This window comes from Saccharopolyspora sp. NPDC003752 (assembly GCF_053605825.1).
Genome location: NZ_JBSGJZ010000023.1, coordinates 1 through 55,765, shown reverse-complemented (window position 1 = coordinate 55,765; position 55,765 = coordinate 1). Strand labels below are relative to the sequence as shown.

At 70.6% G+C, this 55,765-nt stretch carries 57 protein-coding genes (1 of these 57 cut by a window edge); 12 read left to right on the top strand and 45 right to left on the bottom strand.

All coding sequences use genetic code 11. From position 1 onward, the window contains the following. The 15 genes from rpsP to ftsY all read right to left on the bottom strand — a co-directional run. Positions 1–17 carry the start of a 30S ribosomal protein S16 gene (rpsP, locus tag ACWEV3_RS26875; RefSeq protein WP_452616555.1) on the bottom strand. It extends 424 nt beyond the left edge of the window, so the window shows 17 of its 441 coding nt (coding positions 1–17); its start codon is at positions 15–17; the stop codon falls past the left edge of the window. Positions 18–208: 191 nt separating this feature from the next. Then, complete coding sequence (locus ACWEV3_RS26870; protein ID WP_452616554.1) at positions 209–961, bottom strand: CPBP family intramembrane glutamic endopeptidase; 753 nt, start codon at positions 959–961, stop codon at positions 209–211. 109 nt (positions 962–1,070) lie between these two features. Then, on the bottom strand, positions 1,071–1,892 hold the full coding sequence (locus tag ACWEV3_RS26865; RefSeq protein WP_452616553.1) for a CPBP family intramembrane glutamic endopeptidase: 822 nt from the start codon (positions 1,890–1,892) through the stop codon (positions 1,071–1,073). 116 nt (positions 1,893–2,008) lie between these two features. Beyond that, a complete protein-coding gene (locus ACWEV3_RS26860) occupies positions 2,009–3,085 on the bottom strand; it encodes an amidohydrolase family protein (RefSeq protein ID WP_452616552.1) in 1,077 nt (358 codons plus the stop codon). Further along, positions 3,082–4,626 (bottom strand): signal recognition particle protein, encoded by a 1,545-nt coding sequence (gene ffh, locus ACWEV3_RS26855; RefSeq protein ID WP_452616551.1) that lies wholly within the window; start codon positions 4,624–4,626, stop codon positions 3,082–3,084. The genes ACWEV3_RS26860 and ffh overlap by 4 nt, the downstream gene beginning before the upstream one ends. Positions 4,627–4,856: 230 nt before the next feature. Continuing rightward, on the bottom strand, positions 4,857–6,599 hold the full coding sequence (locus tag ACWEV3_RS26850; RefSeq protein ID WP_452616550.1) for a DEAD/DEAH box helicase: 1,743 nt from the start codon (positions 6,597–6,599) through the stop codon (positions 4,857–4,859). Positions 6,600–6,903: 304 nt separating this feature from the next. Continuing rightward, positions 6,904–7,488 (bottom strand): AAA family ATPase, encoded by a 585-nt coding sequence (locus ACWEV3_RS26845; RefSeq protein ID WP_452616549.1) that lies wholly within the window; start codon positions 7,486–7,488, stop codon positions 6,904–6,906. Between the two features lie 531 nt (positions 7,489–8,019). After that, a complete protein-coding gene (locus ACWEV3_RS26840) occupies positions 8,020–8,358 on the bottom strand; it encodes a P-II family nitrogen regulator (protein ID WP_132484864.1) in 339 nt (112 codons plus the stop codon). Further along, entirely contained in the window at positions 8,355–9,695 is a 1,341-nt protein-coding gene (locus ACWEV3_RS26835) for an ammonium transporter (protein WP_452616548.1), read from the bottom strand. Before ACWEV3_RS26835 ends, ACWEV3_RS26840 begins: the two co-directional genes overlap by 4 nt. Before the next feature lie 121 nt (positions 9,696–9,816). Beyond that, positions 9,817–11,037 (bottom strand): CynX/NimT family MFS transporter, encoded by a 1,221-nt coding sequence (locus ACWEV3_RS26830; protein ID WP_452616547.1) that lies wholly within the window; start codon positions 11,035–11,037, stop codon positions 9,817–9,819. Continuing rightward, complete coding sequence (locus ACWEV3_RS26825) at positions 11,034–11,723, bottom strand: FadR/GntR family transcriptional regulator (protein ID WP_452616546.1); 690 nt, start codon at positions 11,721–11,723, stop codon at positions 11,034–11,036. The genes ACWEV3_RS26830 and ACWEV3_RS26825 overlap by 4 nt, the downstream gene beginning before the upstream one ends. Positions 11,724–11,929: 206 nt before the next feature. Beyond that, entirely contained in the window at positions 11,930–12,571 is a 642-nt protein-coding gene (locus ACWEV3_RS26820; RefSeq protein ID WP_452616545.1) for a DUF899 family protein, read from the bottom strand. A 55-nt stretch (positions 12,572–12,626) separates the two neighbouring features. Then, a complete protein-coding gene (locus ACWEV3_RS26815) occupies positions 12,627–12,956 on the bottom strand; it encodes an ArsR/SmtB family transcription factor (protein ID WP_358306723.1) in 330 nt (109 codons plus the stop codon). A 3-nt stretch (positions 12,957–12,959) separates the two neighbouring features. Further along, on the bottom strand, positions 12,960–13,391 hold the full coding sequence (locus tag ACWEV3_RS26810; RefSeq protein ID WP_452616544.1) for an SRPBCC domain-containing protein: 432 nt from the start codon (positions 13,389–13,391) through the stop codon (positions 12,960–12,962). A gap of 165 nt (positions 13,392–13,556) precedes the next feature. Beyond that, positions 13,557–14,978: a signal recognition particle-docking protein FtsY gene (gene ftsY, locus ACWEV3_RS26805; protein ID WP_452616543.1), complete on the bottom strand. Its 1,422-nt coding sequence runs from the start codon at positions 14,976–14,978 to the stop codon at positions 13,557–13,559. A 141-nt stretch (positions 14,979–15,119) separates the two neighbouring features. Between ftsY and ACWEV3_RS26800 the strand changes: the two genes are divergently transcribed. Both ACWEV3_RS26800 and ACWEV3_RS26795 read left to right on the top strand, forming a co-directional pair. Then, positions 15,120–16,286 carry an anhydro-N-acetylmuramic acid kinase gene (locus ACWEV3_RS26800; protein WP_452616619.1) on the top strand — a complete coding sequence of 389 codons (1,167 nt, stop codon included), beginning with the start codon at positions 15,120–15,122 and terminating at the stop codon, positions 16,284–16,286. Further along, positions 16,268–17,776 (top strand): sodium:solute symporter, encoded by a 1,509-nt coding sequence (locus ACWEV3_RS26795; RefSeq protein ID WP_452616542.1) that lies wholly within the window; start codon positions 16,268–16,270, stop codon positions 17,774–17,776. Before ACWEV3_RS26800 ends, ACWEV3_RS26795 begins: the two co-directional genes overlap by 19 nt. Positions 17,777–17,856: 80 nt before the next feature. Here ACWEV3_RS26795 and ACWEV3_RS26790 read toward each other — a convergent pair whose 3' ends face one another. Further along, complete coding sequence (locus tag ACWEV3_RS26790) at positions 17,857–18,507, bottom strand: hypothetical protein (protein ID WP_452616541.1); 651 nt, start codon at positions 18,505–18,507, stop codon at positions 17,857–17,859. Between the two features lie 247 nt (positions 18,508–18,754). On the opposite strand from ACWEV3_RS26790, the gene ACWEV3_RS26785 reads away from it, so the two are divergent. Further along, positions 18,755–19,048, top strand: a complete 294-nt coding sequence (locus ACWEV3_RS26785; protein WP_452616540.1) for a zf-HC2 domain-containing protein — start codon at positions 18,755–18,757, stop codon at positions 19,046–19,048. On the opposite strand, the gene smc is transcribed toward ACWEV3_RS26785, so the two are convergent. Continuing rightward, a complete protein-coding gene (gene smc / locus ACWEV3_RS26780) occupies positions 19,024–22,746 on the bottom strand; it encodes a chromosome segregation protein SMC (RefSeq protein ID WP_452616539.1) in 3,723 nt (1,240 codons plus the stop codon). The genes ACWEV3_RS26785 and smc overlap by 25 nt on opposite strands. 225 nt (positions 22,747–22,971) lie before the next feature. Beyond that, positions 22,972–23,265 carry an acylphosphatase gene (locus ACWEV3_RS26775; RefSeq protein WP_452616538.1) on the bottom strand — a complete coding sequence of 98 codons (294 nt, stop codon included), beginning with the start codon at positions 23,263–23,265 and terminating at the stop codon, positions 22,972–22,974. A gap of 162 nt (positions 23,266–23,427) precedes the next feature. Here ACWEV3_RS26775 and ACWEV3_RS26770 point away from each other — a divergent pair, with 162 nt between their 5' ends. Continuing rightward, on the top strand, positions 23,428–23,898 hold the full coding sequence (locus ACWEV3_RS26770) for a hypothetical protein (protein WP_452616537.1): 471 nt from the start codon (positions 23,428–23,430) through the stop codon (positions 23,896–23,898). Next, entirely contained in the window at positions 23,895–24,083 is a 189-nt protein-coding gene (locus ACWEV3_RS26765) for a hypothetical protein (protein WP_452616536.1), read from the top strand. The genes ACWEV3_RS26770 and ACWEV3_RS26765 overlap by 4 nt, the downstream gene beginning before the upstream one ends. 356 nt (positions 24,084–24,439) lie before the next feature. Here the strand turns inward: ACWEV3_RS26765 and ACWEV3_RS26760 are convergent, their stop codons facing one another. The 11 genes from ACWEV3_RS26760 to ACWEV3_RS26710 all read right to left on the bottom strand — a co-directional run bounded on the left by ACWEV3_RS26760 (position 24,440) and on the right by ACWEV3_RS26710 (position 31,385). Continuing rightward, the gene (locus ACWEV3_RS26760) at positions 24,440–25,063 is read right to left on the bottom strand and encodes a nucleoside/nucleotide kinase family protein (RefSeq protein WP_452616535.1); all 624 of its coding nucleotides are present in this window, start codon (positions 25,061–25,063) and stop codon (positions 24,440–24,442) included. Positions 25,064–25,171: 108 nt separating this feature from the next. Then, on the bottom strand, positions 25,172–25,690 hold the full coding sequence (locus ACWEV3_RS26755; RefSeq protein WP_452616534.1) for a hypothetical protein: 519 nt from the start codon (positions 25,688–25,690) through the stop codon (positions 25,172–25,174). Continuing rightward, positions 25,687–26,451: a hypothetical protein gene (locus ACWEV3_RS26750; RefSeq protein WP_452616533.1), complete on the bottom strand. Its 765-nt coding sequence runs from the start codon at positions 26,449–26,451 to the stop codon at positions 25,687–25,689. Before ACWEV3_RS26750 ends, ACWEV3_RS26755 begins: the two co-directional genes overlap by 4 nt. Positions 26,452–26,465: 14 nt before the next feature. Continuing rightward, positions 26,466–26,780 carry a type VII secretion target gene (locus ACWEV3_RS26745; RefSeq protein WP_452616532.1) on the bottom strand — a complete coding sequence of 105 codons (315 nt, stop codon included), beginning with the start codon at positions 26,778–26,780 and terminating at the stop codon, positions 26,466–26,468. 37 nt (positions 26,781–26,817) lie between these two features. Continuing rightward, on the bottom strand, positions 26,818–27,510 hold the full coding sequence (locus ACWEV3_RS26740; RefSeq protein WP_452616531.1) for a hypothetical protein: 693 nt from the start codon (positions 27,508–27,510) through the stop codon (positions 26,818–26,820). Between the two features lie 83 nt (positions 27,511–27,593). Continuing rightward, entirely contained in the window at positions 27,594–28,397 is an 804-nt protein-coding gene (locus tag ACWEV3_RS26735) for an ESX secretion-associated protein EspG (protein WP_452616530.1), read from the bottom strand. Positions 28,398–28,399: 2 nt separating this feature from the next. Further along, positions 28,400–29,662 (bottom strand): hypothetical protein, encoded by a 1,263-nt coding sequence (locus ACWEV3_RS26730; RefSeq protein ID WP_452616529.1) that lies wholly within the window; start codon positions 29,660–29,662, stop codon positions 28,400–28,402. 8 nt (positions 29,663–29,670) lie between these two features. Next, positions 29,671–30,282: a DUF3558 domain-containing protein gene (locus tag ACWEV3_RS26725; RefSeq protein WP_452616528.1), complete on the bottom strand. Its 612-nt coding sequence runs from the start codon at positions 30,280–30,282 to the stop codon at positions 29,671–29,673. 11 nt (positions 30,283–30,293) lie between these two features. Continuing rightward, entirely contained in the window at positions 30,294–30,665 is a 372-nt protein-coding gene (locus tag ACWEV3_RS26720; protein ID WP_452616527.1) for a hypothetical protein, read from the bottom strand. A gap of 112 nt (positions 30,666–30,777) precedes the next feature. Continuing rightward, a complete protein-coding gene (locus ACWEV3_RS26715) occupies positions 30,778–31,107 on the bottom strand; it encodes a DUF397 domain-containing protein (protein ID WP_452616526.1) in 330 nt (109 codons plus the stop codon). Positions 31,108–31,130: 23 nt separating this feature from the next. Beyond that, positions 31,131–31,385, bottom strand: a complete 255-nt coding sequence (locus ACWEV3_RS26710; protein WP_452616525.1) for a Scr1 family TA system antitoxin-like transcriptional regulator — start codon at positions 31,383–31,385, stop codon at positions 31,131–31,133. 25 nt (positions 31,386–31,410) lie between these two features. Between ACWEV3_RS26710 and ACWEV3_RS26705 the strand changes: the two genes are divergently transcribed. The 5 genes from ACWEV3_RS26705 (at position 31,411) to ACWEV3_RS26685 (ending at position 34,674) form a co-directional block, all read left to right on the top strand. Next, positions 31,411–31,596 carry a hypothetical protein gene (locus tag ACWEV3_RS26705; protein WP_452616524.1) on the top strand — a complete coding sequence of 62 codons (186 nt, stop codon included), beginning with the start codon at positions 31,411–31,413 and terminating at the stop codon, positions 31,594–31,596. A gap of 203 nt (positions 31,597–31,799) precedes the next feature. Further along, positions 31,800–32,285 carry an SseB family protein gene (locus ACWEV3_RS26700; RefSeq protein ID WP_452616523.1) on the top strand — a complete coding sequence of 162 codons (486 nt, stop codon included), beginning with the start codon at positions 31,800–31,802 and terminating at the stop codon, positions 32,283–32,285. Further along, positions 32,285–32,632, top strand: a complete 348-nt coding sequence (locus ACWEV3_RS26695; protein ID WP_452616522.1) for a hypothetical protein — start codon at positions 32,285–32,287, stop codon at positions 32,630–32,632. Before ACWEV3_RS26700 ends, ACWEV3_RS26695 begins: the two co-directional genes overlap by 1 nt. Beyond that, on the top strand, positions 32,632–34,203 hold the full coding sequence (locus tag ACWEV3_RS26690) for a putative T7SS-secreted protein (protein ID WP_452616521.1): 1,572 nt from the start codon (positions 32,632–32,634) through the stop codon (positions 34,201–34,203). Before ACWEV3_RS26695 ends, ACWEV3_RS26690 begins: the two co-directional genes overlap by 1 nt. A 57-nt stretch (positions 34,204–34,260) precedes the next feature. Continuing rightward, complete coding sequence (locus tag ACWEV3_RS26685; protein ID WP_452616520.1) at positions 34,261–34,674, top strand: hypothetical protein; 414 nt, start codon at positions 34,261–34,263, stop codon at positions 34,672–34,674. Positions 34,675–34,735: 61 nt separating this feature from the next. Here ACWEV3_RS26685 and ACWEV3_RS26680 read toward each other — a convergent pair whose 3' ends face one another. From ACWEV3_RS26680 to kdpF, 6 genes are all read right to left on the bottom strand, one after another. Further along, complete coding sequence (locus ACWEV3_RS26680) at positions 34,736–35,416, bottom strand: response regulator (protein ID WP_358575767.1); 681 nt, start codon at positions 35,414–35,416, stop codon at positions 34,736–34,738. After that, a complete protein-coding gene (locus ACWEV3_RS26675) occupies positions 35,413–37,962 on the bottom strand; it encodes a DUF4118 domain-containing protein (RefSeq protein WP_452616519.1) in 2,550 nt (849 codons plus the stop codon). Before ACWEV3_RS26675 ends, ACWEV3_RS26680 begins: the two co-directional genes overlap by 4 nt. 136 nt (positions 37,963–38,098) lie before the next feature. Continuing rightward, on the bottom strand, positions 38,099–38,701 hold the full coding sequence (locus tag ACWEV3_RS26670; RefSeq protein WP_452616518.1) for a potassium-transporting ATPase subunit C: 603 nt from the start codon (positions 38,699–38,701) through the stop codon (positions 38,099–38,101). A 120-nt stretch (positions 38,702–38,821) separates the two neighbouring features. After that, positions 38,822–40,891 carry a potassium-transporting ATPase subunit KdpB gene (gene kdpB / locus ACWEV3_RS26665; protein WP_452616517.1) on the bottom strand — a complete coding sequence of 690 codons (2,070 nt, stop codon included), beginning with the start codon at positions 40,889–40,891 and terminating at the stop codon, positions 38,822–38,824. Beyond that, positions 40,888–42,549: a potassium-transporting ATPase subunit KdpA gene (kdpA, locus tag ACWEV3_RS26660; RefSeq protein ID WP_452616516.1), complete on the bottom strand. Its 1,662-nt coding sequence runs from the start codon at positions 42,547–42,549 to the stop codon at positions 40,888–40,890. The genes kdpB and kdpA overlap by 4 nt, the downstream gene beginning before the upstream one ends. Continuing rightward, positions 42,549–42,644 carry a K(+)-transporting ATPase subunit F gene (gene kdpF, locus ACWEV3_RS26655; RefSeq protein ID WP_093262700.1) on the bottom strand — a complete coding sequence of 32 codons (96 nt, stop codon included), beginning with the start codon at positions 42,642–42,644 and terminating at the stop codon, positions 42,549–42,551. Before kdpF ends, kdpA begins: the two co-directional genes overlap by 1 nt. Before the next feature lie 431 nt (positions 42,645–43,075). Here kdpF and asnB point away from each other — a divergent pair, with 431 nt between their 5' ends. Beyond that, positions 43,076–44,911, top strand: coding sequence for an asparagine synthase (glutamine-hydrolyzing) (gene asnB, locus ACWEV3_RS26650; protein ID WP_452616515.1), 1,836 nt, complete (start codon positions 43,076–43,078; stop codon positions 44,909–44,911). Positions 44,912–45,076: 165 nt separating this feature from the next. Here the strand turns inward: asnB and ACWEV3_RS26645 are convergent, their stop codons facing one another. The 5 genes from ACWEV3_RS26645 to ACWEV3_RS26625 all read right to left on the bottom strand — a co-directional run bounded on the left by ACWEV3_RS26645 (position 45,077) and on the right by ACWEV3_RS26625 (position 51,600). Next, positions 45,077–46,525, bottom strand: coding sequence for a sensor histidine kinase (locus ACWEV3_RS26645; protein WP_452616514.1), 1,449 nt, complete (start codon positions 46,523–46,525; stop codon positions 45,077–45,079). Next, positions 46,522–47,238, bottom strand: a complete 717-nt coding sequence (locus ACWEV3_RS26640; protein ID WP_452616513.1) for a response regulator transcription factor — start codon at positions 47,236–47,238, stop codon at positions 46,522–46,524. Before ACWEV3_RS26640 ends, ACWEV3_RS26645 begins: the two co-directional genes overlap by 4 nt. Before the next feature lie 150 nt (positions 47,239–47,388). Continuing rightward, entirely contained in the window at positions 47,389–49,503 is a 2,115-nt protein-coding gene (locus ACWEV3_RS26635) for an ArnT family glycosyltransferase (protein WP_452616512.1), read from the bottom strand. Then, positions 49,500–50,753: a glycosyltransferase gene (locus tag ACWEV3_RS26630; protein WP_452616511.1), complete on the bottom strand. Its 1,254-nt coding sequence runs from the start codon at positions 50,751–50,753 to the stop codon at positions 49,500–49,502. The genes ACWEV3_RS26635 and ACWEV3_RS26630 overlap by 4 nt, the downstream gene beginning before the upstream one ends. 247 nt (positions 50,754–51,000) lie before the next feature. Beyond that, complete coding sequence (locus ACWEV3_RS26625; RefSeq protein WP_452616510.1) at positions 51,001–51,600, bottom strand: CGNR zinc finger domain-containing protein; 600 nt, start codon at positions 51,598–51,600, stop codon at positions 51,001–51,003. 57 nt (positions 51,601–51,657) lie between these two features. Here ACWEV3_RS26625 and ACWEV3_RS26620 point away from each other — a divergent pair, with 57 nt between their 5' ends. Continuing rightward, complete coding sequence (locus ACWEV3_RS26620; protein WP_452616509.1) at positions 51,658–52,059, top strand: SRPBCC family protein; 402 nt, start codon at positions 51,658–51,660, stop codon at positions 52,057–52,059. A gap of 49 nt (positions 52,060–52,108) precedes the next feature. Here ACWEV3_RS26620 and mutM read toward each other — a convergent pair whose 3' ends face one another. From mutM to ACWEV3_RS26595, 5 genes are all read right to left on the bottom strand, one after another. Next, positions 52,109–52,999 (bottom strand): bifunctional DNA-formamidopyrimidine glycosylase/DNA-(apurinic or apyrimidinic site) lyase, encoded by an 891-nt coding sequence (mutM, locus tag ACWEV3_RS26615; protein ID WP_452616508.1) that lies wholly within the window; start codon positions 52,997–52,999, stop codon positions 52,109–52,111. Between the two features lie 53 nt (positions 53,000–53,052). Further along, positions 53,053–53,799 (bottom strand): ribonuclease III, encoded by a 747-nt coding sequence (gene rnc, locus ACWEV3_RS26610; RefSeq protein ID WP_452616507.1) that lies wholly within the window; start codon positions 53,797–53,799, stop codon positions 53,053–53,055. A gap of 14 nt (positions 53,800–53,813) precedes the next feature. Continuing rightward, positions 53,814–53,996: a 50S ribosomal protein L32 gene (gene rpmF / locus ACWEV3_RS26605; RefSeq protein WP_093262685.1), complete on the bottom strand. Its 183-nt coding sequence runs from the start codon at positions 53,994–53,996 to the stop codon at positions 53,814–53,816. Positions 53,997–53,998: 2 nt separating this feature from the next. Beyond that, positions 53,999–54,571 (bottom strand): YceD family protein, encoded by a 573-nt coding sequence (locus tag ACWEV3_RS26600; protein ID WP_452616506.1) that lies wholly within the window; start codon positions 54,569–54,571, stop codon positions 53,999–54,001. Positions 54,572–54,738: 167 nt separating this feature from the next. Next, the gene (locus ACWEV3_RS26595; RefSeq protein ID WP_452616505.1) at positions 54,739–55,473 is read right to left on the bottom strand and encodes a DivIVA domain-containing protein; all 735 of its coding nucleotides are present in this window, start codon (positions 55,471–55,473) and stop codon (positions 54,739–54,741) included. Positions 55,474–55,765: the final 292 nt, after the last annotated feature.

The window sequence follows — 55,765 nt, the reverse complement described above, 5'->3', positions numbered from 1 at the left end:
TTGATCTTCACAGCCACGGGTGCTGGTGCTCCTCAGACTCTCGTTGGTGCTCCGGTTGAGCATGCCAAGCCGCGTGGGGCAGCGGAGTGGAATGCTCTTAGTCAAAAGCGGCCACAAGCGGTGAGAGGGACCCCTCGCGGCGAACAGCATCCCATTGTGCCAGATACCGCCGCCGCCATGACTCCGGACCCATCCGGCGGCCGTCGCGCTAGGCCGGGAGCAGACCCAGCGAGAGCAGCAGGAGGCCGAGCGCGGGCAGGAAGTTGTTCACCTGGTGCGCGACGACGCTCGCCGTCAGCCTCCCGGTGACCATCCTGGCGACGCCGATCGGGATCGCGATGACCAGCAGCAACGCGGTGCGCTCCGGCTCCAGGTGGCCGATGGCGAAGACGGCCGTGCTGAGCACGAACACGTTCAGCTGGCTCCACCGCAGCCGTTCCATCGCGCCCCAGAGCAACCCGCGGTAGAGCAACTCCTCGCACAGCGGTGCGACCAGCCAGACGTGCAGGAAGATCACCACCGCCAGCGCCGGGGGCAGCTGCACCCCGTCGAGCAGGCTGCTCACCGTGGACTGCGCGTCCGGCCCCATCCACTGCGCCCACAGCATCGTGGCGATGGTCGTCGTGACCAGGCCGATGCCGCCGATGGCCAGCCCGGTTGTGACGTCCGACCAGCGCCATTCGAGGCCGAAGTCCAGTCGCGGTCCGTTGCCGCGCACGACGGTGATCAGGACCGCCACCGCCCCGGCGAGCACGGTCGGCAGCACCAGCATCAGGACCAGCGCCATGCCGTCCGGGCTGCCCAGCGCGGCCGCGAGCGTCACCGAGACCAGCACGAAGATCGCCTGCGCGAAGAAGAACGCGCCGAGCCCCCAGCGGTGGGTCCGGGTCGGTGCGGCCTCCGGCCCGGCGGGTTCGAGCGGCGCGTTCGCGGCGGGATCCGACTGGTTCGGGGTGTTCATGGGCGCCTCCGTGGTGCCGGTCGGCGGCCATTTTCCTGGCCGTGTCGGCGTGCGGACGCCGGCGAAGCCGCCAGGTTACCCCTGGCGGCACGGCGAACGGCAGCGATATTCATCCGGCGATGGCGAACAGCAGCAGTGCGGGCAGGAAGTTGTTCGTCGCGTGCGCGATCATGCTCGCAGCCACCCGGCCGGTGATCATCCGCGCCGCGCCGATCGCGAGGCCGCCGAAGAACAACACCGGCGTGCGCCACACCTCCTGGTGAATCAGGGCGAAGATCAAGGCGGTCAGCACCAGGATCGCGTACCGCGGGATGCGGTAGTGCTCCAGAGCGCCCCAGAGCGCGCCGCGCATCAGCAGTTCCTCGGTCAGCGGCGCGCCGAGGAAGGCGAACAGCGCGAACAGGAACAGCCAGACGGTCCGCTCGCCCTGCATCAGCCGCGCCAGGTCGGTTTCCGGGGGCGGGCCGGAGATGGCGATGATCACCAGCGTCAGCGCCCAGGAGCCGAACAGCGCGATGCCCCCGCAGGCCAGGCCCACCTTGAAGTCGCGGCGCTTCGGCAGGATGCCGAAATCCGAGCGCAGTCCCCTGCCGCGCCACCAGGAGAACACCGCGGGCACCAGGCCGAGCAGGATGTTCGGGGCGAAGGCCAGCAACAGCAGCGGGCCGGTGTTGGGCGGCGTCGTCGGATCGAACCCGCCGGCCCGGGACGGCCTGGCGGCGTTGAGGATCAGCACGGTCAGGTAGTAGCCGCCGTAGCCGATGAAGAACGCCGCGAACCCCCACGCCAGCGAGCCGCGGCGCGCCGCCTCCAGCTGCGCCTCCCAGAAGCGGGGGTGCAGGTCGGCGTCGGTGGTGTCCTCCACCGGGCGCATCGGTTCCCCGGGGTGCTTCGGGAACTCCCGCGGCTCCCGCTCGGGCTGTTCCCCCACGCTGCGCTCCCCTCTGCCGGGCTCACCCTAAGCATCCACCAGGAGCCCACGCCGTCTCCGGCGCCACGACCTGCGGCTTCGCGCGAGGAAGATCACATCGGGAGCGCGGTCCGGAATCAGCCGCCGACGACGTTGCCGCGCAGCACGATCCGCGTCGGGTGGTCCAGGACCGACAGGTCCTTGCGCGGGTCCGCGTCGTAGCAGACCAGGTCGGCCGCGGCACCGTGCTGCAGCCCGGACCAGCCCAGCCACTCGCGCGCGGCCCACGACGCCGCGCCGAGCGCCTGCTCGGTGGACATCCCGACCCGGTGCAGCGCGCGCACCTCGTCGGCCAGCAGGCCATGCGCGATGCCGCCGCCGGCGTCGGTTCCCGCGTACACCGGGATGCCCGCCTCGATCGCCTTCGCGACCGTCCGGTCGGCCCGCTCGTAGAGGTCGGTCATGTGCGCCGCGTAGGCCGGGTACTTGGTCGCGGCCGACGCGAACGAGGGGAAGTTCTCGATGTTGATCAGCGTCGGGACGAGCGCCGTGCCGTTGCGGGCCATCAGCTCGATCGTGTCGTCGGTGAGCCCGGTGCCGTGCTCGATGCAGTCGATCCCGGCGTTGATCAGGCCGGGCAGCGCGTCCTCGCCGAACACGTGCGCGGTGACCCGCGCGCCCAGCCGGTGCGCCGTCGAGATCGCCTCGGCCAGCACCTCGTCGCTCCACAGCGGCGCGAGGTCGCCCACCGACCGGTCGATCCAGTCGCCGACGAGCTTGATCCACCCGTCGCCGTACGCGACCTGCTCGGCGACCGCCGCGGGCAGCTGCTCCTCGTGCTCCAGCTGATCGGCCAGGTACGGGATGTAGCGCTTGGGGCGGGCCAGGTGCTTCCCGGCTCGGATGATCCTGGGCAGGTCCTCGCGTTCCTGCAGCGGCCGGGTGTCGACCGGCGCGCCGCAGTCGCGGATCAGCAGCGTTCCGGCGTCGCGGTCGGCCTCCGCCTGCGCCACGGCCTCGTCGAGCTCCACCGGCCCTTGGGGGCCGATGCCGACGTGGCAGTGCGCGTCGACCATGCCGGGCAGCACGAAGCCGCCGTCGAACACGGTCTCGGCGCCGGGCACCGGGTCCAGGCTGATCCGGCCGTCCTGCACCCACAGCTCCCGCTGCGCGCCGTCGGGGAGCACGACGGCGCGCAGGTGCAGGGCGGTCACTTCTTCTTGCCGAAGTTCAGCTTCGACGGGTCGAAACCGGCGGGCAGGTCGTTCATGCCGCCCTCCAGCTTGGACAGGTCCGGGCCCGCGCCCGGCATGCCCATGCCGCCCGGCGGGAGGCCGGGGAAACCACCGGGCAGGCCGCGCATGCCCTTGGGCTGCGTCGGGCCGCGCCCCTTCTTGCCCTTCTTCCCCTTCTTGCCCTTGCGGTTCTTGCTGCCCCCGCCACCGCCGAAGCCGAAGCCGCCCGCCATCTGCTGCATCATCTTGCGGGCTTCGAAGAACCGGTTGACCAGGTCGTTGATCTCGCTGATGGCCACGCCGGAACCGCGCGCGATGCGCTGACGGCGGGACGCGTTGATGATCTTCGGGTCGGCCCGCTCGGCGGGCGTCATGCCGCGGATGATCGCCTGGATGCGGTCCAGGCTCTTCTCGTCGAAGTTGGCCAGCTGCTCCTTCATCTGGCCCGCGCCCGGCAGCATGCCCAGCAGGTTCTGCAGCGGGCCCATCCGGCGGACCGCCTGCATCTGCTCCAGGAAGTCCTCCAGGGTCAGCTGGCCGGTGCCGAGCTTCGCCGCGGCCTGCTCTGCCTGCTCCTGGTCGAAGGCCTGCTCGGCCTGCTCGATGAGGGTGAGCAGGTCGCCCATGCCCAGGATCCGGTTGGCCATCCGGTCCGGGTGGAAGACGTCGAAGTCCTCCAGCTTCTCGCCGCTGGAGGCGAACATGATCGGCTGGCCGGTGACCTCGCGGACCGACAGCGCGGCACCACCGCGGGCGTCGCCGTCGAGCTTGGTCAGCACCACGCCGGAGAACCCGACGCCGTCGCGGAAGGCCTGCGCGGTGTTCACCGCGTCCTGACCGATCATCGCGTCCAGCACGAACAGGGTCTCGTCCGGGGTGATCGCGTCCCGGATGTCGGCGGCCTGCTTCATCATCTCTTCGTCGATGCCCAGCCGGCCGGCGGTGTCGACGATGACGATGTCGTGCTGCGCCCGGCGGGCCTCGTCGATGCTGCGGCGGGACACCTCGACCGGGTCACCGACGCCGTTGCCGGGCTCCGGCGCGTACACCGGCACCCCGGCGCGCTCCCCGACCACCTGCAGCTGGTTCACCGCGTTCGGGCGCTGCAGGTCGCAGGCCACCAGCAGCGGCGTGTGGCCCTGCCCGGCGAGCCACTTGGCGAGCTTGCCCGCCAGCGTCGTCTTACCGGAACCCTGCAGACCGGCCAGCATGATCACGGTCGGCGGCGTCTTCGCGAACTCCAGCCGCCGGGTCTCACCGCCGAGGACGGTGACGAGCTCCTCGTTGACGATCTTGATGACCTGCTGGGCCGGGTTCAGCGCCTGCGAGACCTCGGCACCCTTGGCGCGCTCCTTGACTCCCTTGATGAAGCTGCGCACCACGGGGAGCGCCACGTCGGCTTCGAGCAGGGCGATGCGGATCTCCCGCGCGGTGGCGTCGATGTCCGCGTCGGACAGCCGCCCCTTGCCGCGCAGGTTCGTCAGGACCGAGGTGAGCCGGTCGGAGAGAGTGTCGAACACGGGTTCACGGGCTCCAGAGTCGAGGGATGTACCTGGGTACCTATGCGAGGGTAACCGGCCGGGTCACCGGCCCGGCGTGGGCTAGGAAGCGCAATTTCACGAGAAATGGCGCGGCCACCGGGTGACCTGCCGCCAGGTGCGGGAACCCCAGCGTGATCGAGGGCCGCGAACCCGGCGGCGCCGTCACCCGGTGGGGGGCCGGTTTCCCGGGAAACCGGCCCCCCTTCCGCTCAGCTGTGCGAGTAGTCCTCGCGGCGCTTGCCGGTCGCGCGGGGCTGCGGCGAACGCTGGCCCTTGCGGTGCGGGCGCGGCTTGTCGCGGTCGCGGTCCCGGGCACCGTCCCGGCCGGGGCGGCGCGGGCGGCGGTTGATGAACTCGCCGTCGGCGCGGCTGATCCGCAGTCCCCGCCCGGCCACCTGGGTGTTGCGCAGCTTGCTGAGCAGCTCGTCCGGCAGGTCGGCGGGCAGTTCGATCAGGGTGTGCTCGTTGCGGATGTCGATGTGCCCGATGTGCTTGCTGGGCAGGCCGCCCTCGTTGGCCAGCGCCCCGACCAGGGCCCGCGGGGTGACCCGGTTGCGGCGGCCGACCTCGACCCGGTAGGTCTCGGTGTCCGAGTTGGCCGGGTGGAACGACGAGCCGTCGCGGCGGGCCGGCGGCTCGACGGGCTCCGGGTCCAGCAGCAGCGGCCGGTCGCCCTGGGCCATGGCGGCCAGCGCGGCGGCGATCTCCACGGCCGGCACGTCGTGGGTCCGCTCGTACTCCGCCACCAGCTCCTGGAAGACCTCCAGGCCGCCCTTGGCGAGGGTGTCGCTGATGCTCTGCGCGAACTTGGCCAGCCGGCGGTCGTTGACCGCGTCGATGCTGGGCAGCTCCATCTGCTGGATCTGCTGGCGGGTGGCCCGCTCGATCGACCGCAGCAGGTGCCGCTCGCGCGGCGAGACGAACAGGATCGCCTCCCCGCTGCGCCCGGCCCGGCCGGTGCGGCCGACGCGGTGCACGTAGGACTCGGTGTCGTGCGGGATGTCGTAGTTGAGCACGTGCGAGATGCGCTCGACGTCGAGGCCGCGGGCGGCGACGTCGGTGGCCACCAGGATGTCGATCTTGCCGTCCCGGAGGTGGCCGATGGTGCGCTCGCGCTGCGCCTGCGCGATGTCGCCGTTGATCGCCGCCGCGCTGAAGCCGCGGGCCTGCAGCTTCTCGGCGAGCTCCTCGGTCAGCTGCTTGGTGCGGACGAACACGATCATCGCGTCGAACGACTCGACCTCGAGGATCCGGGTCAGCGCGTCCAGCTTGCTCGCCGCGCGCACCGGGACGTGCCGCTGGTTGATGTTGGTCGCGGTGCTGGTCTTGGTCTTGACCGAGATCTCGACCGGCTCGTTGAGGTAGTTCTGGCTGATCTTGCGGATCGCGCCGGGCATGGTCGCGGAGAACAGCGCCACCTGCCGGCTGGCCGGCACGGACTGCAGGATCTTCTCCACGTCCTCGATGAAGCCCATCCGCAGCATCTCGTCGGCCTCGTCGAGCACCAGGTTCTTGAGCCCGGTCAGGTCGAGCGAGCCCTTCTCCAGGTGGTCGATCAACCGGCCGGGGGTGCCGACGACGACGTGCGCACCGCGGCGCAGGCCGGCGAGCTGCGGGCCGTAGCTGGTGCCGCCGTAGATCGGCAGCACGTGGAAGCCGGGGATGTGCGCGGCGTAGCGCTGGAACGCCTCGGAGACCTGGATCGCCAGCTCGCGGGTGGGCGCGAGCACCAGGGCCTGCGGGCCGGTGGCGTCGAGGTCGAGGCGGGACAGGATCGGCAGGGCGAACGCGGCGGTCTTGCCGGTGCCGGTCTGGGCCAGGCCCAGCACGTCGCGACCCTCCAGCAGCAGCGGGATGGTCTTCTCCTGGATCGGCGACGGGGTCTCGTAGCCGATCTCGGTGAGGGTCTGGCGGACGCGCGGGTCGAGGTCAAGTTCGTCGAATGTCGGCATGCTGGAAGCGGATCTCCTCGGTGGACTCGGCAGGGGGCTGATGGTCTGCGGAAACGGCCCTGCAACTACCCGCCCGGGGTCCGGGGTGATCGGCGAGGCGTCGGCTCGTGAGCCCTAGATCGCCGCGGGGCGCCGCTTGCGCATTTCGAACCGCGCGCTCAGCTGGACGCACACCCTGTTGCCAGTCACCCGCAGCTCGATCATTCTCAGCCTGGCGCCGCGGCATCCTGCCGCTGCGCCGAACATCCAGCCTAGCGATCGCCATCGGGGAGCGGGGCGGTGGCCCGGCACAACGGGACGCAAGTCACGCTGCGACGTCCAGCCGGAGGCCATCGGCGACCTGGTTCCGGGTGAACAGGTGCACCCGGTGCCAGCCCCGCGGGGTCGCGCCGTCGCGCAGCTGCTGGTGCATCCGGTCGGCCCGGTGCACGTGCCGGAGGAACGATCCGGCCCGGATCAGCCGGCCGCGCGCCCGCTGCCCGGCCAGCGCCTCGCGCGGGTCCACGTGCAGCCACACCAGCACCCGCTGCCGTCCGGTGAGCCAAGCGAAGGTCAGCAGCAACGCGCGGGTGGTGGCGCGGGTCGCGGGCTCGTGCGCGACGACCGGCCCGGACGTGCGCGCGCACCGCCAGGCGATGCGGCTGCGGTGCACCAGGTGCACCAGCGGGCGGTAGTAGCGGTAGGGCAGGCGGCTCGGCAGGACCTCGCGCAGGACGGTGCGAACCTGGTCGGAGTCCAGCGTCGAGATGTCCGCGCCACCGCGGAGCTTTCCGAGCACCGTGCTCTTGCCCGCGCCCGGCAGGCCGGCCAGGACGACGAGCGAACGCCGCCCGATGCGCACCGTCGGCGGCGGGCTGGTGGCCGAGGGGAGTACGTCCGATATGTCCACGACGGCGTCCAGGTTACGCGCGATCGATCTTGGCGGACGGGCCGAGTGCGCAACGCCACCGAACACGAAAGCGGAAGGCGGCTCGCTCCCCCCGAACGAACCGCCTTCCCCACCATCCCCCTGGGGCGCCACGAGATACCGCACCCGATCCGCGTGGGCGACCGTGTCCCCCCGGCCACCCACGCGGCTCCCCCGTCGCGAACGCGAAGCCCGGTGTTTCCCGCCCGACCCCCAGTACGGGCGGGGCCCCCTCCGGTTCCCCCTTGTCACCGCGTCGCACTTAGGAGTCTGCCGTCCGAGCGGGCCCGGCGAGACCGTGAAGCCCCCTGAGTACGGCTGCGTAGTGTTACGCACTCGCCACCGAGCAGTCCGGCGAAATCCACTCAGGCACACCGATCGCACGCGGGTAATCGTGAGCGTTTTGGATCGCCATGGCACTCCAAAACGCTCACGAGCCAGGAGCCGCGGAACGCGGAGGGCGCCGCCGATCGTTCGATCGGCGGCGCCCTCCGGCTCGGTCGGGAAACGGGGTCAGATCGCCTCGACCCCGGTCTCCCCGGTGCGCACCCGGACCACGGTTTCCACCGAGGTGACCCAGACCTTGCCGTCGCCGACCCGGCCGGTGCGCGCGGCGGTCACGATCCCGTCCACGGCCTTGTCCACATCGGAGTCGTCGACGAGGACCTCGACGCGCAGCTTCTCGATGAAGTCCACGGCGTACTCGGCGCCCCGGTAGACCTCCGTGTGGCCCTTCTGGCGCCCGTAGCCCTGCGCCTCGCTGACGGTCATGCCCAGCACCCCGAGCCGACCGAGCGCCTCCTTCAGATCGTCCAACTTGGACGGTTGGACGATCGCGGTCACCAACTTCATGCGCGGCTGCCCTCCAGCTTGCGTTCGACCTCGTCGGCAGGCGCCGCGGACCGGCGTCGCGCGGAGCGGTCGTCGCCGAAGTGGTACGCGGTCTCGGCGTGCTCGGTCTCGTCGATGCCCACGGCCTCGTCCTCGGCGCTCAGCCGGAACCCTACGACCGCCTTGACCAGCAGCGCCAGCACCAGGCTGAGCACGAAGGAGTAGGCGAGCACCGCGACCGCGCCGACCGCCTGCCGCCACAACTGGTCGAGCCCGCCGCCGTAGAACAGGCCGTCCACCCCGGCCGGGGCGGCCGACGAGGCGAACAGGCCGATCAGCAGCGTGCCCAGCAGGCCGCCGACCAGGTGCACGCCGACGACGTCCAGCGAGTCGTCGTAGCCGAACCGGTACTTCAGGCTCACCGCGAGCGCGCACACCGCGCCGGTGATCGCGCCGACCGCGATCGCGCCCAGCGGCGTCACCGAGGAGCAGGCCGGGGTGATCGCCACGAGGCCCGCGACGATGCCGGACGCGGCGCCGAGCGTGGTCGCGTGGCCGTCGCGGATGCGCTCGACGAGCAACCAGCCGAGCATCGCGGCGCTGGTCGCCACCAGGGTGTTCACCAGCGCGACCGCGGCGGTGGTGTTGGCCGCCAGCGCCGAACCGGCGTTGAACCCGAACCAGCCGAACCACAGCAGGCCCGCACCGAGCACCACGAACGGCAGGTTGTGCGGCTTGCCCGGATCCTTCGGCCAGCCCTTGCGCTTGCCGAGCACCAGCACCAGGGCCAGCGCGGCGGCGCCCGCGTTGATGTGCACCGCGGTGCCGCCGGCGAAGTCGATCGCGGCCAGCCGGTTGGCGATCCAGCCGCCGACGGCGGTCACGTTGCCCGCGTCGTCCTCGGTGTCGAAGGCGAACACCCAGTGCGCGACCGGGAAGTACACCACCACGGCCCACAACCCGGCGAACAGCAGCCACGGGCCGAAGCGGGCCCGGTCGGCGATCGCGCCGGAGATCAGCGCCACGGTGATGATCGCGAACATCGCCTGGAAGCCGACGAACGCCAGCGTCGGGACGCTGCCGGAGACCTGGTCCCCGGCCAGCAGCGAGCTCAGCCCGAAGAACTCGGCCGGGTTGCCGAGCAGGCCGACCCCGCCGATGTCGGAGCCGAACGCGGTGGAGTAGCCGATGAGCACCCACAGCACGCCCACCACGCCGATGCTGCCGAGGCTCATCATCAACATGTTGAGCACGCCGCGGGAGCGCACCATGCCGCCGTAGAAGAACGCCAGACCCGGGGTCATGAGCAGGACCAACGCCGCGCTCATGAGCACCCATGCGGTGTCGCCTGAATTCACATTGCCTCCCGATGCGACCGAGTTGGCCCGCATCCTGAGGAATGCCTGTTTCCGGCGGCCCGTTCCGCTGTTACGCGGCCGTGAAATCCGGCTCACCGACGGTTACAGCGGTGTTGTGAGGTCACCGCCGCGTTTCGCCGTCGATCACCGAAGGCACCTGGACGGGCCGCCCGGCCAGCAGGCCCGTGCAGAGCCAGATCGTCGAGCAACCCAGCAGCAGCACCAGCGGCGCGATCCAGCCGCCGGTCACGTCGTGCAGCAGCCCGATCAGCAGCGGGCCGGCCGCGGCGATGAGGTACCCGCCGCCCTGCGCCATCCCGGACAGCGCCGTCGTGGTGTCGCTGTCCGGCGAGCGCAGCCCGAACAGCGTCAGCGCCAAGCCGAACGCCGCGCCCTGCGCCAGGCCGAGCACGACCACCGCCGGCCACAACCCGGCGGACGGGCCGACGAGGATCCCGGTGAAGCCGAGCATGAGCAGCACCGCCAGCACCACGGCGATCAGGCGCTGGTCGCGCAGCCGGTGGCACAGCACGGGCACGCTCATCGAGCCCACGGCCTGCACCGCGGCCTGGATGCCCAGCGCCAGGCCGGCGAGCCCGGCGCTCATGCCCCGGCTCTGCAGCATCGTCGGCAGCCAGCCGAACGTGACGTAGGCCATCGCGGACTGCACGCCCATGAAGACGGTGACCTGCCAGGCCAGTGGGTTCCGCCACAACCGGCCGCCGCTGGACGGCTGCGGCGGCGCGCCGGAGCTGCGCCGCAGCGCGAAGAGGCTGATCACCAGGGCCAGCAGGACGGGAACCGCGAGGAGCCCGAGCGGGGCGCGCCAGGCGGACGACAGCGCGGCGCCCAGCGGCACGACCACGCTCGCCGCGATCGCGCCGCCCAGCGTCAGGCACATCGTGTAGACCGCCGTGATCACCGGCACCTTGTGCGGGAAGTCCCGCTTGATCAGGCCCGGCAGCGCCACGTTCGCAACCGCGATCCCGGCGCCGACCACGACGGTGCCGGCCAGCAGCGTCCAGATCGACCCCAGCGCACGCAGCGAGTTGCCGATCAGCAGCACGATCAGGCAGCCGACCAGCACCTTCTCGTCGCCGAAGCGCTGCCGGAGCTTCGGCGCGACGAACGCGAACACCCCCAGGCACACCACGGGCAGCGTCGTCAGCACGCCGCCGAAGGTGTTCGACACGCCCAGGTCCTGCTGGATCTGCTCCAGCAGCGGCGCGACGGCGGTGAACGGCGGCCGCAGCGCCAGCGCCACCAGCACGACCAGCACCAGGGTGGCGGCCACGGCGGTGCCCACCGGGGACGCCGGTGCCTGCTGGGCTCGGGTGCTCACTGCGCGTTTCCCCTCTCGTCGAGAACGCCCCCGAGGGACGTCAGGCTCGGCTTGATCACGGCGTGCGCGGCCGCCGCGGCGGCCTCCGGGTCACCGTCGACGATGGCCTCCAGCAGCGCCCGGTGGGTGACCGGCCCGCCTTCGGACAGCGCGGCATCCGCGCGGAGCGTTTCCAGGCTCTCCTGGAGACGTTCGCTGAGGTAGCGGTACATCTCCGAGAGCACCGGGTTGCGCGCCGCCGCCACGACCGCGACGTGGAAGTCGACGTCGGCGGCGGCGAAGGTCTCGGGCGAGGCCGCGCGGTCGCGGAGGTCGAGCAGCTCGCGCAGCCGCTGGATGTCGGTGTCGTCGCGACGCATCGCGGCCAACCGGGCGGCCTGCACGTCGTAGGCGAGCTGCACCTCGAAGACGTCCCGGACCCCGGCGAGCCGCAACTGCCGCAGCATCGGCGCCGGATCGGCGGTGGACACGACGAACGTCCCGGCGCCCTGCCGGGATTCCAGCCGGCCGAGGTGCACGAGCGCCCGCACGGCCTCCCGGACGACGGTCCGGCTGACCCCCAGCTCGGCGACCAGCTCCAGCTCGGTCGGGATCCGCTCACCGGGAGCCCAGGCCCCGGCGGAGAGCTGCTCGTTGAGCGCGGCGATGACCTCGTCCACCGAGGACCGGTGCCCCACCACCCGCATGCCAACACCTCCGGGTGAACCATAGGCCAGACATCAGTCGTCAGACAAATTTTCATGATCAAAAGGTCCGGCCGATCGGCCAGATTTGCCGTCATGCGGCTCTGGTCGATCAGCCGGACCGGAAACATCGCCTGGCCCCGTCTGGTGCAGCCGATCCACTCGGAGTGCTCAGCTCCCCCCGCCGAGGTCGTCGGAGCGCCCTGCTCCTAGTGCTGCGGCCAGTCGGCGGGCGAGTCCTCCCAGGGCTCCTGCCGGCCGTAAACGGTGCGGTCCAGCAGCGCGTAGTTGTTGTCGAGCGCCTCGACGCCGCGGCCGGTGGTCCAGTAGGTCTCGAATACCCGATCGCCCTCGCGCAGATAGCACACCAGGTAGAACATCCCGACCCGACGACCGGCCAGCAGTGCCTCGGCGCTGTCCCGCACCGAGTACCACGGCATGTCCCAGCCCATGAAGTCGCGGTAGCGCACGCTTTGCTCGTACGGGCCGTAGCTGAAGGTGGCGTAGGTCACGTCGCAGGTGTGCAGGTAGGAGCGCTCGCGGACCTGCCCGTTGTAGAACGCGCAACCCGAGCACTGTTCGGCCGCGGGATGGTCGTCGTGCCACATGTGGAAGTACGCGATCAGCTGCCGGCGGCCCTCGAACGCCTCCAGCAGGCTGACCGGGCTGTCCGGGCCGATCAGCCGGATCGTGGCGTCCACCTCCACCATCGGCAGCCGGCGGCGGGCCGCGGCGATCGCGTCACCTTCGCGGGTGTGGGCCTTCTCCCGTATCCGCAGCTCATCCAGTTCGACCTGCCAGGTGGCACGGTCGACCACCTTCGGTAGCGCCGTGTTCGTCAACTCGTTCATCGTGCCGCCCTCCGTTTTTTCCGGTTTTCCGTTCCAGTGCTTTCGGGGTGCTGACTCACTGGTCGAGGTGTTTCTTCAGCGCGTCGAGCGGGCCGTCCCAGTCGCGGGCCAGCGCGGCCAGGAACTGCTGTGCCACGCGCATCGGTTCGGAGCGGAGCCGGTAACGCACTCGCCGTCGCTCACCGGGCTCCGCCGTCACCAGGCCCGCTTCGGCGAGCAGCACCAGGTGCTTGGCGATCGCCTGCCGGGTGATCGGCAGGCGGACGGCCAGGTCCGTGGCGGTGGCCGGGCCACCCGAGGCCAGTTCGGCGAGGATCCCGCGCCGGGTCGGGTCGGCGAGCGCGACGAAGACCTGCTCGGCGATCGCTTCGTTGTCGGGCGGCATGACCTAGGCGGCGTCGAGGTAGCCGACCAGTTCACCCAGCTCGCGCGCCCACCCCTCGGTGTGAGAGTCGTACCCGGTGCGGTAGTTGCCTTCCGGCAGCTGCGCGAAGCCGGTCTCCACCACGGTCAACCGCGTGCCTTGCAGCGTCGGTTCGAGCGTGAATTCCACGTACGTCCGCCGCGGATCGTCCTCGGGCATGCCGTCGACTCGCCAGGTGAAACCGAGAACGCTGGGCTCCTCGACCCGCTCGATGCGAATGTCGGCGACCGGGCCCTCGGGCCAGCTCATCCGCGCGGCCCCGCCCGGGCGCAGGTCGATGGCGGCGTCGTTGCCGAACCATCCGCTGAGCCCTTCGGGCGTGGTCAGCGCCGCCCACACCTTGCTCGGCGGATGGGCCAGATCCGTGGTCCGTTCGATCCGATCGGGAAATCCCATGGCGTCCTCCGGCAGACCCTTATCGCAACTCGTTGGTTGCGACAATATGGCAACCAACCAGTTGCGTCAATGCTCACGCGAGCAGAACACCTGCCCGGGGATCAGAAGGCGCGAGAAACGAACAGCCCCCCGCGCCTGGAGCGCGGGGGGCTGTTGTCGGGCTTCTCAGCCGAGGAGGGCGTCCACGAAGGCTCCCGGCTCGAAGGGGGCCAGGTCGTCCGGGCCTTCGCCGAGGCCCACCAGCTTCACCGGGACACCCAGTTCCCGCTGGACCTGGAAGACGATGCCGCCCTTGGCCGTGCCGTCGAGCTTGGTGAGCACGATGCCCGTCACGTCCACGACGTCGGAGAACACCCGCGCCTGCGTCAGGCCGTTCTGGCCCGTCGTCGCGTCCAGCACCAGCAGGACCTCGTCGACCTGGGCCTTCTTCTCCACGACGCGCTTGACCTTGCCCAGCTCGTCCATCAGGCCCGTCTTGGTGTGCAGGCGGCCGGCCGTGTCGACCAGCACCGCGTCCACGGCCGTGTCGCTGCCGCGGCTGACCGCCTCGAACGCCACGCTCGCCGGGTCGGCGCCTTCCTTGCCGCGCACCACCTCGGCGCCCACCCGGCTGCCCCAGGTGGCGAGCTGCTCGACGGCCGCGGCGCGGAAGGTGTCGGCCGCGCCGAGCAGGACCGTCCGGCCGTCCGCGACGAGCACCCGCGCCAGCTTGCCGGTGGTCGTGGTCTTGCCGGTGCCGTTGACGCCGACGACCAGCACCACGGCCGGCTTGCCGCCGTCGGCCGGGTTGCCGTGCGGCAGCGCGCGCACCGCGCGCTCCATGTCCGGGCCGAGGGCGTCCACCAGCACCTCGCGCAGCAGCGCGCGCGCCTCGTCCGGCGTGCGGATGCCGCGCGTGGCGATCTCGGTGCGCAGCCGCTCGGTGATCTCCGTGGTGGTCGCCGCGCCCAGGTCGGCCAGCAGGAGGGTGTCCTCGATCTCCTCCCAGGAGTCCTCGTCCAGGTCACCGGCGCCGAGCAGGCCCAGCAGGCCCTGGCCGAACGTCGACCGGGAGCGGGAGAGCCGGCCGCGCAGCCGCTCCAGCCGGCCCGAGGTCGGCTCGATCTCCTCGATCTCCTCCGGCACCGCGGGCGCCGGCTCCGGCACCGGCTCGGCGCGCTCCTGCTCCGGAACCTCGGCCGGCGCTTCGACCGGCGGCTCCTTGACCGGCGGCTCCTCGGTCACCGTGCCGCCGTCCGGCAGGGGCACGTCCACGATGCCGCGCCGCTCGGTGTCGCGGGGCACCGCCGCGTCGTCGCCGACCCCGGGCTGGCCCTCCACCTCGGTGCGCTCGCCCGCCGGATGCTCCGGCGGGGCCGCCGTTGTGGTGCCGCCGCTGGACAGGCTGATCCCGCTGTCGGCGCGGTACCCGCCGCCCTTGACGGACTCGGCCTGGCCCGCGGTCTCATCCCGTTCGCTCAGGCTGATCCGCCGCCGGCGGTTCAGCACGACGCCGGCGACCACGGCGATCGCCAGCACCACCACGACGGCGACGATGATCAGAATCAGGTTCTCGGTGGTCACTCGCCCATCCTCCCACCTGGTCATACCGGCCTCGGAACGCGCCCGGCACACCAAGTGAGCAAATCACCAACAATGAGCGCGAGACGCTTGCATTTACCATGCGCTGTGCAATAGACCACACATGTGGGTTGGTGGCGCGTGATCGGTCTGCTCTCCGGCACGTCGATGGACGGCGTCGACGTGGCCGTGGCCGAGCTGCGGCTGGACGGCGACACCGTGCAGCTCCGGCCGCTGGGCGCCACCGTGCTCCCCTACCCGGACGCGCTGCACGAGAAGCTGCGCGCCGTGCTCCCCCCGGCCGGTTGCAGCGCCGAAGACCTGTGCCGGCTCGACACCTACGTCGGGCAGCAGTTCGCGGCCGCGGCCCGGCTCGGGGTCGAGCTCGCGGGCGGCCGCGCCGACCTCGTGGCATCGCTCGGGCAGACGATCTACCACTGGGTCCAGGGCAGCGGGCGGGCGCGCGGCACCCTGCAGATCGGGCAGCCCGCGTGGATCGCCGAGGCCACCGGCCTGCCGGTGGTGTCCGACCTGCGGGCCCGCGACGTCGCCGCCGGCGGTCAGGGCGCCCCGCTGGCGGGCGTGTTCGACGCGCTGTGGCTGGCCGACGAGCCCGGCACGACCATCGCGCTGAACATCGGCGGCATCGCCAACATCACCGTGGTCGGCGGGCGGCGGGCGCTGGCCTACGACACCGGCCCCGGGAACGCGCTGATCGACCTCGCGGCCGGCCGGATCACCGGCACGCCGCAGGACACCGACGGGAGCATCGCCGCGACCGGCACCGTCCACCCCGAACTGCTCGAAGTGCTGCTCGCCGACGGCTACTACCGGCGGCCGGCGCCGAAATCCACCGGCAAGGAGCACTTCAACGCCGACTACCTGGCCCGGGCGCTGGACAAGCTGCCCGCCGAGGTCGGCGACGGCGACCTGCTGGCGACGCTGACCGAGCTCACCGCGCGCACCATCGCCGACGCCTGCCGCAACGAGCAGGCCGCGAAGGTCGTTGCGTCCGGCGGCGGGGTGCGCAATCCTGTCCTGCTCGCCGCCCTGCGCCGCCTGCTGGACGCGCCGCTGGTCGTCAGCGACGACCTCGGCATGCCCGCGGACGGCAAGGAGGCGTACCTGACAGCGCTGCTCGGATTCCTCACCTGGCACGGCGTCAGCGGCAACGCGCCGGGCACCACCGGAGCCAACGGGCCCCGCTTGTTGGGCAGCATCACCCCGGGAGCCGGCCCGCTCCGGCTGCCCGAGCCCGCCATCGAGCAGCCGAGGCGGCTGCGAATGCAGCCCGGACACACCGCACAGGAGGCGCTATGCGATCTCTCGACCTAGTCGTGATCGGGTTGTACCTGATCGCTATGCCGGTGCTCGGGATGCTGCTCAGCGGCCGGCAACGCAGCTCGCAGGACTACTTCGTCGGCAGCCGCCAGCTGCCCTGGTGGGCGGTGTGCTTCTCGGTGGTCGCCACCGAGACGTCCACGCTGACGGTGATCAGCGTGCCGACGGTGGCCTACCTCGGCAGCTTCACCTACCTCCAGCTCGCGATCGGCTACCTGATCGGCCGGATCGTGGTGGCGTTCGTGCTGCTGCCCAAGTACTACGCCGGGAACCTGGTCAGCGCCTACGCGTTCCTGGGGCAGCGGTTCGGTTCCGGCCTGCAGGGCACCGCGTCGGTGACGTTCCTGGTGACCCGGCTGCTGGCCGACGGCCTGCGGCTGTTCGCCACCGCGATCCCGGTGAAGGTGATGCTGGCGGCCTTCGGCGTGACCATGTCGTACTGGCAGATCGTGCTGATCCTGTCGGTCATGACGGTGATCTACACCTACTTCGGCGGCATCAAGGCCGTGGTGTGGGTCGACGCGATCCAGATGGCGGTCTACGTCGGCGGCGCGATCTGCGCCGCGGTGGTGCTGTTCGGCAGGCTGCCCGGGGACTGGATGTCGACCGCGTTCGCCGAGGGCAAGTTCCAGCTCTTCGACTTCGGTTCGTCGATCATCACCGACCAGTACGCGTTCTTCACCGCCGTGATCGGCGGCGCGGTGTTCGCAATGGCCTCGCACGGCGCGGACCAGCTGATGGTGCAGCGGCTGCTCGCCTGCCGGGACCTCCGGGACAGCCAGCGGGCGCTGATCGCCAGCGGCGTCGTGGTGTTCCTGCAGTTCGCGCTGTTCCTGTTCATCGGCACGATGCTGTGGTCGTTCTTCAAGGGCGCCCAGCCGGCGGACCTGGGCATGGCCAGCAAGGACGAGTTGTTCCCGCAGTTCATCGTCAACGACCTGCCGCCCGGGCTGTCCGGCCTGCTGATCGCGGGCATCCTGGCCGCGGCGATGAGCACCCTGGCGTCGTCGCTGAACTCGCTGTCCACGTCCACGGTGAGCGATCTCTACCAGCGGATCTCGAAGCGCAAGCTCGACGACGCGACCGTCCTGCGGATGGGCAAGGGCTGGACCCTGGTCTGGGCCGTGGTGTTCGTGGTGTTCGCGTCGATGTTCAGCAGCACCGACAACCCGGTGGTCGAGGTCGGCCTGAGCATCGCCAGCTACACCTACGGCGCGCTGCTGGGCGCTTTCCTGCTGGGGCTGCTGGTGAAGCGGGCCCGCCAGGCGGACGCGGTGATCGCGTTCGTGGCGACGCTCGTGGTGGTGCTGTTCTTCGTGTTCTGGGTGACCTTCCCGGACGGCGAAGGCGGCGAGAAGTCGCTCGCGTTCCCCTGGTACACGCCGCTCGGCGTCATCGTGACGCTCGTGGTGGGCGGGCTATTGTCGCTGCGCCACCCGCGGCCGGCGCCCGAAGCCGCCGTCGAGCAGGCCGACAACGCCTGACCGCACGCGGTTCTTGCTGTCGTGACCGCAGTTTCAATTGAAACTGCGGTCACGGCGGGCGGTCATGGCGGGCGGGCGGCTCAGCTCATGGCGGTCGAGATGACCGACATCAGGATGATCAGGAAGCACAGCGCGAGGCTGCCGGCCATGATCCCGATGGCCAGGCCCATGCCGGGCGCCTTCTGCGGGGTCGGGCCGATGGCACCGTTCAGGAAGACGATCACCGGTGCCGCGTAGTGGACGTCGACCTGCTGACCGGCGTTGACCGGGATCACCGCGGTCGCGAGGCCGACCTGCCACAGGTAGTTGACGTGGATGCCGATCTGGTACTGGCCGGGCGGCAGGTCGACCGGGTTCTTGCCCCAGGTCAGGATCGGGCCCGGCTGCCCGTTGATGGTGAGCTGCGGCTTGAAGAACATCAGCATGAACGCCAGCCAGAAGTACGAGCAGTCGATCATGATGCGTCCCATGCCGGGCGCGGGCGGCGCCATCGGCTGGCCCTGCGACGCGGCCGGGGCCGGCGGCTGCGGGTAGCCCTGCTGCGGCATTCCCGGCTGCATCTGCGGCGGCATCGGCTGCGGCGGCATTCCCGGCTGCTGCATCGGCTGCGGCGGCATCGGCTGCTGGGGCATCGGGCCGGACGGCGGGCCGTAGCCGCCGGGCGGCACCATCGGCGGGCCCTGCTGCGGGTACGGCTGCTGCCCCGGCGGGGGGCCGTACGGGTTGGTCATGGAAAGCCTCCTGTACCTGGTGGGACCCCGCACTCGGGGTGATGCGGGAACTCCGCGCCCGGTGTCCGGTCGGCATCTGCCCCCGAGGATCGACGCCGGACCGCGGAAACATCGTCCCGCATACCGTTCCGGAGGTTGAACCGAGGTGGCCGACGACACCATTGCCCGCCCCCCGGGGCTTCAGCGGGAGTCGCCACGGGTCGATGATCTACCCAAGCGATCACCGAGGCTGCGGATGGGGGCTGCGGTGCAGGATCATGCGGATCTGCGGGCGAAGCTCAACGCCTATTCGGCGGGCGTGCTCAGCGACGTCGAATGGCTGACGGTGCGCACCCACCTGTCGGAGTGCGCGGCGTGCCGGACCGAGCTGGGGCGGCCGGAGTTGTGGAATCGTGCTGCGCCGCAGTGGATTTCACCGCGGGATCCGAAGCCGGCCCGCGGGGCGCCGGTCCGGCCGGGCTGGTCGGTGGTGTTCGGCTTCGCGCTGGTGGCGGCGCTCGTCGCCTTCGGCGTCGGCTACGCCCTCGGCACGTCGGCCTGATCCTCGGGTGCCGGATCCGGCTCTCCCGCAACGCTTTCCGGCGCCGCCGAGCCGTCCAGCACCGCGGCGACGTCGCCTTCGGGCGGCGCGTCGGGTGCGTCGTCCTTGCGCTGTTTGCCGGAATTGCCGCGCAGGCGCTGGGAAATCACCTGCGTGATGCCGTCGCCGCGCATCGTCACGCCGTACAGGGCGTCGGCGATCTCCATGGTCGGCTTCTGGTGCGTGATGATGATCAGCTGCGAGGTCTCGCGGAGCTGGTCCAGCAGCGTGATCAGGCGCCGCAGGTTGGTGTCGTCCAGCGCCGCCTCGACCTCGTCCATCACGTAGAACGGCGACGGCCGGGCGCGGAAGATGGACACCAGCATGGCCACCGCGGTCAGCGACTTCTCCCCGCCGGAGAGCAGCGACAGCCGCTTGACCTTCTTGCCCGGCGGCCGGGCCTCGACCTCGACGCCGGTGGTCAGCATGTCTTCGGGGTCGGTGAGCGTCAGCCGCCCGTCGCCGCCGGGGAACAGGACCTTGAAGACGGTCTCGAACTCCGCGGCCACGTCGTAGAAGGCGGACGCGAACACCTCCAGGATCTTGTCGTCGACCTCCTTGACCACGCTGAGCAGGTCGCGGCGGCTGTCCTTGAGGTCTTCCAGCTGGGTGGAGAGGAACTTGTAGCGCTCCTCCAACGCGGCGAACTCCTCCAGCGCCAGCGGATTCACCTTGCCCAGCAAGGAGAGGTCCTTCTCGGCGCGCTTGGCGCGGCGCTCCTGGGTGGCCCGGTCGAACGGCATCGGCGGCGGCGGGCTGACGTCCTCTCCGCGCTCCTTGGCCGCCTCGTACTCGGCGATCTCGGCGGGGCCGGGCGGAATCGGCACGGTGGGCCCGTACTCGTCGACCAGGTCGTCCAGGCCGATCCCGAAATCCTCGATGATCTTGGTTTCCAGCTGCTCGATGCGCAACCGCTGCTCCGCACGCACGACTTCGTCGCGGTGCACCGCATCGGTCAGCTTCTCCAGCTCCCCGCTGAGCTCGCGCACGCGCGCTCGCAAGGCGCCGAGCGCCTGCTCGTGCTCGCTCTGCTTCGCCTGCGCGACGTCCCGCTCCTCCGTCGCGGCGCTCAGCGATCGCGCGATGCGCTCCAGCGCCGTCTCGGCCCCGGTGACCACGGCCTGGGTCACGCGCGCTGCGCGTTCCCGGGCCTTGCGCGCCGCCTCCGCGCGAGCACGCGCTTCGCGCTCATGGCGCGCTGCGCGGCGTAGCTGGTCGGCGCGTCCTTGCACGGCCCGGGCGCGCTCCTCGGCGGTGCGCTGTCCGAGGCGGGCGTCCATTTCCTGCTGCCGCATGGCGTTGAGCTCGGTGCCCAGCCGGTCGCGTTCGCCGGTGTCCGGCTCCGCCGCTTCGTCCTGTTCGGACTTGACGACGCTCAGCCGCTCTTCGAGTTCGGCGAGCTTGACCAGGGCTTGTTCGCGGGATTGCTCGACCTTCACCCGCTGCTGCCGGATCCGGTCGACGTCGGCGCCGGCGGCGCGGGCGGCGCGTTGCAGGCTGGAAAGCCGTTCGGTGCTGCGGGCTCGCCGCACCTTGGCGTCGTTGATCTGCTCCTGCACGGCCCGCACTTCGGCGCGCCGCGCTTCTTCTTCGGCTCGCGCGCCTTCCAGCGCCGCTGAGTGCTGCTCCAGGCGTCGCCCGGCGGCGGCGAGTTCGCGTTCGGCTTCGTCGACGGCGGCCTGCACCTCGATGGTGCTCTGCCGGTCTTCGGAACCACCGATCGCCCAGTGCACGCCGAGCACGTCGCCGTTCGCCGTCACGGCGCGGACTTCGGGATGGCGCTGCACGAGTTCCCGGGCGTCGGTCAGCTCGCCGACGACCGCGACCTTGTCGAGCGCCGTGGCCACGGCCCCGCGCAGCCCGTCAGGCGCGGTGACCAGGTCGACCGCCCAGCGCGCCGAGCCGGTCAGCTGCGGCCAGCCCGATCGGTCGACGTCCACGGCGGAACCGATGAGCAGTCCGGCACGGCCCGCCTCGTCCGCCTTGAGCAGTTCCAGGGCCGTCACCGCGTCCGTGACACCGCGAACGGCGACGGCGTCGGCGACCGCGCCCAGCGCTGCGGCGAGTGCGGCCTCCGCGCCCGGCTCGACGCTGAGCAGCGCCGCGACCGTGCCGAGCAGGCCCGGCACCCGGTCCCCCGCCGACATCAGCGCGCCGGCGCCGTCCTTGCGCTGCAAGCCCATCGACAGCGCTTCGACTCGCGCCTTCCAGGACGCGATCTCCCGCTCCGCGGTCCGCTCGGCCTTCACGAGCTCCTCGACGCGGGCGCGCGCCGCATCGCGCGCTTCGGCTGCGCCTTCGCGGCGTTCCTGCAGTCCGGCGTCGTCGGAGTCGTAGCCGCCGCTCTCCTCCTCCGCGTCGGCCTGCGCGCGCTCCGCTTCCTCGGCCCGACCGGTGGCTTCTTCCAGCGAATCCGACAGCCGCTCGATCTCGTCGGCCGTGTCGCTGACCTTGCTGCGCAGCGATTCGACCTGGCCGGACAGCCGGGCAGCGCCCTCGCGGCGGTCGGCGATCGCCCGCACCGCGGCGAGGTGCGCCTGTTCGGCCTGCTTCAGCGCGGATTCCAGCTCCGAGCGGCGCAGCACGACCTCGTTGAGCACCTCGCGGGCCTCTTCGACCTGCTCGCGGAGCTCGATCTCCTGCTCCGCGGCCTCTTCCGCCTCGGCATCGAGCTGATCCGGGTCGCGGCCGGGGCGGTGCTCCTCGGTCTGCGCCGTCAGATGCCGGTGGCGCTCGGCGGCCAGCCGCAGCGTGCCGTGCAGCCGCTCCTCCAGCGCCGACAGCCGGTACCAGGTCTCCTGCGCGCGGGTCAGCCTCGGCGCGTCCGCGGCGACTTGCTCTTCGAGGGTCTTCTCCTCGGACTGCGCGAACTGCAGGGCGCGCTCGACCTCGGTGCGCTTGGCGCGCGCGGTTTCCTGGTCCGCTTCGTCGCGGGCCAGGTCGGCGCGCGCGGTGATCAGGTCATCGGCGATGAGGCGCAGCCGGGAGTCCCGCAGGTCGGCCTGCACGGTCGCCGCTTTGCGGGCGATCTCGGCCTGCTTGCCGAGCGGTTTGAGCTGGCGACGCAGCTCGCTGGTCAGGTCAGTCAACCGGGTCAGGTTGGCCTGCATCGCGTCGAGCTTGCGCAGCGCCTTCTCTTTGCGCTTGCGGTGTTTGAGCACGCCCGCGGCCTCTTCGATGAGCCTGCGGTTCTCGTCCGGCTTGGCCTGCAGGATGCTGGCCAGCTGGCCCTGCCCGACGATGACGTGCATCTCGCGGCCGATGCCGGAGTCCGACAGCAGTTCCTGCACGTCCATCAGCCGGCACGTGTTGCCGTTGATCTCGTACTCGCTGGCGCCGTCGCGGAACATCCGGCGGGTGATGGAGACCTCGGTGTACTCGATCGGCAGCGCGCCGTCGGAGTTGTCGATGGTCAGCGTGACCTCGGCGCGGCCCAGCGGGGCGCGGCCCGCGGTGCCCGCGAAGATCACGTCCTCCATCTTGCCGCCGCGCAGATCCTTGGCGCCCTGCTCGCCCATCACCCAGCGCAGCGCGTCGAGCACGTTGGACTTGCCCGAGCCGTTGGGGCCGACGACGCAGGTGATGCCGGGTTCGAAGCGCAGCGTGGTGGCCGAGGCGAAGGACTTGAACCCCTTCAGCGTCAGGCTCTTCAGGTGCACGGCTGCGATCGACCTTCCCGTGTTTCGTCCGGTTCACCGGCGGTCACATCCGGTGAAGCCTACCGCTGCGGCCCCTCGCGACTGCGCAGAACCGCTGGTTGCGGCGATTTTCCCCGCGCACCGGGCACTTGGAGATCAACGCCCGGCTCGCCCCGGACCCGTGCGCACTTTTGGTTGCTATCGCGACACGAAGTACGCACGGCTTCCGACCAGGCGAAACCGTTGCTAGCGCTCGATGAAACCGGTCAGCCCGCCCTTGGGCTCGGACCACTGCTCGGCGACGTGGTCGACGTGCCCCGGGGTTTCGCCGGAGCGCAGCGCCGCCAGGAGCTTCGCGCAGGCCTCGCGGGGCCCTTCGGCGACCACCTCGACCCGGCTCCCCGGCCGGTTGGTCGCGCTGCCCACCAGGCCGAGCTCCAGCGCCCGGGAACGCGTCCACCAGCGGAAACCCACGCCCTGCACCCGCCCGTGCACCCAAGCGGTCAGTCGTGCCTGTTGCGAATCGGTCACGCCCGGCATGATGCCGCACGGCCGCCGCGCGCGCGGTGTTGGCTCGCATCGACGACCGCGCTTGCTCGGGCTGCCGGTATGATCCGCCCGATTCGGCTGGGAGCCCGGGGTTTCGGGGCACCCGGCCCAGGCCGCCCGACGAGCCGACGAGTGGGGCACGCAATGGACCCGATGTTGCCGGAAGACCCGGATGCCCGGCCGAAGCAGCTGGTGATGCTGGCCGCGTCCGGCATCGCGGTGGCCACCGTCTTCGCGACGACCGCCGCGATGGTCGCCGGCGCGCAGCAGCACGACGAGGCGACGCCGGACTTCACGCTGAAGCCGACCGCCACCTCGCGGCCGGCGGACACGTACACCACGCCGCCGCCGCTGCTGCCCCCGCCGCCGCTGAGCAGCAGCGCGACCTCGGAGACGTCCACTACCGCCAGCCGGACCACGTCGTCGACGACGCTGACGAGCACCGAACTCCCCGGCGACTTCCCGGTTCCGCCGCCGCCGGAGCAGCCCGCGCCGCCGACGCGGCCGACGACGACCCCCACCAAGCCGCCGACGACGAGCAAGCCGATCCCGACGACGACCACCACCGAGGACCCGGTGCCGACGGACACCACCGAGTGGGAATCGGCCGGGGACGACGCGTGACGCTGGCCGTCCACGCGTGCCGGTCGCTGTGCTCGTGGCATCGGACGCCCAAGGAGCTCAACGGGTTTCCGCTGCTGGCCTGCCGCGGCTGCGGCTCCCAGTGGGTCCGCAGCGAGCCGTGGACGCCCATCGACCACACCGGCCGGATCCCCGACGACGTGCGGGCGGAACTCGCCGAGCGCTGACGCTGCGCGTCCACCCGTGCACCCATCGTCACGGAATCGTGCTGTTTATGAAACTTATTGAGCCTTTTTCATCCTGGTCGGCCCGCAACCGCGGGTCGCAAAGCCACACGTCGATGAGGTGTCGCATGCGCCGAAGGCGCATAGCCCACCTACGACACTGGCACCGCCGCGGGTTCACGGTGCCCACCCCTCCGGGGTTCCCTCGGCGAGGACGGACCCTCCGCCGTGTATTGGACATACATCAGGAGGGGCACCCACAGACCAGGAAGCCTCTGTAACTCCCGCAGGGGGGCCGCTACCCGCACCGCCACGCAAAACGAGGTTGGAAAAACCTCATTCAGACGCAATTCGGGGAATCATTCGGGGTCGCCGACGACGACCAGATCGGCCCGGCCCCGACTGGCCGAGATGATGGCGGCATTGCGCTCATCGCTGCGGTGCACCCATTCCTCGGCCTCCTCGGGAGTCCGCCCGTAACCGATGTGCCGATCGATGAGCCGCCGCACCCGGACATCGTCATCGGGCGCGAGGAACCACGCCTCGTCGAGCAGTTCCCGGACCGCCGACCACGGCGGCGAATCCAGCAGCAGGTAATTGCCCTCGGTGATCACCAGCGGCACATCGGGATCGACGGCGATGGCCCCGGCGTAGGACTCCTCGATCTCCCGGTGGAACTCGGGGGCGTAAACGGTGCCGGGCCCGCCTTCCCGGATCCGCCGGAGCAGCGCGACGTACCCGGCGGCGTCGAAGGTGTCGGGAGCGCCTTTCCGGTCGGCCCGCCCGAGCCGCCGCAGCTGGCAGTTGGCCAGGTGGAAACCGTCCATCGGCACGAGAACGGCGGAACCGCCGAGCTCCCGGACGACCCGCCGGGCTACGAACCCCTTCCCGGCCGCGGGAGCCCCGGCGATCCCCAAGATCCGCCGCTGCCCGCTGCCGGCCAGCGCCCGAGCCCGCTCGACCAACTCCGAATACCCGACCAACTCGCACCTCCGCACAGCCGTCGCCCAGGCTACGCGGGCCCGAACCCGCGGCCGCGGCAAATTCCCGAGCGATCGCCTCCGGCGAGATCGAACTGCCGGTGCTTGGTGCTACGCGGCAGGGCGCAGCAGGTGGCGGCCGATGAAGAAGTTGACCGCGGACAGCGCGCATGGCACCAGCAGGAGCAGCAGGTAGCCGATGATCGCTGGCGTGTACTGCACCTCCGGGAGGACCGACGAGCGCCCGGACGAGCGAATGACCATGGCCAGCAGGCCGCAGCTGCCCAGCGACGTCGCGATGGTCCCGCCCCAGAAGACGGCCAGCAACCGGCATGCCTTACCGGCAGCCGTCTTGTTGAGCTGACCGTTCTTGACGTAGGACCGCCCGGAAATGACCGTGATGCTGGAGAAGAAGTGGAAGAACGCCGAGATACCGCCGAGCATGACGGCGATGCCGGAAATCGGGTGGTGCGCGGTCGGCAGGCCGAACCCCAGCACGAGGATCGCGATCCCCGCCACCAAGCTGAGCACCAGCGAACCCGCACCGAACCGCACCGCGCCTGATCTGATCCTGCGCGCGACGTCGTCCGGTACGGGGACGTGCTCCCAGTACGGCCGGTGGACGGTCACTGGGTGACCTTCCAATCCGATCCGTCGCCGTCGCTCACACTCCCGTCGGACAGGTCCTGGTCCGAGCGCGACCACTTGTCGCCGAGGTCGGTGATCTTCTGCTTGATCGCGGTCTGCTCGGTCTCGATGGTGGTGGTGAAGCTGTTCATCGAGATGATCGCGGTCGTCACCAACCCGATGGACACGCCCGCCGCGGTCGCGATCGCGCCGATCGCCGCCGGGATGCCCACGACGGTGCAGGCCGCCGCGATCGCGCCCACGGCACCGACGACGAACACGCCCAGGGCGACGCCGATCGCGAGCCAGAACGCATCCAACGCGTTCGCCAGGCTGTTCAGCGAACTGCGGATCTGCATCGCCATCAGCTTGACCGACGAAAGCCCGTCGCCCTGCGCCGGAACCAGCGCCTTGTACGCCTCGGCCGCCTTGCCGGTCCACTCGACGTTGGCCTTCAGCTTCTGCAGGTTGATGTCGCCGGCGATCTCCCCGGTCTTGTCGCCGACCTCGGTGGCCCACTTGTCGCTGGTTTCCCGCAGCTTGTCCGAGTCACCGGGCTGCTCGAAGAGCTGGGTGATCCGGTCCCAGAACTCCTGGACCTTCTGGGCCAGCGCCTGCATGCCCTGCTTGATGGGCTCGATGAGGTACGAGAGGAAGTCCGGCACCCAGCTCATCAGGTCGTTGACCTTGTTGAAGAAGTCCTGGATCTTCTCGTTGAGGTCGTTGGACTTGTCGCTCGCCTGCGCGACGAGGGTGTTCGTCATTGCCATCCCCGGATTCAGTACGCGTTCTGGATTCCGTGCTTGCCCTGCTCGTCGTCGCGCTCGTACTGCGCGGCCGCTTCGGTCAGGTCCGAGCTGATCTCGCGGAAGTAGTCGGCAGCCTGCTTCAGCATGTCCTCCAGCGCGCTCCGCGCCTCGTCATAGGTCTTGTCGACCCCCCGGTCGACCGCCCACATCGAAAAGGAAGCCGGGTCGATCTGCAACGTTCCGATCGTGTTCAGCGGGCCTTCGAGGTCCCCGGCGGCCGTGTCCCAGGTCTTGGCGTCGGAGCGCATCGCCTCCAACGCCACGCCGATTCCAGCACTGGTCATCGTTTCTCACCTCCATGCGTGCGACGACATCGACCGGTCAGGAACCGAGCCCGAGTCGCCGGAGAAGAAGCTGCGGATTGGACGCCAAATCGTTCAACTCGTCGATCGCGCGACTGCGCGGCCCGCCCGCCAGATCCGTCGGCGTCGACTTGCTCTGCAGCGTTGCGAGCAACGATGCGAGCTCGGTCTCGATCTCCGAGTTCCGCGCCGCGGAGGCCCAGTTCGGGTCGAGCGACAGTTGCAGGATCTGACCTCGCTGGGCCGTGCCGCTGACGTTGCGGCCGGGGCTTTCCGCGGTGGCGGTCTGGTCGGCGATGGCGGTGAGCTGTTGCGTGAAAGCGTTCAGATCCGCCGTGACCTCGTCGAGCAGCCTGGTGATGTCCTGCGAGCTCAGCGGCGAATCGTCGTAACCGGGTGCGGCTTGGGGTTGATCGGTCCCTTCGAGGTCCGCCGACTCCAGCTTCTTGCCCAGCGCCAGCATCGTTGCCGCGTTCGCGGCCGCGACGACGCAGACGTGCAGTTGCCGGGGGTCGACGACCTGACGCCAGTTGTCCGCCAACGCCACCGACACGACCTCGGCGTCGAAAGTCGAGCTGACGGAGACGACGCCGGACGGGTCCTGTCCCACCACGGTGTCGGCGGCCGTCGATGCCCGGGTCGGTTCGGCCTGAGCCAGCCAATCGGTGTCGTCGTATTCCCAGTCGTCGGGTTGATGCCGACCAAAACTCATCCCGCAGTACCTCCCGTTCTTGGGTACGACGGTTCCAAGCCGCCGATGGTTCCCGCTCGTGCCCGATCGGCGAGCCGGTTTTCTCAGTCGTCCCAGACCTCGGCGAGGAGTTCTCGGGCGTACTCCGCGATCCTCGCGTTGTCCGCCGGGGCTATCGTGCTCCAGCGGCGGCCGTCTCCGCTGGGGCGGACCACGTGGCTGTAGCGGCCCTTGTCCGTGTCGTGGAACGCCACCACCCGGTTCGCCCGCTCCGGCCTGCCGCCTCGGTTCGGGCAGACCTCCACGCCGAACTGGCCCCGGATTCCCATTCCGTCCGCCATGTTCGCCACGTCCGCCGCGTCGTCCGGGGCGATGCCCAGGGCCCGGAGTTCGTCGGTGAACAGCAGCGGGTTGTTCGGGCCCGCGTAGTCACTGGCTTCGCGGAGGACCTCGTTGGGCAGGCTCACCGCTCGGCCCGGTCCCGGCGGCATGTCGCCCGCCACCGACACCGCCGCCTCCACCAGCGAGCTCGCCCGGATCGGGGTCAGCTCGACGATGTCGCCGTCCACAATGGTCAGCAGGCCGGTGCCGCCGTTCGCCGACGCCAGGGCGCGAATCGACCGGTCCGCCCAGATCCGCACGTCGATGCTGCGCTGCGGCCGGTCCAGCAGGCCCAGCAGGTCCGCGAAGTCGACGTCGAGCCGGTCGCGGTGGGGCTCCGCCAGGCGGCGCTCGCGGAGCCCGGCCCACACGTCCGCGACGAGCTGCGCGCGCTCCGAGTAGGTCGCTCCCGGGCTCGGCACGTTGAGGATGATGTGCCGACGCTCGGTGAGCTTCTCCGCCTCGCAGACCACATCGAATTCCAATGCGGACAGCACGATCGGATCGGCTTCTGCTCCAGGGCGCAACGTCAGTCCCGCTTCTTCGGCTCGTCGTCCGGGGATTCGTCGTCGGCTTCGTCGTCGGGCTCGAAGTGCCCGAGCACCGGCGGCGCGACCAGCCGCTCGTCGTCGAACGGGGTTTCGTCGGCGACGTACTTGTTCTCGTGCTCCGCGTCTTCGCTGCGCTTCTCGCCGCGGGTCGCCGCCGGTCCCATCATCGAACCGGCCGCCGGGCGGCTGCCCGGCGTGTTGCCCGCGGAACGCCCGGCCATCGTGTCGCCGGGCCCGCCGCCGATGCCGGACGAACCGCCTCGGCTCAGCCCGGAAGCCGAGCCACCGCCGGCCGATGCCGCAGCCGGGCCGCGACCACCGAGCATCCTGCTCGCGGCGTAGGCACCGATACCCGCGACCGCCGCACCACCTGCGGCGATGCCGAGCACCGTGCCGGGGTTGATGCCGCTGCTCGTCGCGGCGGCCTCCGGCGTCTGGTCCGCCTCGCCGCCGGTCTCGCGCTCGTCCGGGTGCCGACCCGTGCCGCTGCGGTCACCAGGATCCTGCGCACCCACGCCATCGCCGCGCTTGATTCCGCCACCGATGTTGCCGCTGCCGACGTTCCCGCCGCCCACGACACCGGGCGTGCCCCCGTCGACCGCCGAGCCGCCGCCGTAGTAGCCGCCGCCGACCGAACCCACGCCGACGCTCGGCATGCTCGTCCCGGACGCCGACTGCGCGGACACCGTGGCGGGCGGCATCTCGGGCAGCGGCTGGTACGAATCGGCCTGGCTGACCGAGGTGTTGCGGTACGAGCTGAGCGCGGCCTGCGCGGCCTGCTTCTGGCCCTCGATGTTCTTGGCTTCTTCGTCGTAGTCGCTCTCGTAGCCGAAGGCACCGCCGGCCCATTCGAGCGCGTTCTCCGACTGCTTGTGCTTGAGCTCGTCGTTGTTCGGCAGCCCGTTGCGGGCGGACTCGTAGCCCCGGCCCTGCGCGTCGACGCTGTCCGCGGACGCCTTCAGCGGATCCGGGGCGTCGGCCATGAAGACCGACTGCTGCTGGGTCGCCGCCGCCGCGAGGCTCCCGGCGTTGCCCTCCCACGCGATCTGCAGCTTGCCGAGCTCGCGTCGCAGCGTCTCGTCGAGATCGACGACCACCTGCACGCACTCGTCCAGCGCGCGCACCGCGCCCTGCATCGACTCCGCGCCGCGCCCCTGCTTGATCTGGGTGATCCATTCTTGGAGCTGGGGGATGTCCATCCCCTCGAACCGGATGTCCCGGATCGGATCGATGCTGGTCACGACTCCCCCTAGCTACCCTGCAAGGTCGTCACGGCCGCCTCGGCGGCCTGCTTCGCCCGCTCGCACATCTGGTCGTTGTTCATGCCGCCGGGAGTGGTGAGACCCAGTTCCGCGTAGAGCGTCTGCCCTTCGGCTGCGTCGACGAACACCGAGCAACCGAGGCTCTCAGCGCCCGGGATCTGCCCTTGCACTGCGCCGAAACCGTTGACCTCATACGTCGTCGCGGTCTTCGCCTGCACGGCCGCGATCTTCGACGCGAAGGCGTCCAAGCCCTCGGGCACCACCCGGAGCGAAATCCCGAACTGCGCCTTCCCCGATTGGCCGAGGAAGCTGCAGCCGTTGTAGTTATTGCCGTTCTTGACGACCGGCCGACCGCCTCCGGCTTCCAGCTTCGCCTTCTGATCAGACGTCAACCAGGTGCAGATGTCCGCATCCTGCTTGCCCGCGATCTGCAGATCTCTGGGGCGTTGCGGCAGGTTCAGCGAAAATGTCTCCGGCTTCGTGGCTGCCGTGGTCGGAGCCGAGCTCGTTTCGTCGGTATCCGGACCGTTCACCGTGCAGCCGGTCAACGCGGCTGCGGCGGCCAATGCGATCAACCCGAACCCGAGACGCAACCGCACGGGACTACCCCTCACATCTGCCTCTGCTGCATGTTGAACGATGAAGCGATCTCGTCATCTGTGTAGCCGTACTGCTTGGCCGCTTCTTCGAGTTGTTGCCCAAGATCGAAGACGTTGGTCACGTACTGCATGAGACGCGCGTAGTGGGAATCCTGGTTCCCAACCAGATTCGCGGACCAAACCGACGCGGACGTCGTGCTGATGGCGTCGCTGGCGGGGGCACTGACGATCAGGCTCGGCAGCAGCGCCAACAGCTTGAGGCGCGCGTCCTCGGCCGCCGCGAGGATGACCTTGCGCACTTCGAGGACGTTGTCCTTGTTGACGGTGATGGTCTGACCGGCGCCCCCAGGAACCGGCGGCGGAGGTGGTGCTGGCGTCGTCATCGCGGGAAACCCCCAGGTCGCGGCGTCTGATCACCCGGTCGAAGGCCGACCCTAGCAGCGCGACTTCCCGCCCCGCACCAACTCTTGAAAACTTCACACCAACCCAACGGGCCTATGCGCGGACCCGCATGAGCCCATCGACGAAGTCGGCCCACCGAGCGGCGGAAAAGACCAGCACACCGCCACCTGGATCCTTCGAGTCCCGAACCCCGACGACAGCGTCCTGCCGAGCGATCTCGACGCAGTTGGCGGTCGTAGAGCTACGGCTGGACTTCCGCCACGCGTCCCCAACGAAGGCAACTTCCACGCAGTTGGAACCGGAAACGCTGCGACTGGACTTCTGCCACGCTTCCCTGACAAATGCGACTTCCACGCAGTTCGAACTTGCAGTACTGCGGCTCGACTTGCGCCAGACTGCAGCAGATAGGCCACGAGGACTCATGTCTGCATGATGGCATGCGGCGATCACCCCATGAGGGCTTGAAGATGCCGAAGCTGTCGCTCGAGCGACCGACCGACCGGACGGGTCAGGGCGGTCTCTTCGATGATCGCGTGCAGGCGAACCGGCTCCTCCTTGTCGAGGAGGCCTTGCCGAGCCATCCGCGCAGATACCAGCGAATCAACTTCCCGAGGACTCAACTGGCCGGTCGCGTCGATGATCGCCCTCGTGTACTCCGGCGTTTGCAGCAAACCAGGAACAACCAGGGGCTCGTAGTTCAAGTCGCGGCCGCAGCGGGAGTGGTTGTTGCGGTGCCGGGATTCGCGCGGGGAGCTCGCGGTGTGCTCGATCGGCGTCGGGGCGGGCGAGTTGGAGGTGTGCGGGCCGGACGACACCGAGTCCTTCCGCCTGCACCCGTGGGAGGTAGCGGCGTTCCGGCGCGCCTTCGACGAGGCCATCGCCCAGGTCGAGGCCGACCTCGCGGCCCGCTGACCAGGCGCATCACCGCCCGTGCGTACTTTGTGCTGCCATAGCGACACAAAGTACGCACGGGCCGCTTACCGCCGGACGGAGCAACCCGGACCGTGATCTTCTCGACACGGTACGTAATGATCAAATGGGCAATCGGCACCTGCTCGCTTGGGTACTGTTCCGCCCCGTTGATTCCATGATCCACGTTGGGGAGGCGTGGCTCCATGACGCTTGCACAATGCCGTCCTGGCACGGGTTTTCCCAGCCAGGGCGCACTTCGGCTGACCGGTTCGATCTTCGATGAGCCGGAGCCCGCCGCCGAGTTGCTCGACGGCCTGCGCCTGTTCCGCACCGGCCAGGCGACCATCGCGCAGCTCGCCGCCGCCCTGCGCGGCACCACGGTCTACGTGGCGGTGTCCGATGAGGACGGTGGGTTCGCGCTGCCGACCGGGCGCGACGGCGAGCTGTCCTGGCTCGGGGTGTTCACCTCGCTGAGCCGGATGGCCGAGTTCTACCGCGCCGCCGGCCGCGGCGCCGACACCGTGCGCTACGGCGAGCTGACCGGCGCCGAGCTCATCGACCAGTGCCTTCCCGCGCTGCCCAGGGGCACCGGACTGGTCCTCGATCCTGGCAGCGAGCACGGCACCGCGCTCGCGCCGGTTCGCGGGCTCGTGCCCGACGAATTCGCACTGACTGAAAGCGGAAGGTGATGGCGCACAACGGTTTCACCGTCAACGTGGGCGCCCTGGAGAGCGCCGAATCGGGCATCCGGGACGCCGTGGCCGAGCTCGGCGAGATGGCCGGGTGGGGATTCGCAACCGCTGGGGCGCAGGGCATGGGCGTGCGCGAGAAGATGCTGGACTCGGCCCCGCACATCGGGCCCGGCTCGCTCGGCGCCGCGCTGCTGGCTTTCGGCGACGCCTGGGAATTCGGCATCCGGTACCTGGTCGAAGACGGCAACGCCGCCGTGGACGCGCTCGGCGAGGCGCGCGCCGCCTACCAGCAGATGGATGCCGAGGCGCAGCAGAAGCTCGTCGAGACGTTGCGAGAGGGCTGATGGTCAGCAACAGCACCACCTTCGATCAGGACGTCGCGGAGGCCGGGCACGAGCTGCACAAGCTCGGCCAGATGGCCGGGGTGGTCGCACAGGACGTCATCCCGGGCAATCCGGCTACGGTCGCCGAAGTCGGCGAACACCTGACCAAGCTCGGCGGCGCGTTCGACCGCGCCGGTCAGGGCATCAAGTCGATCGACTCCGGCGGCTGGACCGGCCAGGCGGGCGACGCCTTCCGGGAGAGCTACCTCGACAAGGCCCCGGCGGAGTGGTTGGCGGCGGCCGACGCGTTCGGCGACGCGGGCAAGGCCGTTCTCGACTACCAGAAGGTCCTCGCCGAGGAGAAGGAGAAGGCCGCGCGCGCCAAGGAGGAACTCGACCGCGCGAACGAGGCGTCCCTGGCCGCGGCGAAGCAGCACAACGCGGCGGTCAAGGCGTACGAATCCGGGAGTTCGGACGTCGCGCCGAGCGCGTTCGCCGATCCCAACGCCGAGGTTCGGGCCCGGGCCGAGGCCCAGATCGCCGCGGCCAAGGCTGCCGTGCAGGCGGCGGACGAGCGGGCCACCCGGATCGTCCTGGAAGCGGTCCAGGCCGCGCCGGCGAAGCCGAGCAAGCTCGCGCAGATCGGCGCGAACCTCGTCGACGGTTTCCAAGGAGCGGGGGATCTGCTCTACGACTTCGGCGCGGGCGCCGTCGAGGGCGTCGTGGGCGTGGGCACGGGCCTCTGGGGCCTCGGGGAGGCCTTCCTCTACAGCCAGCCCGGCATGTGGGGCATCGACCCCGAAGGCAAGGCCGCGTTCGACAAGGCCGCCTCGACCACGATCATGTCCGTGGTCGAAAACCCCTACCAGGCGGTCAAAACGGTCGTCGACGTGGACGGCTGGAGGCAGAACCCGGCGAAGGCCCTCGGCTCGATGGCCCCGGACGCGGTCGCCTCGGCCTTCGGCGGCGCCGGCGTGGCCACCAGGGCCACCAAGATCGCAGGCAAGATCGGTGAAGGCCTCGGTGACCTGGGCAAAGCCACCGACGTGGCCAGAACGGCGGACCGCCTCGGCGACGCCGCCCGGCACGCCCCGGAAGCGCCCGACAACCCGCTGCCGTGGGGCGACTACGACTCGCTGCCCACGGACCGCCCCTTCCCAGAGGCCCCGTCGAACCCGTACGACAACCACGTCCCGGAACACGACAAGCCCTTCGGCCCGCAGGGCAGCCCGCCCGAACCACCGCCGGAACCGTCGTACAGCCCCGGCACGGACACGCCGGGCCGCCCGAGGCCGGACTGGGACGACGACATGCCCGACAGCTGGATGGACGACGGCCACCGGCCCGATCCGCACGACGCGCCGGATCCCCATCCGCACGAACCGGAGGCGCCACCACGCCCAGAACCGCCATCCGAGCCGCTACCTCGCACCGAGGCCGATCTTCTGCAAGAACTGCGGTCCATCGAAGGGGTCAAGGAAAAGCTCTCCCAAGCCCTGGACGAGGGGCCACCGCCCGCGAGGGCGGCTGAGATCCGCAGCGAGCTATCGCGGCTCGTCGAACGGGAAAACCTGCTTCGCAGCAGGCTCTGACCAACCGAACGTCCAAGAGGAGGAAACATGCAACCGACACCGCAGGGGGGAGCTCCGGTGTCCCGGTTGGTCCGGGTGTGGGCCAAGCATCCCGAGACCGGCGAGCCAGGCGCGCTGGACGCGCGGGTGACCTGGCAGGTGATCGGCGACGACGTGCAGGTGTGGGTGACAGTGGGCGCCAACACCTACACGGAGAAGAGCGCGAACCTGTTCTACGCGCTGTTCATGGTTCGGCTCAACCACCTGGAACCGAACTGGATCATGCTGCTCACCCAGGGGTGCCGCTACGACGTCTGGTCCCCGAACGCCCTCGATCCCCGGTACTTCCCCGGAGATCGGGGCGTGATCGAAGTTCCTGGGCGGGGCGTCGTCGAGACCGTGGACCTGCTCGCGCCGTCGATGCACGACTCCAACAAGGTCGTCCGCTCCGACGAGCAGATGAAGTACCACAGCCAGACCGTCGGCGCCTAGCTCCATCGAGCGAGGTTGGTGATCGGACCTCAGGCTCGGTTCCGCGCCTGAGGTCCGGAGGTCACGGTTCGAAGCGGTAGCCCATGCCCGCTTCGGTGATCAGGTGGCGGGGGTGGCTGGGGTCCAGTTCCAGCTTCCGGCGGAGTTGGGCGAGGTAGACGCGGAGGTAGTGGGTTTCGTTCGCGTACTGGGGTCCCCAGACCTCCTTGAGGAGCTGCTTCTGGCCCACCAGGCGGCCCCGGTTCCGGGCCAGGACCTCCAGCATGCCCCACTCGGTCGGCGTCAGGTGCACCTCGATGCCTTCGCGCAGCACCTTCTTCGCCGACAGGTCCACCGTGAACGTCGCGGTCTCCACCACCGGTTCGTCGGCCGCCTCGCTGGTGCTGGCGCGCCGGACCGCCGCGCGCAGGCGCGCCAGCAGCTCGTCCATGCCGAACGGTTTCGTCACGTAGTCGTCCGCCCCGGCGTCCAGGGCGTGCACCTTGTCCGTGGAGTCCGTGCGCGCGGACAGCACGATGATCGGCACCGTCGTCCAGCCGCGCAGCCCCGCGATCACCTCGTTGCCGTCCATGTCCGGCAGGCCGAGGTCGAGGATCACCACATCGGGTTTGCCGTCGATGGCCGCGCGCAGCGCGGACGACCCGTCCGTGGCCGTCAGCACCTCGTAGCCGCGCGCGGTCAGGTTGATCCGCAAGGCGCGCAGCAGCTGCGGCTCGTCGTCGACAACCAGGACCCTCGTCATCGTTTCCCCTGTCCGTCAGCGGCGACCACCGGGAGTGAGAGCACGATCGTCAACCCGCCGCCGGGGGTGTCCTCGGCTTGGATCGTGCCGTGCATCGCCGTCATGAAACCCTGCGCCACGCTCAGGCCGAGGCCGACCCCGGCCACCCCGGTGTCGCCGCGCTCGCCGTGCTCGCCCAGCCGCTCGAACGGCGCGAACGCGGACTCGGCCGCGTCTTCGGGCAGCCCCGGCCCGTGGTCGACCACGCGCAGCTCGACACGCGCCGCGTGCTCGCTCGCCCGAACCCTGATCCGGTCGCCGTTCGTTCGCCCGTACTTCAGCGCGTTCTGCACCACGTTGGCCACCACGCGCTCCAGCAGCCCGACGTCGGCGAGCACCGGAGGCAGGCTCTCGTCGATGTCGACGTCGATGTGCTGCCGCCCGTCCAGCCCGGCCAGCGCGCCCGCGACGACCTCGTCGTAGCTCACCGGGCGAAGCCTCGGCGCGATCGCGCCGGTCGCCAGCCGGGAGGAATCCAGCAGGTTGTCCACCAGCTCGGTCAGCCGGTCCGAGGATTCCTCGACGCCGGCGAGCAGATCGGCGGTGTCCTCTTCGGACAGCTGCAGGTCGGCGGCGCGGAGGCTGCTCACCGAGGCCTTGATGGACGCCAGCGGGGTGCGCAGGTCGTGGCCGACCGCCGACAGCAGCGCGGTGCGCAGCTGGGTGGCGTCCGCTCGCCGCTGGGCTTCCTGCGCTTCCGCGGCCATCCGCTGCTGGCGCAGCGCGACCAGCGCCTGCCCGGCCGCGCCTTCCAGGACGGTGCGCTCCGCGGCCGGCAGCGGCCTGTTGCCGGGACGCTTGAGCACCAGGTGGACGTCCGGGTTGACCTCGATGTCCACATCGGACTGCTCGGGTTTGGTGCAGGTCGGCGCTCCGGTGGAGGCCGCCACGTGCCAGCCGTCCTTGGTGCGTTCCAGCAGCGCCGCCGAGGTGAGGCCGAAGTTCTCCACCACCTTCTCCAGCAGCCGCGCCAGCGGATCGGGGTGGGTGAGCACGGTGCGGGCGTAGGACGTGAGCAGCGCGGCTTCGGTGCGGGCGTTGGTGGCCTGCTCCGCCAGCCGCGCGGCCCGGTCGACCATGATCGCCACCAGCATGCCGACGATCATCATGGCTACCAGCGTCACCAGGTTCTGCGGCTCGGACACGGTCAGCGTGTACAGCGGCGGCGTCAGGAAGAAGTTCAGCAGCCCGCCGGAGAGCAGTGCGGCGACTATCGCCGGGGCCATCCCGCCGACCAGCGCGACGATGACGGTGGCCAGGAAGTAGCCGACGACGTCCGTGGACAGCGCGACATCGCCGAAGAAGTAGGCCACCGCGGTGACCGCGCTGGGCACCAGCACCGACAGCACCCAGCCCCACAGCTGGCGGGCCGACGAAAGCGGATTCCTGGTGATCTTCCGGAGGAATCGCCGCCCGCCGGCCTCGGCGTGGGTGACCATGTGCACGTCGATCGGCCCGGACTTCTGCACCGTGGCGGCGCCGATGCCCTCGTCGAACAGCCGCGCCCAGCGGGACCGCCGCGAGGTGCCGATCACCAGCTGCGTGGCGTCGGCCGCCCGGGCGAATTCCAGCAGCGCCTCCGGCACGTCGTCGCCGACGACGCTGTGGAAGCTGGCACCCACGGCGTCGGCGAGCTTGCGGGCGCGGGCGATGCCGGTCGGCGACGCCCCGGCGAGCCCGTCGCCGCGCAGCACGTGCACCACCTGGAGTTCCGCGCCCGCGCGAGCCGCGATCCGGCGTGCCCTGCGGATCAGCGTCTCGCTCTCGCGGCCACCGGTGACGGCGACCACGACGCGTTCGCGGGCCTCCCAGGTGTCGGTGATCTTCTTCTCCGCGCGGTAGCGGCGCAGCGCCACGTCGACCTGGTCGGCCAGCCACAGCAGCGCGAGCTCGCGCAGCGCCGTCAGGTTGCCGGTGCGGAAGTAGTTGCCCAGCGCGGCATCCACCCGGTCCGCCGCGTAGACGTTGCCGTGCGCCATGCGGCGGCGCAGCGCTTCCGGGGTGATGTCGGCGAGTTCGATCTGCTCGGCGCGGCGCACCACCTCGTCCGGCACGGTTTCCTGCTGCCGGACGCCGGTGATCGTCTCCACCACGTCGTTGAGGCTCTCCAGGTGCTGCACGTTGACCGTGGACAGCACGTTGATCCCGGCGTCGAGGAGTTCGTCGATGTCCTGCCAGCGCTTCTCGTTGCGGGAGCCGGGAACGTTGGTGTGCGCGAGCTCGTCGACGATGGCGACCTCCGGCTTCCGGGCCAGCAGCGCGTCGAGGTCCATCTCGGTGAGTTCGACGCCGCGGTGGCTGACCCGCCGCCGCGGCAGGACCTCCAGGCCGTCGAGCAGCGCGGCGGTCTTGGCGCGGCCGTGGTCCTCCACGAAACCGACGACCACGTCGGTGCCGCGCTCCGTGCGCCGCCGCGCCTCGTTGAGCATCGCGTACGTCTTGCCGACCCCGGGCGCCGCACCGAGGTAGATCCGCAGCTCGCCGCGCCTTCGCCCCTTGTCCGCCACGCTTCCATTCTCCTACGAACCGCTGTTATTAGCGGTTGCCTTCACCGAGTACCGCCTCCGGCCCGTGCGCACTTTGTGCCGCTATGGCAACCAAAAGTACGCACGGGCCCTGACCAGGCAACTTACCCCGTCGGCATCACCTCGCCCGGTGGACGGCGACGTTGAGGGTCGTCACGTTCACCACGCGCTCGGCGACGATCCCACCGCTGGTGCTCTCGGCGATCAGGCGCCGGACCTCCTCCAGCGGGATGCCGGTGACGCGAGCCACCCGGGCCGCCTGCAGCTCCGCGTAGGCCGGGCTGATGTCCGGGTCGACGCCGCTGCCCGACGCCGTGACGGCGTCCGTCGGCACCTGCTCGGGCCGCACGCCCTCGCGGGCGGCGATGGCGTCGCGCCGCTCCTGCACGGCGGCGAGAAGGTCCTCGCTGGCTCCGCCGTGGTTGGAGCCGCCGGTGCTCGCCGGGTCGCCCGGACCGAGCGCGCCCTCGGCGGACGCCGCGGGGCGGGTGTGGAAGTACGGGTCGTTGGCCGGGTCGGCCGGGACCGGGTCGATGCCGATCAGCGACGAGCCGACGACCCTGCCGTCCACCACGATCTGCGAGCCCTCGGCGTTGGCCTGCAGGCCGGGGATCCGGCTGATCCCCCAGATCGCCAGCGGATACGCCACGCCGAGCACGACGGTCGCCACCAGCAACAGCCGCAACCCCGCGAACGCCTGCCGCAGCAGTGTGCTTTTCATCAGTGCCTCTTCGGTTCAGTCATGATCCGGGTCTGCAGTTTCAATTGAAACTGCCGGTTTCGGGGGGTGGTGGACCGCAGTTTCAATTGAAACTGCGGTCCACCCAACGGGAGTCGTGCCTCAGCCGATGCCCGGGATGAAGCGGATGACCAGGTCGATCAGCCAGATCCCGAGGAACGGCGTGACGATGCCGCCGAGCCCGTAGACCAGCAGGTTGCGCCGCAGCAGCGCGCTCGCCGTGGTCGGCCGGTAGCGGACCCCGCGCAGCGCCAGCGGGATCAGCGCGATGATGACCAGCGCGTTGAAGACGACGGCCGACAGGATCGCCGACGTCGGGGTGGCCAGCCGCATGATGTTCAGCGCGTCCAGCTGCGGGTAGATCGCCACGAACATCGCGGGCAGGATCGCGAAGTACTTGGCCAGGTCGTTGGCGATGCTGAAGGTGGTCAGCGCGCCGCGGGTGATGAGCAGCTGCTTGCCGATCTCGACGATCTCGATCAGCTTCGTCGGGTCGGAGTCGAGGTCGACCATGTTGCCGGCCTCTTTGGCCGCCGCCGTGCCGGTGTTCATCGCCACGCCGACGTCGGCCTGCGCGAGCGCGGGCGCGTCGTTGGTGCCGTCGCCGGTCATCGCGACCAGGCGACCGCCTTCCTGCTCGGCCTTGATCAGGGCCATCTTGTCCTCGGGCTTGGCCTCGGCGAGGTAGTCGTCGACGCCGGCCTCGGCGGCGATGGCCTTGGCGGTGAGCTCGTTGTCGCCGGTGACCATCACGGTGCGGATGCCCATCGCGCGCAGCTCGGCGAACCGCTCCTTCATGCCGGGCTTGACCACATCGGACAGCCGGATCACGCCGACCACGCGGGTTTCGCCGCCACTTCGCTCGGCCACCACCAGCGGCGTGCCGCCCTGCGAGGCGATCTCCTCGGTGAGTCCCTCCACTTCGGACGAGATGCCGCCGGCCCAGGCGCGCACCGCGCTGGTGGCGCCCTTGCGGATCTCCCGGCCGTCGATGTCGATGCCGCTCATCCGGGTCTGCGCGGTGAAGGCGACCTCTTCGGCTTGCAGCTCCGAACCGCGCGGCCGCGTGGGCAGCCCGTGCTGCTCGGCGCAGTACGCCACGATGCTGGTGCCCTCCGGGGTCTGGTCGGCGAGGCTGGACAGCCGCGCGACCTCGGCCAGCTCGCCGAGCGCGGCGCCGCCGACGGGCAGCAGCTCGGTGCAGCGCCGGTTGCCGAAGGTGATCGTGCCGGTCTTGTCCAGCAGCAGCGTGTCCACGTCGCCCGCGGCCTCCACGGCGCGGCCGGACTTGGCGAGCACGTTGCGCTGCACCAGCCGGTCCATGCCCGCGATGCCGATCGCCGACAGCAGCGCGCCGATCGTCGTCGGGATCAGGCACACCAGCAGCGCGGTCAGGGTGATCACCGACAGCAGCGAGCCGGAGTAGCCGGCCATCGGCTGCAGGGCGACCACCGCGAGCAGGAAGATGATCGTCAGCGTGGACAGCAGGATCGTCAGCGCGATCTCGTTCGGCGTCTTCTGCCGCTGCGCGCCTTCGACCAGCGCGATCATCCGGTCGACGAAAGTTTCGCCCGGCTTGGTGGTGATCTCCACGACGATCCGGTCGGAGAGCACCGTCGTGCCGGCCGTGACCGCCGAGCGGTCGCCGCCGGATTCCCGGATCACCGGGGCGGATTCACCGGTGATCGCCGATTCGTCGACGGTCGCGATGCCCTCGACGACATCGCCGTCGCCGGGGATGACCTCGCCGGCCTCGACCACGACCCGGTCGCCGATGCGCAGCGCCGTGCCCGGCACCTGCTCTTCGACGCCGTCGACCAGCCGCCGCGCGACCGCCTCGGTCTTGGTGCGCCGCAACGATTCCGCCTGCGCGCGGCCGCGGCCTTCGGCGACGGCTTCGGCGAGGTTGGCGAACAGCACGGTGAACCACAGCCAGGCGGCCACCGAGATGCTGAAAACGTTCGGATCGGCCACGGCGAGCACGGTGGTCAGCACCGAGCCGGCCCACACCACGAACATGACCGGGTTGGCCAGCTGGTGCTTCGGGTTCAGCTTGCGCAGCGCTTCCGGCAGCGACGTCCACAGCTGGCGCGGGCTGAACGCGCCCGCGGTCATCTTCCGCGGACCGGTTTCCCGCTGCGATTCCTGGGGTTTCTCCAGGGTGGTGGTCATGCGAGGGCCTCCGCGATCGGTCCGAGGGCGAGCGCGGGCAGGAAGGTCAGCGCCGCGACGAGGATGACGGTGCCGCCGAGCAGCCCGGCGAACAGCGGGCCGGTGGTGGGCAGCGTGCCCGCGGTGGCGGGAACGCGCTGCTGCTGGGCCACCGCGCCGGCCAGCATCAGCACCGCGAGGATGGGCACGAACCGGCCGAAGAGCATCGCGATGCCGAGCGCGACCTGGAAGAAGTCGCTGGTCACGGTCAGCCCGGCGAAGGCGCTGCCGTTGTTGTTGCCCGCCGAGGCGAAGGCGTAGAGGACCTCCGACAGGCCGTGTGCGCCGGTGTTGTTCAGGGCGTCCTCAGTGGACGGCAGCGCGAGCGCGGTGCCGGCCCCGAGCAGCACCATCGTGGGCATCACGAGGATCGACAGTGCGGCCGCGGTGACCTCCCGCCGCCCGAGCTTCTTGCCCAGGTACTCCGGCGTGCGGCCGACCATCAGCCCGGCCAGGAACACCGCGATCACGGCCAGCACCAGGATGCCGTACAACCCCGCGCCGACGCCGCCGGGCGCGACCTCGCCGAGCAGCATGTTCAGCAGCGGCACCAGGCCGCCGAGCCCGGTGAAGCTGTCGTGCATCGCGTTGACGGCGCCGGTGGAGGTGCCGGTCGTGGCGACCGCGAACAGGCCGGACAGGAACAGCCCGAAGCGGGTTTCCTTGCCCTCCAGGGCACCGCCGGCGGCCAGCGTCGCCGGGCCGGTGGGGTGGCTTTCGGCCCACCAGACGACCGCGGTCATCACGGCCATGATCGCGACCATCACCGTCAGCAGCACCCGGCCCTGGCGGCGGTCGCCGACCATGGTGCCGAAGGTGCGGGTCAGGGCCAGCGGGATGACCAGGATCAGGAAGATCTCCAGCAGGTTGCTGATGCCGCCGGGGTTGGAGAACGGGTGCGCCGAGTTGGCGTTGAGCACGCCGCCGCCGTTGGTGCCGAGCTCCTTGATGACCTCCTGGCTGGCGATCGGCGCGGTGGCGATGATGTGCTCCTGGCCGTCCAGGCCGATGACGTGGATGCCGGAGGCGAGGCTCATCGCCCCGCCGAGCGCGACCAGCAGCACCGCCGCAACGACCGCGATCGGCAGCAGCACGCGGGTGCAGCCGCGGGTGATGTCCACCCAGATGTTGCCGATGCGGCCGGTTCCGGCGGATGTGAAGCCGCGCACCAGCGCGATCGCGACCGCCATGCCGACGGCTGCCGAGACGAAGTTCTGCACGGTCAGCCCGGCCATCTGCACGGTGTGCCCGAGCACCTTCTCCGGCACGTAGGACTGCCAGTTCGTGTTGGTCACGAAGCTGACCGCGGTGTTGAACGCCGTCGCGGGGTCGACCGCGCCGCGGCCGAAGCTCAGCGGCAGCAGCGGCTGCAACCGCTGCATCAGGTAGAGCAGCGCGACGGACATGACCGAGAAGCCGAGGACGCCGGCGGCGTAGGTGGTCCAGCGCTGCTGGGCGTCGCCGTCGATGCGCACCAGGCGGTACACCGCCTTCTCGACGCGCCAGTGCTTCTCGCTGGTGTAGACGCGGGCCAGGTAGTCACCGAGGGGCCGGTAGACCACTCCGATGGCCAGGATCAGGAGGCCGGCCTGGACCAGGCCGACCACGGGGGAACTCATCAGAACTTCTCCGGCCGGATAAGCGCGACGAACAGGTAACCGATCAACAGCAGCGCCAACACGCCTCCGGCGACGTTGGCTAGCAAGGTGCTCACAAGCGCTCCAAACCGCGGAGGGTCAACGCCAGGACGAGGAACCCGCCGATCAGCAGCACGGCGTAGGCGAGATCAGCCACCGCTGCGCACTCCTTCACTCGAAATCGGGCCACCGGCTCGTGGTGACCGCCTATGTCCAGCGAAATCCCCGCGGCGGGCGCGGCCAAGGCCCATGACGGCTCCTTGACGCGCGCCCCGAACGCATTGATGCGTTCTTGATGCGCCCGATCGGGTGAACTGACGGCGCCGGTTTTCGGGCGGTTTCACTGATCCGCACGCTTTGTGAGTGTTCGACTTCACTCCGTGAGTTGGTTTCGTCGATGCAACGATCTCGTTAACCTGGCTAATGAAAGCGCGTGTGGCGCGGACCTCCCGGAACCCGGGCCCCGCGGACCACCGCGAGGTCAAACCGACACGGAGGAGAACCCGAAATGTGCGGCATCTCCGGCTGGATCGACTTCCAGCGCGACCTGACCGGCGAACAACCCGCCATCGACGCCATGTGCGCCACCATGACCTGCCGCGGCCCGGACGCCGGCGGCACCTGGGTGCGCCCGCACGCCGCCCTCGGCCACCGGCGGCTGGCCATCATCGACCTGCCCGGCGGGGCGCAGCCGATGGAGGCCGCGACGCCCGACGGCGAGGTCGCGATCGTCTACAGCGGCGAGGCCTACAACTTCACCGAGCTGCGCGACGAACTGCGGCGCCGCGGCCACCGCTTCGACACCGACAGCGACACCGAGGTCGTGCTGCACGGCTACCTGGAGTGGGGCCCGCAGGTCGCCGAACACCTGAACGGGATGTTCGCCTTCGCCGTCTGGGACACCCGCAGCGAGCAGCTGCTGCTGATCCGCGACCGGATGGGCATCAAGCCGCTGTACTACTACCCGACCGAGCAAGGCGTGCTCTTCGGTTCCGAGCCGAAGGCGATCCTGGCCAACCCGCTGGCCGAGAAGGTCGTCGACGCCGGCGGGCTGCGCGAGATGTTCACGATGGTCAAGACGCCGCGGCAGGCGATGTGGTCCGGCATGCGCGAGGTGGAGCCGGGCACCGTCGTCACCGTCGACCGCAAGGGCCTGCGCGAGCACACCTACTGGCGGCTGCGGGCCGCGGCGCACGACGACGGCCAGCAGGCCTCCGTCGCGCACGTCCGCGAGCTGCTCGACGACATCGTCGCGCGGCAGCTGATCTCCGACGTGCCGCGCTGCGTGCTGCTCTCCGGCGGCCTGGACTCCAGCGCCATCACCGCACTGGCCGGCCGCCAACTGGCGCGCAGCGGCGAGCAGGTCCGCAGCTTCGCGGTCGATTTCCTCGGCCAGGCCGAGAACTTCGTGCCCGACGAGATGCGTGGCACGCCCGACACGCCGTACGTCCACGACGTCGCCGAGCACGTCGGGTCGCTGCACCAGGACATCGTCCTGGACCCCGACGCGCTCGCCGATCCCGCCGTGCGCCGCGCCACCGTGCAGGCCCGGGACCTCCCGCTGGGGATGGGCGACCTCGACCAGTCGCTCTACCTGCTGTTCAAGGCGATCCGCGGGCACTCGACCGTGGCGCTGTCCGGCGAGTCCGCGGACGAGGTCTTCGGCGGCTACAAGTGGTTCCACGACCCGCAGGTGCGGCAGGCCGAGACCTTCCCGTGGATCGCCGCGGTGCGCACGCACTCCACCGATCGGGCGGAGATCCTCAGCCCCGACGTGGCGGCGGCGCTGGACCTGGAGTCCTACGTGGCCGACAGCTACCGCGACGCCCTCGGCTCGGTCCCGGTGCTCGACGGGGAGGGCGACTTCGAGCGCCGGATGCGGGAGATCTGCTACCTGCACCTGACCCGGTTCGTCCGCGTCCTGCTGGACCGCAAGGACCGGATGAGCATGGCGGTCGGCCTGGAGGTGCGGGTGCCGTTCTGCGACCACCGGCTGGTGGAGTACGTCTTCAACGCCCCGTGGTCGCTGAAGACCTTCGACGGCCGGGAGAAGAGCCTGCTGCGGCACGCCACCGCCGACGTGCTGCCGAAGTCGGTGGTGGAGCGGGTGAAGAGCCCGTATCCGTCCACACAGGACCCGAAGTACGCGGCGGTGCTGCAGCGCCAGGTGGCGGACCTCGTCGCCGCGGGAGACCCCGCGCTGTCGCTGCTCGACGAGCGGTGGCTGCGCGGAGCGCTGGCGCAGGACCCGGCGCGGATCGAGCCGATGGCCCGCTACACCTTCGAAAGGGCCCTCGACCTGTCGACGTGGTTCGACATCCACAACCCGACGATCAAGCTCTGACGAGAATCCCCCGAAAGGGGGAACCGAGTCTCGGAGGGACGCAATTTCAATGGAAATCGAAGGTCCGATTTCCATTGAAATTGCGGAAGTGGAACCGGGGTTCCGCGATGCGGGACGGCACGATCGGTCCCGGGACCTACCGAGGCGGTGTGTCCCGGGTGTCCGTCAGGTCAGGGGCAGGAGGAGGCGGAAGGTGCTGCCGCCGTCGGGGTTGACGTGCAGTTCCACCCTGCCGTTGTGGGCCTCGGCTATCGCCGTCGTGATCGCCAGGCCGAGGCCCGTTCCGCCGGCGTCGCGGTGCCGCCCGTCGTCGACCCGGTAGAAGCGATCGAAGATCCTCGGTGCGTGCTCAGGTGGGATGCCCGGGCCGGTGTCGGTGACCGAGATCAACGCCACCGGGGTGCCCGCCGGCAGCTCCGCGCCGGCCGCCGCGATCGCCCCTCCCCCGGCCGAACCCCGCGCGACGTCGACGGTGACCGGCGAGCCCGGCGGGGTGTGCATCAGGGCGTTGTTCACCAGGTTCGTCAGCACCTGGCGGATCCGGGGACTGTCGGCGAGCACCCGCAGCGGGCGATCCCCGTCCCGCAGCTCGATCTCCCGCTCGGGGTCGCGCGCCCGCCCGTCCTGCACGACGTCCTGCACCAGCGGCACCACATCGACGTCGACCAGGTCTATGGTGCGTTCCCGGTCCAGCCGGGCCAGCAGCAGCAGGTCGTCGACGAGCCCGCCCATGCGCACTGCCTCGGACTCGATGCGCCGCATCATCATCCGCACGTCCTCCTCGCGGTGCTGATCACTGCGCCGGTACAGCTCCGCGAAGCCCCGGATCGACGTCAACGGCGTCCGCAGCTCGTGCCCGGCGTCCGCGACGAACCGCCGCAGCCGGAGCTCGGAGTGCTCCCGCTGCTGCAACGCGTCCACCAACCGCCCGAGCATCGTGTTCAGCGCCGCGCCGAGCCGACCCGTCTCGGTGCGCGGGTCCTGGTCGGGCACGCGCCGGTCGAGCTGCCCGGCCGCGATGGCGTCGGCGGTGTGCTCGATCCGGTTCAGCGGCCGCAGGCTCAGCCGCACCGTCAGCGCCGCCGCGACGGCCAGCACGAGCAGCACCGCGCCGCCGACGACCAGCTCGATGACGATCAGCTGGCGCACGGTCGCCTCGACGTTCGCCAGCGACAGCGCGAGCACCACGAACCGCCCGTTGGGCAGGCCGACCGTCCGCACCCGCCAGTCCGAGCCACCTGCCCGGTCGGGCACGGTCTTGATCGCCGGGCCGTGCTGCGGATCCCGCAGCACCGGGCCGCCCTGGTCGGTCTGGGGCTGCCCGATCACGGCGCCGACCTGGCCGCCACCGGGATCGAACATCAGCACCCGGAACTCGGTGGGCAGATCGCCGCGTTCGAGCGCCGGGCCCGGTGGAGGCCGCAGCGGGTCCGGCGGCGCGACCAGCCCGTGCTCCCACGGCTCGGACAGCGCCGCCAGCCGGTCGTCGGTGCGCTCGACCAGCGACCGGCTCAGCAGGGCGGTGCTGGTCACCCCCATCAGGAACAGGCCGACGACCAGCGCGCCGACCAACACGAGCACCAGCCGCCCGCGCAGCGTCCGCAGCACCGTCATCGCTGCTCCGGCGGCAGGCGCAGCACGTAGCCGACGCCGCGGATGGTGTGGATCAGCGGCGGCTCGGCGGAGTCGACCTTGCGCCGCAGGTAGCTGATGTAGGACTCGACGATCCTGCTGTCCCCGCCGAACTCGTAGTTCCACACCCGGTCCAGGATCTGCACCTTGCTGACCACCTTCTCCGCGTTGATCAGCAGGTATCGCAGCAGCTTGAACTCGGTCGGCGACAGGTTCACCAGGCTGCCGCCGCGGCGGACCTCGTAGGTCTCCTCGTCCAGCTCCAGGTCGTGGTAGCGCAGCCGCGAGTCGTTGGCCTGCGCGGGCTGCACCCGGCGCAGTATCGCGCGAAGCCGCAGCACCACCTCGTCGAGGCTGAACGGCTTGGTGACGTAGTCGTCGCCGCCGGCGGTCAGCCCGGCGATGCGGTCCTCGACGGCGTCCCGGGCGGTCAGGAACAGCACCGGCACGGCGTTGCCGTCGGCGCGCAGCTCGGAGGCGACCGAGAACCCGTCCCGGTCCGGGAGCATCACGTCGAGCACCACGATGTCCGGCCGGAACTCCACGGCGGCCCGCAGCGCGTCGGCACCCGTGCTCGCGCCGTGCACGTCGAATCCGCTGAGGCGCAGCGCCGCCGTTAGCAGCTCCAGGATGTTGGGCTCATCGTCGACGACCAAGACGCGCGCGCTGTTGGTATCCGCCACGCCGTCAAGCATCGCCCACCTCCCTGGGAAAAGCCTGGAAGAAGTCTGGGAACCGGATGGGCCGGTGTTTCCGCAGGTGCGGTGCCGTGAGTGGTTCGGGTTGCTATAGCGCCCCGAACCACTCACGGCACCTGACCAGGCAGAACAGTACCCACCCGCGGGTCAGTTGCACCGGTAGAGCTGCACCGGTGTGTCCGCCGCGCCTCCCCAGGCGGCCGGGTCGACGGGGGTGCAGTTCTGCTTCACCCATTCGTCGCGTTCCTGCCTGACCTCGCCGCCCGGCATGCCGCCGGGAGGCTGCGCGCCATCCGGTGCGCCGTCGCCCATGCCGTCCCGATCACCCGTGCCGCCGCGACGCGGCATGCCACCCGGGCCGCCGAGCTGGACGAAGCCGAGCTGACCGGTCCGCTTCCACTCGGTCAGCCGGGCCACCGACGGGGCCTCGTCGCCGCCGCTGAACCCGCCCATGCCGACCACGGTCACGTCCGATTCGATGATGTACGACGAGGCGCCCATCGAGCCGCCCTCCACCGCCAGCGGCACGTCGAGATCACCCGCATCGGCCTGGACGTAGTCGAGCATCTTGCGCTGCTCCGCGCTCAGCGACTCGCCGCCGCCCGCGCCGCCGACGAACAAGATCTGCCCTTGCTCGGCGCCACCCGGCTCGACCGAGTTCTGCCCGCCCCCGTCCGGGGGCCCGCCGTCGCCGCCCGCAGCCGGGAACCGCGTGGCGTCCGGTGGGCGCATGCCCGTCTCCGGCCCGGCCATCGGGTTCGTACCGCCCATGCCCTTCGGAGCGCTGACCGCGCCGATCGCCGACCACGCCGTCGGCACCGCCAGGGCCGCGGCCAAGCCCAGCACCAGGCCGGTCCTGGCCAGCGCCGCCTTGCCGCGCCGCCCGATCAGCAGCACGACCAGCGCGAGCACGCCCAACCCGGCGGCCGCGAACCCGGCCCACGCGTGCCAGCTCAGATCGCGCGCGACGATGGCCACCGCCCACGCCACCGTGATCGCGACGCCGACCGGAAGCAGCAGCCACGCCTTGGCCTGCGGTTGGCGGTACCAGCGCCAGAACCGGACGACACCGGCCCCGGCGATCGCGCCGACCGCGGGCGCGAGCATCGTCGTGTAGTAGGGGTGCATGATGCCCTGCGCGAAGCTGAACATGATGCCGATGACCACCAGCCAGCCGCCCCAGAGCACCCAGCCCGCGGCCTGCTCCCGGTCCAGCGGCCGGCCGCCGCGCCACCGCCGCACCCCGGCGACCAGCATCGCGACCAGCACCAGCGCGCACAGCGGCAGCAGCCAGCTGATCTGACCGGCGAGCTGCTCGTTGAACAACCTCAGCACGCCCGACGAGCCGGAGAAACCACCGCCACCGCCCGAGGGCTGGAAACCACCGTCCGGCGGCTGGCTGCCACCGCCCGGCGGCTGGAAGCCGCCACTGGGCGGTTGAAAGCCCCCACCACCGCCGAAGATCCGCCCGAAGCCGTTGTAGCCGAACACGAGATCCCAGGCGGAACCGTCCTCGCTGCCACCGATGTACGGCTTCGGCGACGGCCACAGCGCGGTCGCGACGACCCACCAGAACGAGCCGACCAGGACCACCGCGGCCGCCACGCCCAGGTCCAGCAAGCGCCGCCCCCAACCGGCGCGGCTGCCGACCAGGTAGGCCGCGATGAAGGCGGGCAGCACCATCCACGCCTGCAACATCTTCGTCAGGAAGCCGCAGCCGACCAGGAACGCCGCCAACGCGACCCACCCGGTGGCCTTGCGGGAATCGAAGGATCGCGTCATCGCGTACGCGGCCGCCACGACCAGCAGGACTAGCAGCGTGTCCGGGTTGTTGTCCCGGTTGATCACCACCGTGATCGGGGTCAGCGCCAGCACCAGCGCGGCGATCAGCGCGGCGTGCTCCCCCGCCCACCGCCGGACCGCGCGGTGCAGCAGGAAGACCGCGGCGACCCCCGCCACCACCTGCGGGAACAGCACGGCGAACTGGTTGAACCCGAACACCTTCACCGAAAGCACCTGCAACCACAGGGCCATCGGCGGCTTGTCCACGGTGACCACGCCGGCCGGGTCGAAGGAGCCGAAGAAGAAGTTCTCGAAGCTCTGCGACATCGACTTCACGGCCGCCGAGTAGTACGAGTTCCCCCAGGACCCGCCGATTCCCCAGCAGTACAGCGCCCCGGACAGCACGCAGATCGCGGCCAGCGAGATCCGCTGCCACGGCGCGGCCGCGCGCTGCGCGTTCGTCGCATCGACCGACATCATCCCTGTTCCTCTTCCTCCGGCAGTGCCGCGGGCCGGAAGACCCACGACCTCAGCAGCACGAACCGCAGCCCGGTTCCGATCATCGAAGACACCACGAGCACGAGAACTTCCAGCCACCGCGACGAATCCGGCTGCCAGGCGTGCAACCCGAGCAGCGCGCCGGAGGTGACGACGTAGTAGAGGGCGAACACGACCAGCCCCTGCAGGTGCACGCGGCCGGACGAGCCCGCCCCGCCGAGGAAGGTGAACCGGCGGTTGGCCTCGGTGTTCCACAGCGTGGTGACGGTCAGCGCCGCCAGGTTCGCCAGCAGCGGCGGCCACCAGGAGCGCAGCAGGGCGTACAGGACCGAGGTGAGCACTGTGGACACCAGGCCGATCACGCCGAACGAAACCAGCTGCCACAGCAGGCCGTTCTCCCGCTTCGCCAGCACCGCCTGCGGATGCGCGGCGCGCGGCGCGGGCCGCTGCGGCAGGCCGGGAACCTTCGCCGCACCGGTGATCTTGGCGCGGGCCACCCGGACCAGGCCCGCGACGTCGTCGACGGCGGTCCGCACCACGTTGACCCGGGTGTCGACGTCCTCGACCCAGTCCACCGGCACCTCGTGCACCCGCAGCCCGTTGTGCTCGGCCAGCAGCAGGAGTTCGGTGTCGAAGAACCAGGAATCGTCGCTCACGTGCTTCAGCAGCGGCTTCACCACATCCGCGCGCGCCGCCTTGAAACCGCACTGCGCGTCGGTGAACCGGGCACCGTGCGTCCAGCGGATCATCTTGTTGTAGCAGCGCGAGATCAGCTCCCGCTTGCCGCCGCGGACCGTGCGGGCGCCGGTCGCCAGCCGGGAACCGATCGCCAGGTCCGAATGCCCGTTGACCAGCGGGGCGACCAGCGGGAGCAGCGCGTCCAGGCCGGTCGACAGGTCGACGTCCATGTAGACCACGACATCCGCGTCGCTGTAGCCCCACGCGGTGCGCAGCGCCAGGCCGCGCCCCTTGCGGTCCAGGTGCAGCACCCGCACACCGTCCATCGAACGGGCCAGCTCGCGGGCGACGCCCAGCGTGCCGTCCGTGCTCGCGTTGTCGACCACCGTGATGGTCCAGGAGAACGGAAAACCTTCGGACAGGTGCTCGCGCAACACCTCCAGACATCCCGGGAGCGTTCGTTCCTCGTTGAAGACCGGGATCACCACGTCGATCGTCGCGGTCCGGCGAGCCACGCGATGCGCGTCGACGCCGAGCTGCGGCACAGCATTCATCTCCCACCACCTCGCTTCCGGCGTCCATCAAGCCGGGGCGAGGTGCGAGTGCCGTGGAAACAGGCTGGGAAATCACTGGGAATCGGCGGCCGCGACCAGACCCGATCGCATTTCCGCAGCTCAGCCAGGCCCGTTCCGGCAACGATCAGCGGCCTTCCGGCAACTTCCCGCAGATTTCCCAGAAACGACCGCTCGCCGCAGGACCCGTCAGCGACCACTGTGGACGGAAAGCTCCCGCCCGCGGAAGTCAGGACTGGCGGGCCCGGTGGGCGTTCACCTTGTGGCGGTTGCCGCAGCGCTGCATCGAGCACCACCGGCGGGAGCCCGGCCGGGAGGTGTCGAGGAAGAGCAGCGAGCAGTCGTCCGCCGCGCATTCCCGGAGCCGCTCGACTCGATCGCCGCCGAGCAGCTCGATGGCCTCGCGGGCCGCGGCGCCGAGGATCTGGCCGCCGGTGACGGGCGAGGCCCACTGCCGGACACCCGTCGCCGGGTCCAGCCTCGGCCGGGGCGGCGGTTCCGCGCTGTCGTTGAGCACCTCCAGGTCGGCGCTCGACGGGCGCTCGCCGTGCGCCACGGCCTTCGCGACCGACCACATCGTGTCCCGGAACCGCTTGATGCGGCGGAGTTCGGCGGGCTGGATGCGGATGTCATCGCCGGACAGCGGCGCGACCTCGGCCAGCCGCGAGCCTTCCAGCCAGCGCGCCAGATCCGCGGGCTCGTGCAGGATCTCGTAGCGCTGGTACGGCCCCGGCCCGCCGGTGATCAGCAGCTCCAGGCAGAAGCATCCGGCGTCGAACCGGAACCGTTCGCCGGTCGCCGCGGTCAGCAGCCTTGTTCCCACCCGCATGTAACCACTATATTCGGTTTCTCTTCCGCTTTAACCGGTTACATCGAGGACGGGGACATGATCGGGCAGACCAAGGACGCCGGCTTCCAGATCGGGGTCTCCAAGACCGTGCCCCACCCGCCGGAAGCGGTCTGGCGCTTCCTCACCAGCCCGGCGGGCATCGCGCTGTGGCTCGGCGCGGGCGCCACCCTGGAGAAGGGCGCGACCTACCGGACGGCGGACGGCACGACCGGCGAGATCCGCAGCCGCCGCGAACTCGACCGGGTCCGGCTCACCTGGCGACCGGCCGACTGGGACCACGACACGACGGTGCAGGTCGCGATCATGGGCAAGGACGACCGCACGCAACTGCGCTTCCACCAGGAGTGGCTGGCCGACGCGGACGAGCGCGCCCGCCAACGAGACCACTGGCAGCGCACGATCACCGCCGTGATCACCGCCCTGGGAACGGAGCCGTGAGCCCTTGCCGGGCGGCGCTTTCGCGCGAAAACGCCACCCGACGAGCCTGTCAGAGGTGGGCGTTGCGGGGCTTGGGCTGGCACACCGGGCAGGTGTAGGACGAGCGGTTCATGAACGGGTCGCGGCGCACCGACGCCCCGCACCGCGGGCACGGGTGCCCCGCCTGCCCGTACACCGCCAGCGACCGGTCGAAGTAGCCGGATTCGCCGTTCACGTTGACGTACAAGGCATCGAACGAGGTGCCACCGGCGTGCAGCGCCTGCTGCATGACATCGGTGACGGCGCCGAAAAGCTCGCGGATCTTGGGCCGGGTCAGCGTCGCCGTGGGCCGGGCCCAGTGCAGCTTCGCCCGCCACAGCGCCTCGTCGGCGTAGATGTTGCCGACGCCGGACACCAGGCTCTGGTCCAGCAGCGCTCGCTTGATCCCGGTGCGCCGCGTCCGCAATCGGTCGGCCACCGCTTCGAGGTCGAACACCTGCTCCAGCGGGTCGGGCGCGATGTGCGCCACCGGCTTCGGCAGCGCGATCCCGTCCACCTCGACCAGATCGGCCAGGTGCAGGCCGCCGAAGGTGCGCTGGTCCACGAACCGCAGCTCCGGACCGCCGTCGGAGAACCTCATCCGCACCCGCAGGTGCTTCTCGTCCGGGACGTCGCCGGGCTGCACGAGCAGCTGACCGCTCATCCCCAGGTGCACCACGAGCGCTTCGCCGCCGGACTCGGGTGCACCGGCCTCGTCGCCGAGCTCCAGCCACAGGTACTTGCCGCGCCGCCGCGCCGCGCTCAGGCAGCGACCGGCGAGCCGACCGGCGAAATCATCCGGACCGGGCACGTGCCGGCGGACAGCGCGCGGATGCAGGACCTCGACGCCGGACAACGTCCGGCCGACAGCATGATCGGCGACACCGCGCCGGACGACCTCGACCTCAGGCAACTCGGGCACGAAAACATCTTCGACCACCCGCGCCGGACCCCGGCGCGCGGCCCCGGATTCCGCTAAGCGGAAGGGGTCTCGGCGTCTTCGGTGGTCTGTTCGGAGAGCTGGCGCCAGGCCGCTTCGGCGGCCTTCTGCTCGGCTTCCTTCTTGGTGCGGCCATCGCCGCGACCGTAGGTCTGCCCGCCGACCGCCACGTAGGCGCTGAACTCCTTGCGGTGGTCCGGACCCTGCTCCTCGACCCGGTACTCGGGCACGCCGAGCCCCGTCGACGCGGTCAGCTCCTGCAGGCTCGTCTTCCAGTCCAGCCCGGCCCCGCGCTGCGGCGCCTCGGCCAGCAGCGGCTCGAACAGCCGGTGGACGACGCCGCGGGCGACGTCGATGCCCTCCGCCAGGTACACCGCGCCGAGCACGGCTTCCAGGCCGTCCGCGAGGATGCTCGCCTTGTCCCGGCCCCCCGTGAGCTCCTCGCCCCTGCCCAGCAGCAGGTACTCGCCCAGGCCGCCCTCACCGAGCCCGCGAGCGACGCCGGCCAGCGCGTGCATGTTGACCACGCTGGCGCGCAGCTTCGCGAGCTGCCCCTCGGGCAGGTCCGGGTGCTCGGTGTACAGGTGATCGGTGATCACCAGGCCGAGCACCGCGTCGCCGAGGAACTCCAGCCGCTCGTTGGGCGGCAGGCCACCGTTCTCGTATGCGTACGAGCGGTGGGTGAGGGCAAGGGTGAGCAGCTCGGCGTCGAGTTCGACGCCGAGCGCTGCCAACAGCGGAGCCCGATCGACCTTCCGGACCCGCGACTGCTTTCCCCCCACTGCGCGACCGCCGATCAGGCGGGCTGGACGATCTGGCGGCCGTCGTACTGGCCGCAGGCCGGGCAGACGACGTGCGGCAGCTTCTGCTCGCGGCAGGAGCGGTTGGAGCACTGCACCAGCGTCGGCGCCGAGGTCTTCCACTGCGACCGGCGGTGACGGGTGTTGGCCCGGGACATCTTGCGCTTCGGGACGGCCACGACTACTTCTCCTCCTCGGTCCCGCCGAGCCGCTCTTGCAGCGCAGCCCAGCGAGGATCAATGGTCTCATGCGTGTGATCCGGGGCGAGTTCGGCCCACTTCACGCCGCACCCGGAGCACAGCCCCTGGCAGTCCGGCGAGCACAACGGCGCCGAGGGCAGCGACAGCAACATCGCGTCCCGCACCACCGGTTCGAGGTCGATCAGGTCGTGCACGACCCGCTCCACCTCGTCGTCATCCGTGCTGACGTCCGTGGCGCTGTCCGGGTAGGCGAACAGCTCCCGCACCTCCACCTCGACCTCGTCGGAGATCGGGTCCAGGCACCGGACGCACTCGCCGGCCAGGGTGGCCACGGCGGTGCCGGACACCAGCACGCCCTCCACCACAGACTCGGCCAGCAGGTCGAGCTGCACCGGATCGCCCTCCGGCACCTTGATCATGTCCAGCCCGAACCCGGTCGGCGCCGGGGCACTGCGCGTGTAGGCACGGCTGCTGCCGGCCCGGTGGCCGATCTCCCGGGTGTCGATCACCCAGGGGCCGACGTGCGCGGCGTGCGCTGAATGGTTCTGAGACATCACAAGTTTCGGTGGTCAATTCGACAGGGCGGTGCGGCATAGGCGGATGAGAAACTGCGCATCATCCCCAGCCAGCTTTCCCAGGGTACGCGACACCCTTCCAGCCGCGACACCAGGGCCTTCCACCACCGAGGACCGCTTCCGGCGCGGGCCCGGTGGCGCGGAGATCAGTTGGCGCCGGTGTTGTTGCCGGCGTGCCACTCCTCGTAGTCGAAGGGGGCGCCCATCGGGCTGCGCAGCTGCTGGCGGCCCTTGCCGACCGTGCGCAGCGTGCGGCTGAGCAGGTCCTCGAAGTCCGCGAGCCGGGAGTCGACGTACGCGTCGCACTCGCTGCGCAGCCGCTCGCCGTCCTCGTTCGCGTCGTCGACGATGCGCTTGGCCTCGGCGTTCGCCGCCTGCACCACCTCGGTGTCGGCCACCAGCCGGGCCTGCTCCGCCTTGCCCTCGTGCACCGACTGCTCGTACGCGGCGCGGCCGGCCTGCACCATGCGGTCGGCCTCGCTCTGGGCGCGGCCGACGTACTCCTCGTACTCGCGGCGGCCCGCGGTCACCGCCTGCTCCGCCTGCGCCCGCGCCTCGGCCAGCAGCTCGTCGGCCTGCTCCCGGGCGTCGGCGAGCAGCTGCTCCGCCTCGGCGCGCGCCGAGGCGACCGTGCGGTCGGCCTCGTTGCGGGCTTCGGTGACCGACTTGTCGGCCTGCGCCGCCGCGGTGGACACCACCTCGTCGCGGTGGTCGAGCACGTCCTGGGCGTCGTCGAGTTCCTGCGGGATCGCGTCCCGCACGTCGTCGAGCAGCTCCAGCACGTCGCCGCGGGGCACCACGCACCCCGACGTCATGGGCACGCCACGCGCTTCCTCGACGATCGTGACCAGCTCGTCGAGCGCCTCGAACACCCGGTACACCTTGATCTCCCTGCCGTCGTAGCCGCCGCAGCGGCAAGCATCTCAGAACACCCGCAGCCGCCGATCACGGGTTTGTCCTGCTACCAGTCTGCCCGGGCCGGGCAGACTGGCGGGGGAAATCCAGTTCCGCGTGTCAAGCCCCGGAACGCACCCGTGCGCGTCCCGGACGGCCCGGAACGCGCACGGCTCGCAGTGAACTAGTGTCCTGAGTCGTTGATTCGTTGTCAGGTTGTTAGGGTGTGGTATGGGTGATGGTCGTGGACCGAAGCTGGCCTTGCTGGAACTGAGCCAG

What these genes read in the sequence shown, in the direction of transcription:
- ACWEV3_RS26870 (WP_452616554.1), bottom strand. Translation starts at nt 961, where the DNA reads ATGAACACCCCGAACCAGTCGGATCCCGCCGCGAACGCGCCGCTCGAA.
- ACWEV3_RS26850 (WP_452616550.1), bottom strand. Translation starts at nt 6,599, where the DNA reads ATGCCGACATTCGACGAACTTGACCTCGACCCGCGCGTCCGCCAGACC.
- ACWEV3_RS26840 (WP_132484864.1), bottom strand. Translation starts at nt 8,358, where the DNA reads ATGAAGTTGGTGACCGCGATCGTCCAACCGTCCAAGTTGGACGATCTG.
- ACWEV3_RS26825 (WP_452616546.1), bottom strand. Translation starts at nt 11,723, where the DNA reads ATGCGGGTGGTGGGGCACCGGTCCTCGGTGGACGAGGTCATCGCCGCG.
- ACWEV3_RS26820 (WP_452616545.1), bottom strand. Translation starts at nt 12,571, where the DNA reads ATGAACGAGTTGACGAACACGGCGCTACCGAAGGTGGTCGACCGTGCC.
- ACWEV3_RS26815 (WP_358306723.1), bottom strand. Translation starts at nt 12,956, where the DNA reads ATGCCGCCCGACAACGAAGCGATCGCCGAGCAGGTCTTCGTCGCGCTC.
- ACWEV3_RS26810 (WP_452616544.1), bottom strand. Translation starts at nt 13,391, where the DNA reads ATGGGATTTCCCGATCGGATCGAACGGACCACGGATCTGGCCCATCCG.
- ftsY (WP_452616543.1), bottom strand. Translation starts at nt 14,978, where the DNA reads ATGACCAGGTGGGAGGATGGGCGAGTGACCACCGAGAACCTGATTCTG.
- ACWEV3_RS26800 (WP_452616619.1), top strand. Translation starts at nt 15,120, where the DNA reads ATGGACGGCGTCGACGTGGCCGTGGCCGAGCTGCGGCTGGACGGCGAC.
- ACWEV3_RS26795 (WP_452616542.1), top strand. Translation starts at nt 16,268, where the DNA reads ATGCGATCTCTCGACCTAGTCGTGATCGGGTTGTACCTGATCGCTATG.
- ACWEV3_RS26790 (WP_452616541.1), bottom strand. Translation starts at nt 18,507, where the DNA reads ATGACCAACCCGTACGGCCCCCCGCCGGGGCAGCAGCCGTACCCGCAG.
- ACWEV3_RS26775 (WP_452616538.1), bottom strand. Translation starts at nt 23,265, where the DNA reads ATGCCGGGCGTGACCGATTCGCAACAGGCACGACTGACCGCTTGGGTG.
- ACWEV3_RS26770 (WP_452616537.1), top strand. Translation starts at nt 23,428, where the DNA reads ATGTTGCCGGAAGACCCGGATGCCCGGCCGAAGCAGCTGGTGATGCTG.
- ACWEV3_RS26750 (WP_452616533.1), bottom strand. Translation starts at nt 26,451, where the DNA reads ATGACGAACACCCTCGTCGCGCAGGCGAGCGACAAGTCCAACGACCTC.
- ACWEV3_RS26745 (WP_452616532.1), bottom strand. Translation starts at nt 26,780, where the DNA reads ATGACCAGTGCTGGAATCGGCGTGGCGTTGGAGGCGATGCGCTCCGAC.
- ACWEV3_RS26740 (WP_452616531.1), bottom strand. Translation starts at nt 27,510, where the DNA reads ATGAGTTTTGGTCGGCATCAACCCGACGACTGGGAATACGACGACACC.
- ACWEV3_RS26720 (WP_452616527.1), bottom strand. Translation starts at nt 30,665, where the DNA reads ATGACGACGCCAGCACCACCTCCGCCGCCGGTTCCTGGGGGCGCCGGT.
- ACWEV3_RS26715 (WP_452616526.1), bottom strand. Translation starts at nt 31,107, where the DNA reads ATGAGTCCTCGTGGCCTATCTGCTGCAGTCTGGCGCAAGTCGAGCCGC.
- ACWEV3_RS26700 (WP_452616523.1), top strand. Translation starts at nt 31,800, where the DNA reads ATGACGCTTGCACAATGCCGTCCTGGCACGGGTTTTCCCAGCCAGGGC.
- ACWEV3_RS26695 (WP_452616522.1), top strand. Translation starts at nt 32,285, where the DNA reads ATGGCGCACAACGGTTTCACCGTCAACGTGGGCGCCCTGGAGAGCGCC.
- ACWEV3_RS26690 (WP_452616521.1), top strand. Translation starts at nt 32,632, where the DNA reads ATGGTCAGCAACAGCACCACCTTCGATCAGGACGTCGCGGAGGCCGGG.
- ACWEV3_RS26680 (WP_358575767.1), bottom strand. Translation starts at nt 35,416, where the DNA reads ATGACGAGGGTCCTGGTTGTCGACGACGAGCCGCAGCTGCTGCGCGCC.
- ACWEV3_RS26670 (WP_452616518.1), bottom strand. Translation starts at nt 38,701, where the DNA reads ATGAAAAGCACACTGCTGCGGCAGGCGTTCGCGGGGTTGCGGCTGTTG.
- kdpB (WP_452616517.1), bottom strand. Translation starts at nt 40,891, where the DNA reads ATGACCACCACCCTGGAGAAACCCCAGGAATCGCAGCGGGAAACCGGT.
- kdpA (WP_452616516.1), bottom strand. Translation starts at nt 42,549, where the DNA reads ATGAGTTCCCCCGTGGTCGGCCTGGTCCAGGCCGGCCTCCTGATCCTG.
- asnB (WP_452616515.1), top strand. Translation starts at nt 43,076, where the DNA reads ATGTGCGGCATCTCCGGCTGGATCGACTTCCAGCGCGACCTGACCGGC.
- ACWEV3_RS26645 (WP_452616514.1), bottom strand. Translation starts at nt 46,525, where the DNA reads ATGACGGTGCTGCGGACGCTGCGCGGGCGGCTGGTGCTCGTGTTGGTC.
- ACWEV3_RS26640 (WP_452616513.1), bottom strand. Translation starts at nt 47,238, where the DNA reads ATGCTTGACGGCGTGGCGGATACCAACAGCGCGCGCGTCTTGGTCGTC.
- ACWEV3_RS26635 (WP_452616512.1), bottom strand. Translation starts at nt 49,503, where the DNA reads ATGATGTCGGTCGATGCGACGAACGCGCAGCGCGCGGCCGCGCCGTGG.
- ACWEV3_RS26630 (WP_452616511.1), bottom strand. Translation starts at nt 50,753, where the DNA reads ATGAATGCTGTGCCGCAGCTCGGCGTCGACGCGCATCGCGTGGCTCGC.
- ACWEV3_RS26625 (WP_452616510.1), bottom strand. Translation starts at nt 51,600, where the DNA reads ATGCGGGTGGGAACAAGGCTGCTGACCGCGGCGACCGGCGAACGGTTC.
- ACWEV3_RS26620 (WP_452616509.1), top strand. Translation starts at nt 51,658, where the DNA reads ATGATCGGGCAGACCAAGGACGCCGGCTTCCAGATCGGGGTCTCCAAG.
- ACWEV3_RS26600 (WP_452616506.1), bottom strand. Translation starts at nt 54,571, where the DNA reads ATGTCTCAGAACCATTCAGCGCACGCCGCGCACGTCGGCCCCTGGGTG.